This is a genomic window from Viridibacillus sp. KH_047 (assembly GCF_057838945.1).
Map to the genome: position 1 here is coordinate 865,071 of NZ_CM174479.1, position 57,671 is coordinate 922,741.

52 protein-coding genes and 1 other annotated feature (2 of these 53 cut by a window edge) are annotated in these 57,671 nt (G+C 36.6%); of the genes, 38 read left to right on the top strand and 14 right to left on the bottom strand.

The features are described from left to right. The 6 genes from AC3IS5_RS04420 to AC3IS5_RS04445 form a co-directional block, all read left to right on the top strand. Positions 1-650: the 3' portion of a 3-hydroxyacyl-CoA dehydrogenase gene (locus tag AC3IS5_RS04420; protein WP_489426718.1), read on the top strand. It extends 121 nt beyond the left edge of the window; 650 of the gene's 771 nt are visible here — the last part of the coding sequence; its start codon lies beyond the left edge, outside the window; its stop codon occupies positions 648-650. A gap of 96 nt (positions 651-746) precedes the next feature. Next, positions 747-2,270, top strand: coding sequence for a long-chain-fatty-acid--CoA ligase (locus AC3IS5_RS04425; RefSeq protein WP_489426719.1), 1,524 nt, complete (start codon positions 747-749; stop codon positions 2,268-2,270). A gap of 125 nt (positions 2,271-2,395) precedes the next feature. Then, positions 2,396-3,973: a long-chain-fatty-acid--CoA ligase gene (locus AC3IS5_RS04430; RefSeq protein WP_489426720.1), complete on the top strand. Its 1,578-nt coding sequence runs from the start codon at positions 2,396-2,398 to the stop codon at positions 3,971-3,973. Between the two features lie 55 nt (positions 3,974-4,028). Next, positions 4,029-4,808, top strand: a complete 780-nt coding sequence (locus AC3IS5_RS04435; RefSeq protein ID WP_489426721.1) for an enoyl-CoA hydratase/isomerase family protein — start codon at positions 4,029-4,031, stop codon at positions 4,806-4,808. Positions 4,809-4,831: 23 nt separating this feature from the next. Further along, positions 4,832-5,983, top strand: coding sequence for a thiolase family protein (locus AC3IS5_RS04440; RefSeq protein ID WP_489426722.1), 1,152 nt, complete (start codon positions 4,832-4,834; stop codon positions 5,981-5,983). 12 nt (positions 5,984-5,995) lie between these two features. Continuing rightward, positions 5,996-7,144 carry an acyl-CoA dehydrogenase family protein gene (locus AC3IS5_RS04445; protein ID WP_489426723.1) on the top strand — a complete coding sequence of 383 codons (1,149 nt, stop codon included), beginning with the start codon at positions 5,996-5,998 and terminating at the stop codon, positions 7,142-7,144. Positions 7,145-7,276: 132 nt separating this feature from the next. On the opposite strand, the gene AC3IS5_RS04450 is transcribed toward AC3IS5_RS04445, so the two are convergent. Continuing rightward, entirely contained in the window at positions 7,277-8,536 is a 1,260-nt protein-coding gene (locus AC3IS5_RS04450) for a BaiN/RdsA family NAD(P)/FAD-dependent oxidoreductase (RefSeq protein WP_489426724.1), read from the bottom strand. A gap of 125 nt (positions 8,537-8,661) precedes the next feature. On the opposite strand from AC3IS5_RS04450, the gene AC3IS5_RS04455 reads away from it, so the two are divergent. Beyond that, positions 8,662-10,269: a putative polysaccharide biosynthesis protein gene (locus AC3IS5_RS04455; protein WP_489426725.1), complete on the top strand. Its 1,608-nt coding sequence runs from the start codon at positions 8,662-8,664 to the stop codon at positions 10,267-10,269. Positions 10,270-10,278: 9 nt separating this feature from the next. Next, positions 10,279-10,986: a pseudouridine synthase gene (locus AC3IS5_RS04460; protein WP_489426726.1), complete on the top strand. Its 708-nt coding sequence runs from the start codon at positions 10,279-10,281 to the stop codon at positions 10,984-10,986. A gap of 170 nt (positions 10,987-11,156) precedes the next feature. Here the strand turns inward: AC3IS5_RS04460 and AC3IS5_RS04465 are convergent, their stop codons facing one another. Then, complete coding sequence (locus AC3IS5_RS04465; protein ID WP_038187960.1) at positions 11,157-11,378, bottom strand: DeoR family transcriptional regulator; 222 nt, start codon at positions 11,376-11,378, stop codon at positions 11,157-11,159. 341 nt (positions 11,379-11,719) lie between these two features. Between AC3IS5_RS04465 and pepV the strand changes: the two genes are divergently transcribed. From pepV to AC3IS5_RS04500, 7 genes are all read left to right on the top strand, one after another. Then, positions 11,720-13,111, top strand: a complete 1,392-nt coding sequence (gene pepV, locus AC3IS5_RS04470; RefSeq protein ID WP_489426727.1) for a dipeptidase PepV — start codon at positions 11,720-11,722, stop codon at positions 13,109-13,111. 113 nt (positions 13,112-13,224) lie between these two features. Beyond that, positions 13,225-14,448, top strand: coding sequence for a right-handed parallel beta-helix repeat-containing protein (locus AC3IS5_RS04475; protein ID WP_489426728.1), 1,224 nt, complete (start codon positions 13,225-13,227; stop codon positions 14,446-14,448). 136 nt (positions 14,449-14,584) lie between these two features. Beyond that, the gene (gene dat, locus AC3IS5_RS04480) at positions 14,585-15,436 is read left to right on the top strand and encodes a D-amino-acid transaminase (protein ID WP_489426729.1); all 852 of its coding nucleotides are present in this window, start codon (positions 14,585-14,587) and stop codon (positions 15,434-15,436) included. 139 nt (positions 15,437-15,575) lie between these two features. Continuing rightward, positions 15,576-16,604, top strand: coding sequence for a nuclease-related domain-containing protein (locus tag AC3IS5_RS04485; protein ID WP_489426730.1), 1,029 nt, complete (start codon positions 15,576-15,578; stop codon positions 16,602-16,604). Beyond that, positions 16,601-17,536: a diacylglycerol/lipid kinase family protein gene (locus AC3IS5_RS04490; protein ID WP_489426731.1), complete on the top strand. Its 936-nt coding sequence runs from the start codon at positions 16,601-16,603 to the stop codon at positions 17,534-17,536. The genes AC3IS5_RS04485 and AC3IS5_RS04490 overlap by 4 nt, the downstream gene beginning before the upstream one ends. A 66-nt stretch (positions 17,537-17,602) precedes the next feature. Further along, positions 17,603-18,259, top strand: coding sequence for a tRNA (guanosine(46)-N7)-methyltransferase TrmB (gene trmB, locus AC3IS5_RS04495; RefSeq protein WP_193740751.1), 657 nt, complete (start codon positions 17,603-17,605; stop codon positions 18,257-18,259). 181 nt (positions 18,260-18,440) lie between these two features. Further along, positions 18,441-19,319: a YtnP family quorum-quenching lactonase gene (locus AC3IS5_RS04500; protein WP_489426732.1), complete on the top strand. Its 879-nt coding sequence runs from the start codon at positions 18,441-18,443 to the stop codon at positions 19,317-19,319. A gap of 178 nt (positions 19,320-19,497) precedes the next feature. Here AC3IS5_RS04500 and AC3IS5_RS04505 read toward each other — a convergent pair whose 3' ends face one another. Next, positions 19,498-19,812, bottom strand: a complete 315-nt coding sequence (locus AC3IS5_RS04505; protein ID WP_489426733.1) for a hypothetical protein — start codon at positions 19,810-19,812, stop codon at positions 19,498-19,500. 244 nt (positions 19,813-20,056) lie between these two features. Between AC3IS5_RS04505 and AC3IS5_RS04510 the strand changes: the two genes are divergently transcribed. The 10 genes from AC3IS5_RS04510 to AC3IS5_RS04555 all read left to right on the top strand — a co-directional run bounded on the left by AC3IS5_RS04510 (position 20,057) and on the right by AC3IS5_RS04555 (position 31,096). Continuing rightward, entirely contained in the window at positions 20,057-21,130 is a 1,074-nt protein-coding gene (locus tag AC3IS5_RS04510; RefSeq protein ID WP_489426734.1) for a M42 family metallopeptidase, read from the top strand. Positions 21,131-21,208: 78 nt separating this feature from the next. Next, positions 21,209-21,727, top strand: coding sequence for a DUF84 family protein (locus AC3IS5_RS04515; protein WP_489426735.1), 519 nt, complete (start codon positions 21,209-21,211; stop codon positions 21,725-21,727). A 103-nt stretch (positions 21,728-21,830) separates the two neighbouring features. Then, positions 21,831-22,352: a hypothetical protein gene (locus AC3IS5_RS04520; RefSeq protein WP_489426736.1), complete on the top strand. Its 522-nt coding sequence runs from the start codon at positions 21,831-21,833 to the stop codon at positions 22,350-22,352. A gap of 10 nt (positions 22,353-22,362) precedes the next feature. Then, on the top strand, positions 22,363-22,674 hold the full coding sequence (locus tag AC3IS5_RS04525; RefSeq protein ID WP_489426737.1) for a thioredoxin family protein: 312 nt from the start codon (positions 22,363-22,365) through the stop codon (positions 22,672-22,674). Positions 22,675-22,765: 91 nt separating this feature from the next. Then, positions 22,766-23,581 (top strand): DUF1444 domain-containing protein, encoded by an 816-nt coding sequence (locus AC3IS5_RS04530; protein WP_489426738.1) that lies wholly within the window; start codon positions 22,766-22,768, stop codon positions 23,579-23,581. Further along, positions 23,578-24,183, top strand: coding sequence for a YtpR family tRNA-binding protein (ytpR, locus tag AC3IS5_RS04535; RefSeq protein ID WP_489426739.1), 606 nt, complete (start codon positions 23,578-23,580; stop codon positions 24,181-24,183). Before AC3IS5_RS04530 ends, ytpR begins: the two co-directional genes overlap by 4 nt. Positions 24,184-24,383: 200 nt before the next feature. Beyond that, complete coding sequence (locus tag AC3IS5_RS04540) at positions 24,384-28,340, top strand: DNA translocase FtsK (protein ID WP_489426740.1); 3,957 nt, start codon at positions 24,384-24,386, stop codon at positions 28,338-28,340. A gap of 157 nt (positions 28,341-28,497) precedes the next feature. After that, entirely contained in the window at positions 28,498-29,808 is a 1,311-nt protein-coding gene (gene murC / locus AC3IS5_RS04545) for a UDP-N-acetylmuramate--L-alanine ligase (RefSeq protein ID WP_489426741.1), read from the top strand. A 200-nt stretch (positions 29,809-30,008) separates the two neighbouring features. Continuing rightward, positions 30,009-30,482, top strand: coding sequence for a DUF948 domain-containing protein (locus AC3IS5_RS04550; RefSeq protein WP_489426742.1), 474 nt, complete (start codon positions 30,009-30,011; stop codon positions 30,480-30,482). Positions 30,483-30,502: 20 nt separating this feature from the next. Beyond that, positions 30,503-31,096: a YtxH domain-containing protein gene (locus AC3IS5_RS04555; RefSeq protein ID WP_489426743.1), complete on the top strand. Its 594-nt coding sequence runs from the start codon at positions 30,503-30,505 to the stop codon at positions 31,094-31,096. A 69-nt stretch (positions 31,097-31,165) separates the two neighbouring features. On the opposite strand, the gene AC3IS5_RS04560 is transcribed toward AC3IS5_RS04555, so the two are convergent. Next, positions 31,166-33,325, bottom strand: coding sequence for a cell division FtsA domain-containing protein (locus tag AC3IS5_RS04560; RefSeq protein WP_489426744.1), 2,160 nt, complete (start codon positions 33,323-33,325; stop codon positions 31,166-31,168). A 181-nt stretch (positions 33,326-33,506) separates the two neighbouring features. Here AC3IS5_RS04560 and AC3IS5_RS04565 point away from each other — a divergent pair, with 181 nt between their 5' ends. After that, entirely contained in the window at positions 33,507-34,592 is a 1,086-nt protein-coding gene (locus tag AC3IS5_RS04565; RefSeq protein WP_390394056.1) for a bifunctional 3-deoxy-7-phosphoheptulonate synthase/chorismate mutase, read from the top strand. Positions 34,593-34,697: 105 nt separating this feature from the next. After that, a complete protein-coding gene (ccpA, locus tag AC3IS5_RS04570) occupies positions 34,698-35,696 on the top strand; it encodes a catabolite control protein A (protein WP_489426745.1) in 999 nt (332 codons plus the stop codon). 69 nt (positions 35,697-35,765) lie between these two features. On the opposite strand, the gene AC3IS5_RS04575 is transcribed toward ccpA, so the two are convergent. The 4 genes from AC3IS5_RS04575 to AC3IS5_RS04590 form a co-directional block, all read right to left on the bottom strand. Then, a complete protein-coding gene (locus AC3IS5_RS04575) occupies positions 35,766-36,953 on the bottom strand; it encodes an acetoin utilization protein AcuC (protein WP_489426746.1) in 1,188 nt (395 codons plus the stop codon). Beyond that, entirely contained in the window at positions 36,923-37,570 is a 648-nt protein-coding gene (locus AC3IS5_RS04580) for an acetoin utilization AcuB family protein (protein WP_489426747.1), read from the bottom strand. Before AC3IS5_RS04580 ends, AC3IS5_RS04575 begins: the two co-directional genes overlap by 31 nt. 26 nt (positions 37,571-37,596) lie before the next feature. Beyond that, positions 37,597-38,229 (bottom strand): GNAT family N-acetyltransferase, encoded by a 633-nt coding sequence (locus tag AC3IS5_RS04585; protein WP_489426748.1) that lies wholly within the window; start codon positions 38,227-38,229, stop codon positions 37,597-37,599. A gap of 199 nt (positions 38,230-38,428) precedes the next feature. Continuing rightward, positions 38,429-41,047 carry a transglycosylase domain-containing protein gene (locus AC3IS5_RS04590; protein ID WP_489427816.1) on the bottom strand — a complete coding sequence of 873 codons (2,619 nt, stop codon included), beginning with the start codon at positions 41,045-41,047 and terminating at the stop codon, positions 38,429-38,431. Positions 41,048-41,205: 158 nt separating this feature from the next. Further along, positions 41,206-41,407, top strand: a binding site (T-box leader). Between the two features lie 47 nt (positions 41,408-41,454). On the opposite strand from AC3IS5_RS04590, the gene tyrS reads away from it, so the two are divergent. Continuing rightward, a complete protein-coding gene (gene tyrS, locus AC3IS5_RS04595; protein ID WP_489426749.1) occupies positions 41,455-42,720 on the top strand; it encodes a tyrosine--tRNA ligase in 1,266 nt (421 codons plus the stop codon). Between the two features lie 440 nt (positions 42,721-43,160). Here tyrS and AC3IS5_RS04600 read toward each other — a convergent pair whose 3' ends face one another. The 3 genes from AC3IS5_RS04600 to AC3IS5_RS04610 all read right to left on the bottom strand — a co-directional run bounded on the left by AC3IS5_RS04600 (position 43,161) and on the right by AC3IS5_RS04610 (position 44,696). Beyond that, positions 43,161-43,973, bottom strand: coding sequence for a cobalamin-binding protein (locus AC3IS5_RS04600; RefSeq protein WP_489426750.1), 813 nt, complete (start codon positions 43,971-43,973; stop codon positions 43,161-43,163). Positions 43,974-44,073: 100 nt separating this feature from the next. Beyond that, entirely contained in the window at positions 44,074-44,427 is a 354-nt protein-coding gene (locus AC3IS5_RS04605) for a rhodanese-like domain-containing protein (RefSeq protein WP_489426751.1), read from the bottom strand. Further along, positions 44,427-44,696, bottom strand: a complete 270-nt coding sequence (locus AC3IS5_RS04610; RefSeq protein ID WP_489426752.1) for a glutaredoxin family protein — start codon at positions 44,694-44,696, stop codon at positions 44,427-44,429. The genes AC3IS5_RS04605 and AC3IS5_RS04610 overlap by 1 nt, the downstream gene beginning before the upstream one ends. A gap of 178 nt (positions 44,697-44,874) precedes the next feature. Between AC3IS5_RS04610 and AC3IS5_RS04615 the strand changes: the two genes are divergently transcribed. From AC3IS5_RS04615 to AC3IS5_RS04625, 3 genes are all read left to right on the top strand, one after another. Continuing rightward, on the top strand, positions 44,875-45,138 hold the full coding sequence (locus AC3IS5_RS04615; protein ID WP_427733576.1) for a metal-sensitive transcriptional regulator: 264 nt from the start codon (positions 44,875-44,877) through the stop codon (positions 45,136-45,138). Between the two features lie 59 nt (positions 45,139-45,197). Beyond that, on the top strand, positions 45,198-45,494 hold the full coding sequence (locus AC3IS5_RS04620) for a rhodanese-like domain-containing protein (RefSeq protein WP_489426753.1): 297 nt from the start codon (positions 45,198-45,200) through the stop codon (positions 45,492-45,494). A 279-nt stretch (positions 45,495-45,773) separates the two neighbouring features. Next, on the top strand, positions 45,774-46,409 hold the full coding sequence (locus AC3IS5_RS04625; protein WP_489426754.1) for a Yip1 family protein: 636 nt from the start codon (positions 45,774-45,776) through the stop codon (positions 46,407-46,409). Positions 46,410-46,628: 219 nt separating this feature from the next. Here AC3IS5_RS04625 and rpsD read toward each other — a convergent pair whose 3' ends face one another. Next, positions 46,629-47,231, bottom strand: coding sequence for a 30S ribosomal protein S4 (gene rpsD, locus AC3IS5_RS04630; RefSeq protein WP_053416636.1), 603 nt, complete (start codon positions 47,229-47,231; stop codon positions 46,629-46,631). A 407-nt stretch (positions 47,232-47,638) separates the two neighbouring features. Between rpsD and AC3IS5_RS04635 the strand changes: the two genes are divergently transcribed. Further along, complete coding sequence (locus AC3IS5_RS04635) at positions 47,639-49,510, top strand: sensor domain-containing diguanylate cyclase (RefSeq protein ID WP_489426755.1); 1,872 nt, start codon at positions 47,639-47,641, stop codon at positions 49,508-49,510. A gap of 57 nt (positions 49,511-49,567) precedes the next feature. On the opposite strand, the gene AC3IS5_RS04640 is transcribed toward AC3IS5_RS04635, so the two are convergent. Both AC3IS5_RS04640 and hisJ read right to left on the bottom strand, forming a co-directional pair. Then, positions 49,568-50,053, bottom strand: coding sequence for a GAF domain-containing protein (locus AC3IS5_RS04640; protein ID WP_489426756.1), 486 nt, complete (start codon positions 50,051-50,053; stop codon positions 49,568-49,570). 19 nt (positions 50,054-50,072) lie between these two features. After that, positions 50,073-50,870 (bottom strand): histidinol-phosphatase HisJ, encoded by a 798-nt coding sequence (gene hisJ, locus AC3IS5_RS04645; protein ID WP_489426757.1) that lies wholly within the window; start codon positions 50,868-50,870, stop codon positions 50,073-50,075. 148 nt (positions 50,871-51,018) lie between these two features. Between hisJ and ezrA the strand changes: the two genes are divergently transcribed. The 6 genes from ezrA to rarD form a co-directional block, all read left to right on the top strand. Continuing rightward, positions 51,019-52,710: a septation ring formation regulator EzrA gene (gene ezrA, locus AC3IS5_RS04650; protein WP_489426758.1), complete on the top strand. Its 1,692-nt coding sequence runs from the start codon at positions 51,019-51,021 to the stop codon at positions 52,708-52,710. A 77-nt stretch (positions 52,711-52,787) separates the two neighbouring features. Then, positions 52,788-53,936 (top strand): cysteine desulfurase family protein, encoded by a 1,149-nt coding sequence (locus tag AC3IS5_RS04655; RefSeq protein ID WP_489426759.1) that lies wholly within the window; start codon positions 52,788-52,790, stop codon positions 53,934-53,936. Next, on the top strand, positions 53,933-55,135 hold the full coding sequence (gene thiI / locus AC3IS5_RS04660) for a tRNA uracil 4-sulfurtransferase ThiI (protein ID WP_489426760.1): 1,203 nt from the start codon (positions 53,933-53,935) through the stop codon (positions 55,133-55,135). Before AC3IS5_RS04655 ends, thiI begins: the two co-directional genes overlap by 4 nt. A gap of 80 nt (positions 55,136-55,215) precedes the next feature. After that, positions 55,216-55,416, top strand: a complete 201-nt coding sequence (locus AC3IS5_RS04665) for an alpha/beta-type small acid-soluble spore protein (RefSeq protein ID WP_038187843.1) — start codon at positions 55,216-55,218, stop codon at positions 55,414-55,416. A gap of 177 nt (positions 55,417-55,593) precedes the next feature. Then, positions 55,594-57,171, top strand: a complete 1,578-nt coding sequence (gene mbcS / locus AC3IS5_RS04670) for an acyl-CoA synthetase MbcS (protein ID WP_489426761.1) — start codon at positions 55,594-55,596, stop codon at positions 57,169-57,171. Positions 57,172-57,313: 142 nt separating this feature from the next. Continuing rightward, positions 57,314-57,671 carry the 5' portion of an EamA family transporter RarD gene (rarD, locus tag AC3IS5_RS04675; protein WP_489426762.1) on the top strand. It continues 539 nt past the right edge of the window, so 358 of the gene's 897 nt are visible here — the first part of the coding sequence; the start codon lies at positions 57,314-57,316; its stop codon lies off the right edge, out of view.

A 57,671-nucleotide genomic window follows, 5' to 3' on the forward strand; every position in this document is an offset into this window, starting at 1 on the left:
AAGCACAACAGGCATGTGAGCAATTAGGTGAAAATGTTGCATACGCGCTTGTAAATGTTACGGACGATGCATCAGTGCAAGCTGGTATTGAGAAAGTGATTGAAATATTTGGAGCGGTGCATATTTGTGTGAACTGTGCTGGTGTCGGAACTCCTCAAAAGACATTGGGTCGTTCAGGTGCAATGCCTTTAGAAAACTTTAAACAAGTGATAGATATCAACTTGAATGGGACGTTCAATGTACTGAGATTAGCAGCAACAGAAATGGCGAAAAATGATCCTCTTACAGATGCTGGTGAGCGTGGAATTATTATAAACACGGCTTCAGTAGCTGCTTTTGACGGGCAAATGGGGCAAGCAGCTTATGGTGCAAGTAAAGCTGGAGTTGCAGGAATGACTTTGCCAGTTGCACGCGACCTATCTTCCTTTGGTATTCGAATTAATACGATTGCGCCTGGTTTGTTCCGTACGCCAATGGCAGAGACTTTATCAGAAAAAGTGGTTGAGAAATTGGAAAGCATGGTCGAGTTTCCAAAACGTCTTGGAAAACCGACTGAGTACGCATCATTGGTACTTTTCATGATAGAAAATGAGTATATAAACGGTGAAGTGATTCGTCTAGATGGTGGAATTCGGATGTCTCCACGTTAAGTAATGATTCAGTAGGAACGAAGCGAACGTCGTTACCTTATATCAAAATGGCTAAATAAAATTCTGAATGTTCAATTATATTGGAGGAATGAATGGATGAACATTGTAAATATTTTAGCGCAAAATGCAGTAAGACACCCGGAAAAATTAGCAGTTGTTTATGAAGACCGTTCATATACGTATGGCGAGTTTAATGAAATTGTGAACCGTTTTGCCAACGGTTTACTTGACTTAGGAGTAAACAAGGGAGAAAAAGTGGCTCTTATGATGAAAAACTCCGATTTCTTCGCTATTTCTTATTATGCATGCGCCAAAATAGGTGCAGTCATTGTACCGATGAATTTTCGGTTAGTAGAAAGAGAAGCGAATTACATCTTGAATCAATCTGATAGTGTCCTTGTCATTTGCGATCAAGACTATGAAGAGTTAATTCAAGCGTCCAAAAATGGCATTCCTGCTATCCGTCAAGTGATTACAGTTGAAAAGCCAATCATCGAGGGAAACTTGTCAATTGAAGCTATCTTATCTGAGGATACTTCTGAGCCACCTATTGAAATTGACGGTACGGATGCCCTTCATATTTTGTATACATCTGGAACTACGGGGAATCCAAAAGGAGCACTATTTGACCATCAACGTGTGACAAATGTAAATGTGTGTATGATTGGAACACTTGGTTACAACGCACAGGATAAATTTATCCATATTGCGCCGTTATTTCATGCAGCGCAGCTAGTAATATGTTTAACAAGTAGTTTTTTCGTAGGTGGATTTAACGTGATACACCGCGAATTTAACCCTGCAGCTATATTTAGAGACATTGAGAAATATAAAATCACGAACTTTTTCGCTGTGCCAACAATGTATAAATTAATGCTTGATTATACGGATAAGGATCAATATGATGTTTCATCTATTAACCGTTTTTCTTATGGTGCAGCACCTATGTCAGCTGAGCTAGTTAATCAATGTATCAAATTTTTCAAAACGCGTAATTTTTATAGCTTATGCGGATTAACAGAAGGAGGCCCTACAGGTGTTTTCTTATCTCCGGAGGAACATAAGACAAAAGTTGGATCAGCTGGTAAGGACGGCTTGTTGTTCACGGAAGTGAAAGTCGTTGCACCTAATGGGTTTGAAACAAAGGCGGGTGAAGTTGGAGAAATTATTCTTAAAGGTAGTACGATTATGAAAGAATATTATAAAAAGCCTAAGGAAACGGCAAGCACGTTAAGAGATAGTTGGTTATACACTGGGGATTTAGGCGTAAAAGATGACGATGGATACATTTCTATAGTTGATAGAAGTAAAGATATGATTATTTCAGGTGGAGAAAATGTCTACTCTGTTGAGGTTGAGAACGTGTTAAGCGCACACCCACAGATTGCAGATATCGCAATCATTGGAACACCCGATCCGAAGTGGGGAGAAGTAGTGACGGCGGTTATTGTACCAAAAAATGGAGAGACGATAGATCTTGTTGAGTTGGAAGCTTATTGCAGAAAGAATTTATCGGGCTATAAAATTCCAAGAAAAGTGCTATTTGAAAACGAATTGCCTCGCAATGCTTCTGGGAAATTGATGAAGTTTCAACTGCGAGAGACAGTCAAAAGTAATTAATTAATAAATAACTAGCTATATAAATTAAGCATAGGCGACTATCAAGGAGCAGCCGGAGCGGATTTGAAGGGATTCTTTATTTCAACAATTAGACGTTAAAAAAACTAATACCGGGGTGAAAGATAATGATTCTAACAAAAAGTCTGCTTAGTACGGTTAGAAATTGTCCAGAGAAACTGGCTGTTGTCGACGGGCATCATCGATATAGTTATAAGGAATTAGAGGGGCGGACTGCGAAACTGAAAGAATCGTTAAAAAAATTGGGCGTGAAAAAAGGAGAGCGCATCGCCTTACTCCTGCTGAACGATTTTCGCTATCTCGAATTGATATACGGTATAACAGCAATGGGCGGTATCGTTGTGCCGCTGAACACGCGTTTTAGTTTAGAAGAAAACGCCTATGTGCTAAATGATGCAGGGGTAGAGGTTCTATACGTCAACAAAGAGTTTTTACCTATTGTTGATGAGTTGAAAAAGCGAGCTTCTGGAATCAAACATGTGATTTTGTCGGAAAACCGTGATGCCCTGGAGCTAAATGAGTACTCAGACATCCATTCGTATGAGGCCCTGCTTGATGAAGAATCCGTAGAAGAACTTATCTGCGAAGACGTGCAGGAAGAGGATGTGGCCGGCTTGTTCTATACAGGAGGGACAACTGGACGCTCCAAAGGCGTCATGTTAACACATAAAAATTTGCTGGCAAATGCACTTCATGTTGCTTTGAATCTTGAATATAAGGAAAGTGATATTTATCTGCATACGGCACCAATGTTTCATCTTGCGGATCAAGCATCTACTTTTGCGGTAACGTTAGCCGGAGGAACACACACAGTGGTGCGCCAGTTTACTCCGAAAGATGTATTGCATGTCACCGAAAAAGAACAGGTGACAGCTGTCATGTTAGTGCCCACGATGGTTAATATGCTACTTCACTTTTCAGATTTCGAGAAATATGATACGACTTCACTTCGGTTAATGGTATATGGTGCTTCACCTATGGCTACGGAACTACTAAAAAAAACCATGACAATGTTACCGGACACTAAGTTGTTTCAAGCATATGGCATGACCGAGGCATCTCCGATTCTGACTCTTTTGATGCCGAAAGATCATATTATTAATGGGGCGAAGGAAGAGGAAAAGCGTCTTGCTTCATGTGGGAAGCCGGTTCAGTTAATCGAATTGAAGGTAGTCGATGAGGAAGGCAATGATGTGCCAGTCGGTCAAGTAGGTGAATTTATCGCAAGAGGACCTAATATCATGAAGGGCTACTGGAATTTGCCTGAGGAAACGTCACAAGCTCTTCGTAATGGATGGTATTTTACTGGAGACATGGGATATAAAGAAGAAAAAGGATTTTTCTATGTCGTTGACCGAGCAAAAGACATGATCATTTCGGGTGGAGAGAATGTGTACTCTGTGGAAGTGGAGCAAGCACTATCAGCTCATCCAGCTGTGTTAGAATGCGCGGTATTTGGTGTACCTCACGAGCAGTGGGGAGAAGTTGTCAAAGCTGCTGTTGTACTAAAACAGAATACTGCTGCGACAGAAGAGGAAATTCTAGCTTCTATTCGTCCAAAAGTTTCAAATTATAAAGTACCAAAATCGATTGAATTTCTATCGGAATTGCCAAAAAGCGGAGCAGGTAAAATATTGAAGCGCGTGATACGAGATGAATATTTAAATCAACAAACTACAACATGAATCAGTTTGGAAAACTTGTCTTAGCATTAGACCTCGTTAAAGGAGGAACAATTTGGTGTCTACAGTTATTACTAGATTTAAAGATGGAGTTTATGAAATTGAGTTAAATCGGCCAGATCAGTTAAACGCTGTAAATTATGAATTAGTATCAGATTTAGCTGCGGCGGTAATGGAGGCTAAAAATAATCAGAACATACGAGCAGTCTTACTATATGGAAACGGAAGGGGTTTCTGTGCGGGTGGTGATTTGAAAGACTTTGGAATCGACACCACTGATACAGTTGCAGTTAAAGAGTTTTTGCAAAAAGGGCATGAGGCAATAACGGGTATTTATAATATGGAAAAGCCTGTTGTTGCAGCGATTCATGGCCCGGCAGTTGGAGCAGGGTGCAATATTGCTTTTTGTTGTGATTTGATCGTTGCGGATGAAAGTGCCATATTTTCAGAGATTTTCGCAAAAGTAGGAGCAATCCCTGATATGGGGGGATTGTATTTCCTTCCACAAAAGATTGGCATGCATAAAGCCGCGGAGTTGGTGTTCACTGGCAAGAAAATAACGGCCCATGAAGCTTTTGAATATGGCTTGATAAACGAAGTTGTTGCTGATGGAACAGCTGTGGAAAAAGGTAGAGCACTTGCAGTTTCATTGGCAAAAGGTCCGACAAAGTCATTAGGTATTGCCAAAAAAATTATGCACCAAGCTACACACGCATCCTTGGAAAGTGTTCTAGAAATGGAAGCGTATGGCCAATCTATTGTATTTCAAACAAGAGATTTCACAGAAGGAAGAGCAGCTTTTGTAGAGAAGCGAAAAGCTGAGTTTCTTGGATATTAAATAATTGAATGGGTGGGATTAAAATGACAGAAGTGGTAATTGTAGAAGGGGTACGAACAGCAGTAGGTAGAAGAAAAGGAATGCTTTCTAGCTATAGATCAGACGAGCTAGCAGCAGTTGTACTTGATGAACTTGTGAAACGTACAGGTGTAAATAAGGCTGAAGTCGATGATGTTATTTTAGGATGTGTAACACAATCAGGAGAACAAGCTGGTAATATTGCGCGAACAGCAGCACTAATTGCGGGGTTCCCAATTCATGTGCCGGGTGTCACGATTGATAGACAATGTGGATCTAGTCAACAGGCAGTCCATTTTGCTTCACAAGCTATTGCTTCAGGTGACATGGATATCGTCATTGCTGGAGGAGTAGAAAGTATGACACGAGAACCTATGTTTTCGAATATAAGAGAAGCAAAACCAAGCGAGAAATTAACTGCAAAATACGAGATTATAAATCAAGGATTGTCCTCGGAACGAATGGTTGAAAAGTGGAATTTAACACGTGAGGAGCTTGATCAATATTCATCAGAAAGTCATAAAAAAGCATTTGAGGCAATCGAAAATGGGCATTTTACAAAAGAAATTGTTCCAGTAGATGTTCAATTAGAAAATGGGGATACAATGAGCTTCGCGATTGATGAAGGACCTCGAGAAGGGTCTACTGTAGAAGTTTTAGGTGAGTTGAAGACTGTTTTTGATGAGAATGGAACGATCACGGCAGGTAATGCAAGTCAGATGAGTGATGGAGCTTCAGCTGTTCTTCTAATGTCTCGCGAAAAGGCAGATATGCTTGGTTTGAAGCCAAAAGCCCGTATAGTTGCTAGAAGTGTTACAGGATCAGATCCAACACTAATGTTAACTGGACCAATTGAGGCGACCAAAAAAGTGCTTTTAAAAGCAGGTCTTACAATAGATGAAATAGACACATATGAAGTAAACGAAGCATTTGCGCAAGTTCCATTAGTTTGGTTGAAAGAGGTAGGTGCCAACCCTGAAAAGTTAAATACTGATGGTGGGGCAATTGCACTTGGTCATCCATTAGGAGCTACTGGAACGAAGCTTTTAGTGACTTTGATGAATCGATTAGAACGCACAGGTGGCCGCTACGGTTTACTTTCCATTTGTGAAGGAATGGGTATGGCAAATGCGACTATTATTGAACGTATAGAGTAAGGAGGGATATTTATGACGAGATATAGATTTGAAACAGAAGAGCATGAGATGTTCAGGGAATCGCTTCGAAAGTTTCTACAAAAAGAAGCTGCACCTTTTTATGATACGTGGGAGAAAAATCGAATAATTCCAATTGCGTTTTGGAAGAGTCTTGCTGAGATGGGCTTTCTATGTCCCCAAGTAGAAGAGGAATATGGTGGTCTTGGTTTAGATTTTAGCTTTAATGTTATTATTTCAGAAGAGTTAGAACGAGTAGGAAGTAGTCTAGTAGGGGTAGGCCTACATAATGATATTGTTGTTCCGTATATTGAGTCATTTGCTTCAAAGGAACAGAAGAAGCGGTGGTTGCCGAATTGTGTGACGGGCGATACTATTATGGCGATTGCAATGACAGAGCCAGGAACTGGATCAGACTTAGCAAATATTCAAACGACAGCTACACGAGAAGGTGATTATTATGTGTTAAATGGCCAAAAGACGTTTATAACAAATGGCATTAATGGCAATCTATTTGTGGTAGCTGTTAAAACAAATCCGCAAGCTGAACCAAAGCATAGAGGTGTTAGCTTAATCGTTGTTGAAGATGGAATGCCTGGTTTTACTAAAGGGCGCAAATTAGATAAAGTCGGTCTCCACGCACAAGATACAGCTGAATTATATTTTGAAGATTGTAAAGTACCTGTTAGTAACTTATTAGGTGAGGAAGGTTGCGGCTTTAGCTATCTGATGCAAAAACTGCAGCAAGAAAGACTAGTTGTTGCTATTTCATCACAAATAGCTGCAGAGGATATGTTGGAGACAACGATGGAGTATATAAAGTCACGCAAAGCTTTTGGAAAATCAATATCATCTTTCCAAAATACACAATTTAAAATCGCAGAGATTGCGACAAAAATCGAACTTGGAAAAACTTTCCTTGAGTCTCTAATTGAAGAGCATATAGCTGGAAAAGATATTGTTACAAAAGTGTCAATGGCGAAATATTGGCTGACAGAATCAGCAAGGCAAATCTCCAGTGATTGTATGCAATTACATGGCGGATATGGCTATATGGAAGAATATAAGATTGCGAGAAGATATCGAGATATACCTGTCGCATCTATATACGCAGGAACAAACGAAATCATGAAAGTAATCATTGCCAAAAATTTAGGTTTATAGAGTCGATACTTATTTTTATCCATAATAAAAGAGAGCTATCGAAAATTCGTATAAATAAAATAAAAAGCCATTATTCCGATTTCACTCGAAATAATGGCTTTAATTATGAAATGAAAGAATTAGTAATTGGAGCTAGTTCGTAAATTGAGCAGCACTCATACCAGCAATTCGCCCAGTTACAAGTGCAGAAGTAATATTATAACCACCTGTATAACCGTGGACATCTAAAATTTCACCACAGAAATAAAGACCGAGTTTCTTTTTAGAAGCCATTGTTTTTGGTTCAATTTCTTTTACCGATACGCCACCACCAGTAACGAAAGCTTTTTCTAGTGGTTGTGTACCATTTACAGTCATTTCAAATGATACTAATTCTTTTGCAAATAAACGTGTTTTCTCTGCAGCAAGGTCAGCACCGATTGATTGTGCGTCAAGACCAGCACGCTCTAAAAGGAATAATAGCCAGCGCTCAAGTACAATACCTTTCCACACGTTTTTCAATGCTTTTTTCGGCTCATCTTTTGCCAGTTTAAAGAGCATTTGGAATGCAGATTCTTCGTTGTAATCCATTAATGATTGAATGCGAATAGTAACTGGGTTACCACCGTTTTTCTTCATTTCTTTTACGACGAATTGGCTACAGCGTAAAATGGCAGGTCCACTTAAACCGAAGTGGGTAAAAAGCATGTCCATTTGATGTGTTACTAAAGGTTTGCCTTTTTTGTTTAGCACGGAAACAGCTACATCACGTAATGCTAATCCTTGTAGTTCGCGAAGGCGGATGAAGTTTTCGTTAGAAAGTAGAGGAACTTCTGTTGGATAGAGATCTGTTACAGTATGACCGGCCTTCTCAGCCCAAGGATAGCCATCTCCTGTCGAGCCAGTTTGTGGTACAGCTTTACCACCAACTGCGACTACAACTGCATTTGACCGTATTTCTTCACCATTTGCTAAGCGTACACCTAGAATTTTGTCATCATCCATTAATAATTTACTAACGGTTGTACTTAATCGAACATCTACTTTTAAGCGATGTAATTCGTTAATCATAGCATCTACAACGTCTTGCGCACGATTGGAGACAGGGAACATACGCCCATGATCTTCTTCTTTTAGAGCGACGCCTAAGCCTTCAAAAAAGGCAATGATATCTTCGTTGTTATAAACAGTAAACGGACTATATAAGAATCGACCATTTCCTGGGATATGTTTGACAATTTCTTCAACAGGTAGGCGATTTGTGACATTACAGCGACCGCCTCCTGAGATAGCTAATTTCTTACCTAATTTTGTTCCTTTTTCAAGCAGTAATACTTTCTTTCTTTCATTGCCAGCAGCGATTGCGGCCATTAGGCCCGAGGGACCCCCACCGATTATTATGACGTCATACATATATGTGAACTCACTTTCTTTTTATATTTATTATACATGATTTAAATAAACTATTTGAGTAATTGTTCTTTGAGTTGTAAACTATCATTTAGGTTCATTAGATTTACGAAGAATGGAAGGGTTGTATGTCATCATTAATGAAAAGCACTGCCATTTTGACCATTGGCATGTTTTTATCGAAAGTACTTGGCCTCGTTTACGTATTCCCGTTTTACGCCATCATAGGGCAAGAAAATGTTGCGTTATATTCGTATGCCTACATTCCATATACAATAATGCTGTCGGTGGCGATTTCAGGCGCACCAATTGCAGTTTCAAAATTTGTATCGAAATACAATAGTATAGGTGATTATGAGTCAGGGCGAAAACTTGTGAAGTCTGGTTTAATTATAATGACAATCACTGGTTTTTTATCCTTTTTAGTCCTTTATTTATTAGCAACGCCGATTGCACATTTAGTTATTAAAGATGAAGAGCAAGTTTTTTCTGTTGCTCAAATAGCATCAGTTATTCGCTGGGTTAGTTTCGCGCTTATTGTCGTACCATTTATGAGTTTAGTTCGTGGTTTTTTCCAAGGTTATGACCATATGAAACCAACTGCTATTTCACAATTGATTGAGCAAATTGTGCGTATTATTGCGCTATTAATAGGATCTTTTTTAATAGTGAAAGTATTTGGTGGATTAGCAGAGACAGCTATTTCGTTTGCGGTGTTCTCTGCATTTATCGGAGCACTGGGAGGGCTAGTGATTCTCTATTATTATTGGAAACGATTAAAACCGGAGTTTGATTTGAAGCTTTCTCAAAGTGTTTCTTCTGGTAAGTTATCGTATAAAGAAATTTATTCCGAAGTCATTCGTTATTCCATTCCATTTGTATTTGTTGGGGTGGCAAACCCACTATTCCAGTTAGTTGATATGCTAACATTTAATACAGCTATGGGGAACATTGGTTTATCGAGTGTAACGGATTTATATTTGAGTATGTTGAATTTTACAACGCATAAAATTGTTATAATTCCAGTCATGCTTGCAACAGGTTTTTCGATGGCTTTAATACCAACAATTACAAAGTATTTCACAAACAGAGAGCATACACAACTTATTCAAGCGATGGATAAAACGTATCAAATTTTATTATTTGTCACTTTACCAGCTGTAGTTGGAATCTCAATACTGTCTAAAGATATTTATCATTTGTTATATTCAAATGATGCAATGGGTGCGAGTATTTTAGCAGCATACGCACCAGTAGCGATTTTATTTGCCTTTTTCCAAGTGACAGCAGCCTTATTACAAGGAATCGATTATCAAAAGTGGATTGTCTTTAGTTTATTAACAGGGATTTTAGTAAAACTTATCGTCAACATACCACTGATTGAAGCATTCCAAGCAAAAGGTGCAATCATTGCGACAGCGATTGGCTATACTGTATCAATCGCCATCAATATGGTCGTCCTGAAAAAAGCGTTAAATTACAAATCATTTGTTGTTATTAGACGTTCAATCTTGATTACTATTTTAACTGCCATAATGGCTGTTACTGTTATCATCGTCCATAAATTATTATTGTTAATGGGTGTAGCAGAAACAAAATGGCAAGCACTACTATACTTAACGATTTGTGCAACAGTTGGAGTCGTTGTATACGGATATTGTTCTCTAAGAGTTGGCTTAGCCCAAAAATTATTAGGGGAACGAATAACAAGAATTTCACGAAAGCTTGGCATGTAGGAGGAAAAAATGCGCTTAGATAAATTATTATCCAATATGGGCTACGGTTCGCGTAAAGAAGTCAAACAGTTACTGAAGATGAAAGCAGTAACTGTTGACGGCGAAGTAGCAAAAGATGTATCAAAACATGTAGACCCTGTAAAACAAAATGTGTCAGTACTAGGAGAGCGTGTGCATTATCAAGAATTTATTTATTTAATGATGCACAAGCCACCGGGTGTAATTTCAGCAACAGAAGACTTGCATGATCAGACAGTTATCGATTTATTAGACCCTTTTCATGCACATTTTGAACCGTTCCCTGTAGGACGTTTAGATAAAGATACAGAAGGTTTACTGTTAATCACAAATGACGGTGGATTGACACATAACTTATTGTCACCGAAAAAGCATGTTCCGAAAGTGTATTATGCGCAAATTGATGGTGAAGTAACAGATGCGGATATTGAAGCGTTTTCTAGAGGAGTAATGCTAGAAGATGGCTATATGACAAAACCTGGTGAGCTAGTTATTTTAAATGCTGGACCTACTTCTGAAATTGAATTGACGATTTCAGAAGGAAAATTCCATCAGGTGAAGCGTATGTTTGAGTCGGTTGGGAAAAAGGTGACGTATTTAAAACGTCTTTCCATGGGATCATTAAAATTAGATGAGAAATTAGAACTTGGTGAATACCGCGAGTTAACTGAGGAAGAATTAAATAGCTTAAAATCTTAAAACAAAAAGAATGACCAAGCGACGCAGCATGGTCATTCTTTTTTTACATGTAATAAATTTAATAGTGATTTTGAAAAGACGTTTTTGCAATCAGCATGATAAATCTAAATAAAGGCAAATGTTAACGTCTTGTTCAACGAAAAGCGTGAGATCTAACTCGTCGAATGGTTCTATGATGTCATTTTCACTTTTTTACGCGTCGTTGTCCAGTTACCTCGACTTGGGCTTTCCACCAAGTCATTAAAGGCTAACACATTCAAATCTCTTTGAATGGTGCGAGGAGTAATACCGAATTCATCGACTAAATCTTGTGTAGTTACAGTCCCATTACTAAGAATGTACATATACACATCTTTAATACGATTGAGCATCCGATCAGTAGTTGGTTTCAAAGTTGAACCACTCCTTCATCTTAATTCTCATGGCAAAGACTAGCGGACGATAATATGCGATGTATTTCAGGCTTTTTTTCTTTTGCCTTAGACATCCCCTTCTCTTAGTTGATCGTCAGAATATGATTGTCTGACAATTCAATTATAACGAAAAATATTATACTTTTCCAACATTTTGTTTGAATTTACAAAGTTGTAACAGTATGTTCACAGTCATTTACGAATTATTTTGTGGTTTAACTGGAAAAATGTTCGTGTATTTCCTGGTCCTATGTTATTTCTATCTTCGAAGTAAGTAAGCGTGTAAAATGGATTTATGAAAAGCGTAAGGAGGAACGAATTTGAATTGGTTAAAACAAGCTCAAGAAAGACAAGACGAATTGATTAAAGAATTGCAGGAATTAGTACAAATTGAAAGTGTTTTAGATGAAACAACAATTACAGCAGAAGCACCTTTTGGTGAAGGTCCATTAAAAGCTATGAAATGGCTATTACAAAAAGGCGAAGAGCAAGGGTTAACGACAAAGAATATCGATAATATGGCAGGGCATATTGAAATGGGACAAGGTGATGAGTTAGTTGGAATCCTTTGTCATGTTGATGTAGTACCTGCAGGGAGTGACTGGCTACATCCTCCGTTTGGTGGTGTTGTAGAGGATGGTAAATTATTTGGACGAGGGGCAATCGATGACAAAGGTCCAACAATGGCTGCTTGGCTCGCTATGAAAATGGTGAAGGATGCAGGGGTTCAACTAGATCGTCGAGTACGATTAATTATCGGCTCTGATGAAGAAACTGGGTTCCGTTGTGTAACTCGCTATTTTGAAAAAGAAGAAATGCCTACTTTAGGATTTGCCCCAGATGCTGATTTTCCAATTATTAATGCTGAAAAAGGAATAGCTGTATTAGTATTTAGCCAACAGCAAAAAATGGCTGAAAACGAACAATTAATTTCTTTCAAAGCAGGGCATCGTACGAATATGGTGCCTGATAATGCAGAAGCCGAAATTCAAAATGTATCTGCTGATTTTGAAGCAGCATTTCAAGCATATTTGCAACAAGAGAGCTTACAAGGTGCGATTGAAAAAGTATCTAATGTGTTTATTGTTTCTATTAAAGGGAAATCTGCTCACGCAATGGAGCCAAATGCTGGTGTGAATGCAGCAGTAAAATTAGCAGCATTCTTGAATACACAATTAACAACTTTAGGATCAAAAGAATTTGTACAGTTCTTAGTAACTGCATTTGGTGAAGAAACGCGTGGGCATGCTTTAGGACTAGATTTCAATGATGATATGTCTGGTGATACTACACTTAACGCAGGGGTAGTATCATTCGAAGCGGGGAAAGGTGGAGAAGTGCAAGTAAGTTTGCGCTATTCTGTCACTTATCCATATGATGAAAAAATAACTGCAGCTCAACAACAGCTTGCTAAAAATGGATTTGCGTTAGATATAGCAGAAAACTCAGCTCCTCATTATGTAGATGAGAAAGAAGAGTTAATCCAGAAACTAATTAAAGTTTATGAGCGTAATACTGGGGAAAAAGCCGAGCTATTATCAATTGGTGGTGGTACTTACGCACGTGAATTAAAAACAGGTGTAGCTTTTGGTATGCTATTCCCAGGTGAGCCTGATATCGCACACCAGGCAGATGAGTTTGTTGTAGTTGAAAACTTAGTGAAGGCTGCTGCTATTTATGCAGATGCAATTGTCGAACTTGCAACGAAATAAGATTTACCTTTTTTGAAGTGAAAAAGTATAGTACACTAAATATTAACCCCTTTCCTAATATTTGGATGGGGTTAATTGTATATTATACTCAACATAAAGGAGATTTTAGATCAATGCTTAATGTTAAGAGAATAAGTATTTTATTTGGAGCAACAGTTCTATTTTTTAGCTTACTATTATACATATCTAAAGATGCAGTAAATGCAGCAGATCAAGAGGACAAGCCTGTATACATCGTTACTCCTTTATCAGATCCAATCAATGAAAATTATATAAACTATTCCACATATACTAGTGAAACGATGCAATATTATATGTTACGTTCATATCTAGAAAAACTAGAAAGTACGGGTGGCGGAACACTGATTTTGAATGAAGGTACATATACAGTTACAAACGCACTTTATGTACCATCTAATGTAACGATTGAATTTGAAGATGGTGTTAGAATAATTAAAGGAACAGATACGGGTTCTAGCATGAAACCAGCTAAATCTATATTCCAATTTGTGAGACCTTCTAAAGCAAAAGAAGATGATGCGTTTGGCAAATTTAAAGGGGAAAAGAATATTTCCTTAATCGGTCATGGTGAAGTAACAATCGATATGGATTATGATCTTGCGGCAATCTCCATTATTATGGGGCATAACCAAAACATAGTTGTAGATAATATTACGTTTTTAAATATGTACTCAGGACATTTTATTGAATTGGATGCTTCAAAAAACGTAGTTGTGAAAAACTGTACATTTGACGGCTCTAGAAACTATCTAGGCTATAATAAAGAAGCCATCAACATTGATACACCAGATGCAAAAACAAGTGGTTGGAGCCAAATTTGGAGTAAATTTGACGCTCAGCCAAATTTCAATGTAGTCATAGAAAACAATAAATTTAATCTACTTGACCGAGCAGTTGGAACACATAAGTATTCAGGCGGGAAATACCATGATCGCATTATTATTCGAAACAATGAAATTTCCAATACACGTTCAGATGCTATTCGTGTAATGAACTGGTCAAACTCAGTTATTGAAAATAATACAATTTCAAATGTAAATGAAGGTAATTTACGTGGTATTTTAGCAAGTGGTGCGGTAAATCCTACTTTCCAAAATAATGTGTTTACTAACGTAAGCCGTGCAATGCAATTTATTGTTTGGCAGAATAATGGACCAGGGGAAGAATATGAAACTATTTTCAATGATTTAAGTGAAGCGAATAAAAAAGCATTAGCTATGAACAGTGGACATAACATGAAAGAAGATTATATACGAATATCTAATGAAGAGTTTAAAAATTACTTAAAACCAGAAAAAGTATATCTAAAAAAATAATACCACTAATTAATTTTAACCCCTAAAAGTGCAATGAAGTATATTTATTCATTGCGCTTTTTTGATGATTGTGATAAAAATGAGGCAGATAACTAAGAGTAAAATATGTGTAGAAACAACTTGAGGAGATGCTTGAATGACAACAATGCTTTGGAATGACCGTTTGGTTAAAGAGGAAGAAATCAAACTTTCTATAGAAGATCGTGGCTATCAATTTGGTGATGGTGTGTATGAAGTTATTAAAATTTATAACGGCTCAATGTTCACAGTAACTGAGCATATTGACCGTTTTTATGAAAGTGCTGAAAAAATTAATATAGTGATTCCGTATACAAAAGATGTTCTTCATAAAATGGTATATGATTTGATTGAAGCCAACGAAATTGTTAATGGCTATGTCTATTTTCAAATTACTCGTGGTTCTTCACCTCGTGCTCATGCATTCCCGACACCTACGCCTGAACCAGTCTTCATCGCTTATACAATGAAAGGTGAGCGTTCAATTGAAAAGTATGAAAAGGGTGTAAAAGCTAAATTTGTAGAAGATATCCGCTGGTTACGTTGTGATATTAAAAGTTTAAACTTACTTGGTAATGTGTTAGCAAAAGAAGCTGCACAACAAGCAGGTTGCTACGAAGCAATCCAACATCGTGGCGAAATTGTAACTGAAGGTTCTTCTTCAAATATGTATGGTATAAAAAATGGTGTACTCTATACACATCCAACTAACAATTTAATCTTAAATGGGATTACTAGAAGAGTAATAATGTCCCTTTGTGAAGAAATAGGTTTATCTGTTATAGAAGAAGCATTCACAACAGAGCAAGCATTAGACATGGATGAATTCTTTATGTCTTCAACAAGTTCTGAAATTACGCCTATTATTCAAATTGATGACAACATTATTGCCAATGGGAAACCAGGTGAATGGACTAGAAAATTACAAGCTGCTTTTGATGCACGTATACAGCAGTTAGGGTCCTTATAATTTTACAAAATATAGAGATAGAGGGGGCGAAATCAACGCCTTCTCTATTTTTTTTTCTTTACGTCATGTAGAATGGATAGATAAAACAGTAGAAATAATCCTGCTTTTGAACGAATTTATTTTAGAAGGGAAGCATATAATGGCGCAATTAGTTAAGCTACAAGATTATATTTCACGCTATCAAATTGATTTAAAACGCTATCCGTCTCAATTTGTGCGATTAAAACAGATTCAATGGGAACGTATGAAAAAGGAATGGGAAACTGGTGCTGAAATAGAGCAATGGGAGCATGAGTCTGAAGAATTAGAAAAAAAGCAACGTAATCCGTTTTTTAAAAAGGTATTCTCTTTCTCTCTTAAAAAGAAAGATGAAGCTTTTATGCAAGAGGAGTTTGTGCAAAATGACGAATTACAAGAGGAAGTTAGTCTAAGTCATGGCGTAACAGATGAGGAAGACATTCCAGAGGAAATAATGACTTTGGATTTTGAACCAAATATTCTTTATCGACCACAAACGGCTGAAGAATTAAAGCGAATGTATATTGATCAGTTATTTCAATTTCAATTAAAGTGGGCTAGTTCAACTTTAAGAGAAAAATCATATGTTGAGCCAAGATATCAACGTGATTCGTTATTACGAGCATTGACTCAAAATCTTCCAGATAGTTATTTGTTATTCTACTATCCGATTCTACAATTGAAAAAAGCACCTATTGAGATGGGGATTATTTTATTAACACCAACTAATTGTCTTTGTATTCAAGTTCTTGAAGAGGAAGAACGAGCTTCATTTATCGGTAGCGGAGATCGCTTTTGGTTGAAAAAAGTAGGTACAACAGACAAAAAAGTGTTAAGCCCATTGATTAGTTTAAATCGTATGGAATCTATATTGAAACAATTGTTTGCAAATGATGAAATTGATATACCAATCCATAAAATTGTCTTATCACGAAATGGCTATATCGACTATCCAGGTTCGGCATATGGTATTCAATTTATCGATAAACGCAAATTTCCAGAATGGTTTGCCCATTTAAAAAAGAACCCATCTCCTATGAAGCATATGCAGTTTAAAGCTGCACAGTCTATATTAAATACAGTGCAAACAACATCATTCCATCGTACGAATTGGGATACAAAGATTGAGGAAAAGGATATGGATCAGTGAAAGTTGTTTTTATTATTAATGAAAAAGCTGGAAATGGTACTGCTAAGAGGAAATGGAGCCAACTAGAAAAGTCCTTGCAAATCTCGTATCAAATAGAGTTTACAGCTTACCCGGGTCATGCAACCGAGATTGCAAAACGTTATGCTAATTCAGCGATAGTGCGATCAGAAAAGTATTTATTGATAGCGATTGGTGGAGATGGAACAGTTCATGAAGTTGTACAAGGTATTTTAGAGAATGAAGAAGTACGTATTGGAGCAATTGGAGCAGGTTCTGGAAATGACTTTGGAAGAGGATATGAAACATTTAAAACAGCAGCAGAAATAAAAACGTATGTTGAGCAACATAGTGATGGTCAGTTAATGGATATCGGTACTATGCAAAGAAATGTCGATACATATTATTTTGTTAATAACGCAGGAATTGGCATCGATGCATATATAGCCAAAGAGGCGAATGAATCGAAGCTTAAACAATATTTTAATATTCTTCGTTTGGGGAAACTGACTTATATTTATTTTTTGTTTAAGGCATTACTAAATTTTAAAACATTTTCTGCTAAAGTTATACATAATGGAAAAGAAAAAGTTTTTGAAAATGTATGGCTTGTTGTAGCTAGTAATCAGCCATACTTTGGTGGTGGAATGAAAGTCTCGCCATATTCTATTCCAAATGATCAACATATCGAATTGACAGTTGTTTATCAAATCTCTCGTTTAAAATTATTGTTTCTATTTAGTACTGTCTTTTTGGGTAAACATACAGGATTAAAAGCAGTTCAGCAATATTCTGCTAAAGAATTCGAAGTAGAAATTCAAAACGAGGTTATGGTTCATACAGATGGAGAATTTGCTGGTAAGACTAAGGAATATGAGTCGATTCACTTTGGCGTAATCCATCAAGCTTGGCAATTGGCAAGAAAGTCTTCTTGACGAATGGAAAGCTTTCTTTAATAATGAGAAGTTGAACAGTAGAAATAACAGAAATGAGGAAAACAATTGAGACTTCGACATAAACCATGGGCTGAAGAATTTATCGCTAGTCACCCAGACATCGTCGTTCCAAATCCTGAAGAACAAAAAGGTAAATGGAATGAAGTATTCCAAAACGACAATCCATTGCATATTGAAGTAGGAACAGGTAAAGGACAATTTATCACTGGTATGGCGCTTGCTAATCCAGAGATTAACTATATCGGTATTGAGCTTTTTGACAGTGTTATCGTAAAGGCGGTTGAAAAAGTACAAGCTGCTGGTCAGCCATCTAATTTACGATTATTAAAAGTAAACGGTTCAGATTTAGAAAAGTTTTTTGAGAAAAACGATGTTGACCGTTTATACTTAAACTTCTCTGATCCATGGCCAAAAACACGTCATGCAAAAAGAAGATTAACACACGCTGGTTTCTTAAGTATTTATGAGAATATCTTACCTGATTTCGGTGAAGTACACTTCAAAACAGATAACCGTGGCCTATTTGAATACTCTTTAGTGAGCATGTCACAATATGGCATGAAACTTGTTTATGTCTCTTTAGACTTACACAAAGAAATGCCTGAAGATAATATTATGACTGAATACGAAGAGAAATTCTCTGCAAAAGGTCAACCTATTTATCGCGTGGAAGCACAATTCCAATTACCAGAAGAGAAATAATGGATTTTGAAAATGCAGGAGCTTATATAAAGCTTCTGCATTTTTTGTTTGTGAAAATGGAAAAGGATAGAAAAAATAGAACAACTTTTTTGTACATGTTACAATTTATATGAGGGAATATTCATTTTTATATAAAAATAGAAATGCTAGAACCTTAATTTTAAACAAGGGGGAAAAGGAAATGGATCAATTTAAATTTCATGATATGACATTAACATGGCTCAAAGGGGGAACCACTTTTTTAGATGGCGGAGCAATGTTTGGGGTAGTGCCAAAGCCACTTTGGTCACGCAAGTATCCAGTTAATGGAAATAACCAAATTGAACTATCGACAGATCCAATTCTTATTCAGTATCAAGGCAAGAATATGTTAGTCGATACAGGTGTTGGAAACAACAAGTTTACTGAAAAGCAGTTGCGAAATTTCGGTGTGACAGAGCAATCATTTATCGATGATGGTTTAGTTGAGATGGGATTACTATCTGAAGACATCGATTATATACTTATGACACATTTACATTTTGACCATGCTTGTGGCTTAACAAAATGGGAAAAGGACAAACTGGTACCAACTTTCCCGAATGCTAAAATCTTTGTATCACAAGTTGAATGGGATGAAATGCGCGAACCAAATATTCGTTCAGCTAATACGTATTGGAAAGAAAATTGGGAGCCAGTGCAACATTTAGTTAAACCTTTTACAGATAAATTAGACGTATTACCTGGGGTTGAAATGATTCATACAGGTGGCCATAGTAATGGGCACAGTATTATCAAGCTAACGCAAAATGGTGAGACTATTCTACATATGGCGGACATTATGCCAACACATGCTCACCAAAATCCACTATGGGTACTAGCGTACGATGACTATCCAATGACATCAGTTTTCGCGAAAGAAAAGTTAATGAAGGAAGCTTTAGAAAAAGGCTATTGGTTTAGCTTCTATCATGATGCACACTATCGCCTCATTAAGTGGAATGAGACAGGTAAAGAAGTAATCGGAGAATTGAAACGTACAAGAGAAGAGATGAAAGAAGAGACTGTCCTTAAAGGATAATTCTTTTCCTTTTCATTATTGTAGGTATCTCTGAGCTGGAAGGTTGGCTCATGAGATACCTTTTTTGTGTGAAATAGGAGAGTAGTCAACTACGGAAGAGAAAATTACGTTTGTATTTTATAGGTTTAAGAATGAAAAAAACTCCTCTATAACGAGGAGTTTTAGAAGAACTTAAGGATTAAACGCGTACTAAGTCAATAATCGAGCCTGTTTTCGCATCAGCAGCGAATTCGAAACTTTGCGTTTCCCCATTATGAACGCGAGAAATACCGCCTTTATACACAGGGATTTCGAGGTTTTCTTTTTTGAAAACTTCTGGTTCCATGAAAATCCATGACCCATCGATAGGACCTTCTTGTTTAAATAAGTTTTTAATGTCAGACAATACTGAATTAGCGGGTTTGTTTGGATAAATTTTTTCGCTAGCTTCTTTAATTACATAAGCAGCAGCAAGTCCTGTTGCAACACCAAGTAGGAAATCACGTAATTTCATAGATCATTGCCTCCCTAAATTTCATATGAAGCTAGTGTACCACATCCATTATATGGAGTGAAAATGTGAGGGTAGCACTTTTGGGAATACTATTTCAAAATGCGGAATGTTTTATACATGGAGGTTACACTGTTAGCTGAATGAGCGCCTCCCACATTTCGGTTGCCGAAATAAAGTGCTAGTATTAAAAGTAGTTTTTGGATAAAATAAAAGATATAGTTGCTCATTAAAGGAGGCTTTTCAATTGAATCAAGAAACTTTAGATATGTTTAAAACATTAACTGAATTACCGGGGGCACCGGGTGATGAACGTGCCGTGCGCGCTTTTATGCGTCAAGAGTTATCTAAGTATGCTGATGAGATTGTGCAAGACAATTTAGGTGGCATTTTCGGATTAAAAAAAGGTGACGAAAATGGTCCACGTATTTTGGTTGCAGGTCATATGGATGAAGTTGCTTTTATGGTCACTTCAATTACTGAAAATGGTATGCTTCGTTTCCAACCTCTAGGTGGATGGTGGAATCAAGTAATGCTTGCACAACGTGTTGAAGTATATGCAACAAATGGTGCAATTCCAGGTGTTATTGCTTCTGTTCCAAAACATTTATTAACACCAGAAATGCAGTCAAAACCAATGGAAATTAGCAATATGTTAATTGATGTAGGTGCTGACGATAAAGAAGATGCTGAAAAAATGGGCATTATTCCAGGGCAATCAATTATTCCGGTTTGTCCATTTACACCGATGGCAAACCCGAAAAAAATCATGGCAAAAGCATGGGATAATCGTTATGGCTGTGGGCTAGCAATTGAATTATTAAAAGAACTGAAAGACGAAAAACTACCGAATACATTATATTCAGGCGCAAATGTAATGGAAGAGGTTGGATTACGTGGAGCTAAAGTATCAGCTAATTTGATTAAACCTGATCTTTTCTTTGCATTAGATGCCAGCCCAGCTAATGATACTTCAGGTGATAAAACACAATTCGGTCAACTAGGTAAAGGTCCTTTACTTCGTATTTTAGACCGCACAATGATCACTCATAGAGGAATGCGTGAATACATTCTAGATACAGCTGAATCTAATAATATTCCATATCAATACTTCGTCTCACCAGGTGGCACAGATGCAGGTAATGTACATATTTCTAATGATGGTGTACCAAGTTCTGTTATCGGTATTTGTTCACGTTATATTCATACACACGCTTCAATCATTCATACGGATGATTTGGAGGCAGCGAAAGAATTGATCGTGAAGCTAGTCAAAAATGCAGACCGTACGACGTTAGAAACAATCCGTGCAAACGGCTAATTTGTTATACTATTAAGGGGGTTCCGTCATGGGCCCTCTTTTTCTGTACATAAATGAGTAATTGAAGGAGTATGAAAAATGCTAATAGCAATAGGAACAAAAAATAAAGCTAAGACTGGTGCTGTAGAAGCAGTTGTAAAACAATTAATAAATGAAGAATTAGTATTCCAACATATTGAAGTTGCATCGGGCGTATCCGCACAACCGATGACAGATATTGAAACAAGAGAAGGCGCAATTAACCGTGCAAAAAATACGCGTAATGTATCCAATGCAGATTTTTCATTTGGATTAGAAGGTGGAGTAAAAGTAATTGATGGGGTCATGTATGTTTGCAATTGGGGAGCTCTTGTCTTAAAAGATGGACATGTCATTACAGCTGCAGGGGCTCAGATTCCATTGCCAGAAACAGTTGCAGAAGCTGTGAAAAGTGGCAGAGAGCTAGGTCCTGTAATGGATGAATACACCCAACAAAACGATATTCGACAACATTCTGGAGCAATTGGTATTTTCACTCAGGATTTAATTGATCGAAAAGAAATGTTTGAACATGTTATAAAATTGTTAATTGGGCAATACTTCTTCCAAAAAGCATGACTTTTCCCTCTTTATTAGAGTTTAGTGGGAAGAGCACTAAAGTTGCATGGACTCTATAACATCTTTAAAATAGAATGGAGTTCAAGCAAGGATGGAGGATGGCATGTCACGATATACCATTGTATTGTTACTAATCATTTCTGTACTAGCAAGTCTTGCAGGTTGTGGACAAACTATTGAAGAACAGATGGATCAGGGAATGGAGAATGCCAAAAGTGTATTTAACGCCAAACCTGAGAAAAGTACAGAGCAAGCCAATAAAATCAATTTCTATCTACCTTCAGGTTTTACAAAAGAAACTTCATCAGATGATACCAATATTATATTATCTAAAGATGAAAATGCATTTGTTCTATTTATAAATCCTAATGAAAGTAATGATAGTGAAAGATTTTATAAAGCTTTGAAAGCTGATAAAAAAGCTAATATAGTAAAAGAACAAACATTTAAAAAGAAGAACCGATTTGGATTTGCAAGTGTTATAAAGAAAGAAGACAAACAATATGAGATCATTGTAAGTAGTGGTGGTGTTAAATTGACGACCATTACAAATGGTGAAAATATCGATGAACTAATAGAACAAATGATGCAAATTGTTCGATCAGTGAAGATTACTAATAAGTGAGGTTAAGAACATGCAAAGTTTACAAACTATTGAACAATTTTCAGACTTAAAATCACAAGGGAAAACAGTCTTTCTATTTACAGCAGGCTGGTGTCCAGATTGTCATTTTATCGATCCGTTTATGCCAGAAGTAGAAGAGAAATTTGAAGATATTCAATTTGTATCAGTTAATCGCGATGATTTTATCGATTTATGTGGAGACTTAAATATATTTGGTATACCTAGCTTCGTCGCATTCGAAAATGGTGAAGAAAGTGGTCGGTTTGTAAGTAAAGATCGTAAAACACAAATTGAAATTGAAGAGTTTTTAGAATCATTATAAGTCATTGGAGATAGTGAAATAAAAGCTATCTGATACGGTTCACAAAAAAGTGAACCGTTTGTTTATGTAAAAATAAAGGGAGTTGAAGCAGTTGAAATCTAAAGAGCTAGTCAAAAAGCTACAAGAACGATTGAGTGATACTCACTTTGAATGGCAATTTGATGAAAAACACAACAAAGTAAGATTAGATCATAAAGAGCTAGGTAAAGGGATGGACATATCCTTACCAGGTATCCTTTCTAAATATGAAACGAAAAAAGAACTTGCAATTGATGAAGTAATTTATACAATTCAAGAGACATTTTCAGCAATGGAAAAAGAGCATGCAGAAGGATTTAAGAATCTAGATAATATTTTCCCAATCATTCGCTCCACATCTTTTCCGAAAAAATCAAAAGATGGCCATGCATTCGTAACAACTGATCACACAGCAGAAACACGTATTTACTATGCTCTTGATCTTGGCAATACGTATCGTCTAATCGATGTTGATATGTTGGACAAGCTCAATGTATCAGCAGAGCAAATAACAGAAGCTGCGCGCTTTCAAATAAGAAAGTTGAATACGAAAGTTAAAAAAGACGTAGTAGCAGAAAATGTTTTCTATTTTTTAAATGAAAATGATGGTTATGATGCAAGTCGTATTTTAAATGATGCCTTTTTAAAGGAAATGCATGGTAAGATTGAAGGGGATATGACTGTGTCAGTACCGCATCAAGACGTGCTAATCATAGGTGATATTCGTAATGAAGCAGGATATGATGTATTAGCACAAATGACAATGCATTTCTTTACTGTAGGTACTGTACCAATTACATCACTGTCATTTATATATGAAGATGGCGATTTAGAGCCAATCTTTATATTAGCTAAAAACAGAGTGAAAAAGGAGCAAGAGAAAAAATGATCGTATCATACAACAAAGCTTATGTTGGAGACGTTTTACTCGTTCAATTATCAACAGAAGCAATCGTAAAAACTGTTTTAGAAAAGCACGGAGATTTAGTTCTTTTAAAAGAAGAATCTACTGGCGAAGTAAAAGGGTTTAACCTTTTTAATGCAAGTGAGTATATGCAAATTGAACAACAAGGCAACGTTGAAATTACAGAAGAGCTAGTAGCAGCTCTTGATGCAGCTATCGCTAAAAATGGCGCAACATTAAATTTAGATGTTGACCTAACACCTAAATTTGTCGTTGGTCTTGTTGAAGAAAAAGAAAAACACCCAAATGCAGATAAATTAAATATTTGTAAAGTAAATGTAGGAGATGAAACATTACAAATCGTATGTGGTGCTCCAAACGTTGAAGCAGGTCAAAAAGTGGTTGTAGCAAAAGTGGGAGCAGTTATGCCTTCAGGTATGTTAATCAAAGATGCTGAGCTACGTGGCGTTCCTTCTTCTGGAATGATTTGTTCAGCTCGTGAGTTAGCAATACCAAACGCTCCGCAAGTAAAAGGTATTTTAGTGCTTGAGGATGATGCAGTTGCAGGTACACCTTTTCAAGCTTAAATAAAATATTGTTAAATCGACATACCGTATTATAGGTATGTCGATTTTTAATTTTGTAACAAAAAAGAAATAATTATATTAATATACGAAGTGAATTTGAGAAAAATGGTAATTTTCTAGTACATTCTTTCGCTTCTCATTGCATACTTGGCGTTATTACTGATAAAATGAATGCAACGATTTGGAAAAGAGTGATTCTTATGAAATGGTTTAAAAATGTAGTTGCTCGTATTATGGGTGACGAAATCGAAGAATATGATAATGAAAAAAAGATTCGTAATGACAGAATTGAAATACAAGATACATATGAAGAATATATAGAACAAGAATTTGAAACAGTACAACAAGAAGATTCTATTCCCGCATTTTTACGTAAGAGAGATGCTTTCCGATTCCCGGTTATTTCTGATTCGGAGCGCTCCCAAATGCTACAGAAGGAAGCTCCAAGCAAGCAAGCGCCACCACAATCGAATAAAAAAGTTAGACCTAAGCCACAACCCGTACAACCAGGTCAATGGCAAGAACAGCGCCAAAGTCAAAAACAAGATCGTTTCCAACCATCTTCTCAAAGTCAAACAACATTGCAAAATAAAAGGTCACCATTTGAAAATCAGGTACAGCAATATCAGGAACCAGCTCGTTTCGAAACACGAGAGCAGCCGAGACCGACAACGAAGAATCGTTATAACGAGGCACCATCAAAAAAAGAGCGTATTAATCCATTTAATCCAAAGCCAAATTTTGATACAACTGCACCTTATAGGGAACGACCAAGTTCTTCACTAGGTCGTAGATCGGTTGAGAGTGAAACTGAAACTGTGACTACCACAAAGCCAGAGCAAGTAAAAAAACAAAAGTTCAAACCTACAAATGTACCTTCACCCGTTTATGGTTTTCAAAAGCCACCTATGCGTTCTATTCATGACCAGCTAGAGGGCAATGAATCCGATGAACTAAAACAGACTGAAGATCATTTAGAAGTAACGCAAAAGGCTACTGTAGAAGAACATGCCATTGTTGAATCAAAGCTAGAGGAAACTCAAGTTATTACTGAAACAGAAGTAAAGGAAGTTCAAGCTACAGTAGAAACAGAAGTGGAAGAAGTCCAAGCTGTTGTTGAAACAAACGTAGAGGAAGTCCAAGCTGTTGTTGAAACAAAAGCAGAAGAAGCCCAAGTTATTGCTGAAACAGAAGTAGAAGAGGTTCAAGCTGTTGTTGAAACAAAAGCAGAGGAAGCTCAAGTTATTGCTGAAACAGAAGTAGAAGAGGTCCAAGCTGTTGTTGAAACAAAAGCAGAAGAAACCCAAGTTATTGCTGAAACAGAAATGAATGCAGCCCAAGCTCTTGCTGAAACAGAAGTAGAAGAAGCCCAAGTTATTGCTGAAACAGAAGTAGAAGAGGTTCAAGCTGTTGTTGAAACAAACGTAGAGGAAGTCCAAGCTGTTGTTGAAACAAAAGCAGAAGAAGCCCAAGTTATTGCTGAAACAGAAGTAGAAGAGGTTCAAGCTGTTGTTGAAACAAAAGCAGAGGAAGCTCAAGTTATTGCTGAAACAGAAGTAGAAGAGGTCCAAGCTGTTGTTGAAACAAAAGCAGAGGAAACTCAAGTTATTGCTGAAACAGAAATAGAAGAGGTCCAAGCTGTTGTTGAAACAAAAGCAGAGGAAACTCAAGTTATTGCTGAAACAGAAATGAATGCAGCCCAAGCTCTTGCTGAAACAGAAGTAGAAGAGTTCCAAGCTGTTGTTGAAACAAAAGCAGAGGAAGCTCAAGTTATTGCTGAAACAGAAGTAGAAGAAGCCCAAGTTATTGCTGAAACAGAAGTAGAAGAAGCTCAAGTTATTGCTGAAACAGAAGTAGAAGAAGCCCAAGTTATTGCTGAAACAGAAGTAGAAGAAGCCCAAGCTATTGTTGAAACAGAAGTAGAGGAAACTCAAGTTATTGCTGAAACAGAAGTAGAAGAAGCCCAGGCTATTGCTGAAACAAAAGTAGAGGAAGTTCAAGTTATTACTGAAATACTGGTAATGGAAGAACAGCCTCTCGAAGCTACTATTGAAGAGAATATAACTGAATCCAATATAAAAATGGAAGAGGTAAATGATCAAGTTATTGATTGTGAAGAAATTACCTCTCCAGCCACTTCACATTATGTGGAAGAGCCAATCCAGCACCAACTAATACCTGTTGCAGTTAAAGAGCAGGATGAAATTGTAGAACAAAATCTAGAAGTAAAATTAGTTGGGCAGGCACAAACTTCCATAGAGGAGATTACTATAGAAGAAAAACCTGCCATTGTCGAAGAACTTATTCGTCGAGCGGAAGAGCCTGAAGATGAGCTTTTAAAATCAGAAGATGCAATTATAGAAGCAACTATAAAGCCATCTGAAAATGTAGAAAAGATAGAGGAACCATCTTCAAAAGAGGAAGAGTACCAAGAAATAAAAAAAGAAGAAAGTAAACTTCCTTTTAATGTTCTCATGTTAAAAACAGATAAAGAGAAATGGGCACTCAGAGAAGCAAAGACTAAGCAAATATTAAATACGAGTGTAGAAGAAACTGTACTTCCTTTGGTCGCTATAGAGCAACCTGTTGGAACGGTTTTTACTGAGAACCCTGTACAACAACCAATATTAGAATCTTTTACGGTGTCTGATAATCAAGAAGTTGCGGCGACAGCAGTTGAGCCAGTCATCGAACCGGAAATTGAAGAGCCTATGCCATCACGTATTAACGAAAACCTTGATGAATCTCTAAAATATTTAGAGTCACCAGAAGAAAAAACAGAGGATTTTGAATGGATGGATATGCAAGGTGAGAAACTAATTGAAGCACTCTCTTATTTTCAAGTAAAAGGAGAGATTGTTCAAATTGTGCAAGGACCTGCAGTAACGCAATTTGAAATTACGGTTGGTCATGGTACCAAGGTGAGTAAAATACGAAATTTAGCAGATGATTTGAAACTGGCTCTTGCTGCTAGGGATATACGTATTCAAGCGCCGATTCCAGGTAAGAGCTCAATCGGAATTGAAATTCCAAACCAAAAATCACGACCAGTGCGAATTTCTGAGATTGTTGGTGACCAGTTATTTATTGATTCAGATTCGCCTCTTGAAGCAGCGTTGGGTTTAGATTTAACAGGAAAACCGGTAACGCTGGATCTTCGTAAAATGCCTCATGGATTAATTGCAGGGGCAACTGGATCTGGTAAATCTGTTTGCATTAACTCAATTTTGGTTAGTCTATTATTAAAAGCTAGCCCACAAGATGTGAAACTGCTATTAATTGACCCTAAAATGGTGGAATTGGCTGCATTTAATCATATTCCTCATTTAGTGAGCCCGGTGATTACTGATGTCAAGGCAGCTACTGCAGCTTTAAAATGGGCTGTAGAGGAAATGGAAAGACGTTATCAGTTGTTCGCACATGTTGGCGCGCGAGATATTACTCGATACAATACCATGGTTGAAGAAGAACGAAAATTTTCATTGAAAATGCCATATTTAGTGATTGTCATTGATGAATTAGCAGATTTAATGATGATGGCTCCTACTGATGTGGAAGAGGCTATTTGTAGAATTGCTCAAAAAGCAAGAGCTTGTGGTATTCATTTAGTACTTGCAACTCAACGTCCATCTGTAGATGTTATTACAGGGCTAATTAAGTCTAATATTCCGACACGTATTGCTTTCTCTGTATCATCTCAAATTGATTCACGTACAATATTAGATAGCCAAGGTGCGGAGCGATTATTAGGTCGTGGTGATATGCTGTACTTAGGTAATGGAATGTCTGGGCCTATTCGTGTGCAAGGTACATTCGTAACGGATGAAGAAATAGAAGCTGTGACAGACTATATGCGATCACTAGGTGAACCGGAATATATTTTTGAACAAGAAGAATTGTTGAGAAAAGCTGAGGCAATTGAGGAACAAGATGAGTTATTTGAAGAGGCATGCCGTCATATTTGTGAGCAAGGTACAGTTTCGACATCTTCTTTACAAAGAAAATTCCATATCGGTTATAATCGAGCAGCCAGATTAGTAGACATGATGGAAGCTCAAGGATTTATCTCAGAGTCAAAGGGCACAAAACCACGTGATGTCTTTTTGAAAACACAAGATTTAGAGAATCTCTTTAATAACGGATATGATGAAATGTAAATTATTTATGACTAATGTCTTATTACTTCTAAATAATTAAAGTGGAAGAGTGGGAATTATCGTTTATTTTAGAAGTGTAGTAATCCATGCTATAATGTAATATGTTTTAAAGATTTGATTAATCAAGGGTAAGGAAACTTTCCCGGGAGGTTTCAACATGACAGTTTATCATTTTACAGGAATTAAAGGATCAGGAATGAGTTCACTTGCACAAATTCTATTTGATTCAGGTGAGACGGTTCAAGGTTCCGATATCGAAACATACTTTTTTACAGAGGATCCTTTAAGAGAGCGCAATATTACCATCTTGCCTTTCGATGAGAACAACATTCAACCAGGAATGATTGTAATTGCGGGTAATGCTTTTACGGACGAGCACCCAGAGTTAGTAAAAGCCCGTGAAATCGGTGTAGAAGTAATTCGTTATCATACATTCCTAGGGGAATATTTAGAACAATATACATCAGTCGCTATTACAGGAGCCCATGGTAAAACTTCAACAACAGGTTTGATGTCTCATGTGTTGGAAGGAGACAAGCCGACTTCGTTTTTAATTGGTGATGGTACTGGTGGCGGGGCAGTAGATGCTCAAAACTTCGTAATGGAAGCATGCGAATACCGCCGTCATTTCTTAGCGTATCATCCAGATTATGCAGTGATGACGAATATTGATTTTGATCACCCTGACTATTATAAAGATATAGAAGATGTGTTTGATGCGTTTCAATCGATGGCATTACAAGTAAAAAAAGCTATTATTGCTTGCGGTGACGATGAACACTTACAAAAAATTCAAGCTAATGTACCAGTCGTATTTTACGGTTTTGGTTCTGAAAATGATTTTGAAGCGCGTAATGTAGAAAAAACAACTGAAGGTTCTACCTTCGATGTTTTCGTACGCAACGAATTCTATAGTAAATTCCATATTCCAATGTTTGGAGATCATAATGTCTTAAATACACTTGCAGTGATTTCTTTATGCCATTATGAAGGAGTTCCAGCTGAAACGATTCAAGCTCGTTTAAGTACTTACGATGGTGTTAAACGTCGTTTTACTGAGACAGCAATTGGCGCACGTACATTAATTGATGATTATGCTCACCATCCTACAGAGATTAGAGCGACAATTCAATCTGCACGACAAAAATACCCGAATCGCGAAGTTGTAGCTATTTTCCAACCACATACATTTACACGTACACAAGCTTTTTTACAAGATTTTGCGGATAGTTTAAGTGAAGCAGATAGTGTTTATCTTTGTGATATTTTCAGCTCTGCGCGTGAAAAATCAGGTGCTCTGTCTATACAAGATTTAGTAGATCTAATTGAAGGCAGTGAACTATTGAAGTTAGAAAATATTCCTTCTTTAATAGAGCATAAAGATTCTGTATTCTTGTTTATGGGTGCAGGCGATGTCCATAAATTCCAAGAAGCATTTGAAGCTCTTTTATTAGAAGAAAACGCATAATACAAGCGAAAATATAAAAAAACAGTTTAACCTCTCCTAGAGGCTGAGCTGTTTTTTTTATGGAAAATTCTTTATTTTTGTAGTATAGTGATGATGATTAGCAGGATTTAGCAATGTTTTGTTGAATGTATTGTAATATGTAATGTTTAAATACATTCATTTTGTGGGAACTTAAATGTATATAGTAAGGAGGGTGTAAGATGATAGTTATTTTGTATATAGCAGCACTAGTTGCGGCTGTTGGGTTCCTTGTTTTATGTATTGGTTTAACAATGACATTAAATTCGTTGAAAACGACGTTAAATAATGTAGCGAATACGATGGCTGGAATTGAAGGTCAAATGCAAGGGATTACACGTGAGACAACAAGCTTGTTAGAAAAATCAAATAGTTTGGCAGAGGATATTCAGGATAAATCTCAACAACTGAATACCGTAGTTCAAGCTGTTAAAGGTTTTGGCGATTCAGTAAATGGATTGAATAATTCAGTGCAACAAGTGACATCTTCTATTTATTCAAACGTTTCAAAAAACAGTGATCAGATCGCTCAAGTTATTCAATGGAGTAACGCATTTATGGGAATACGTGGTAAGATGAAAGAGCGTAAAGCAAACAGTGAAACAGTTTCAGTGAATACACCAGATGAAACTGGTAAGCGAAAAAGAAGAAAATAAGACTTTGGGAGGCGCTAGGTATGTCAGAACAAAAACCGAATTACAATGATGTGAGAAATAATTATGATGTTTATGGGAACCAAGGTATTGAGGGTTCGGAAGAGAATGCTTACTTACCACAACCTTATGAACATAAAACTGAATCTCTCTATGACGAATCAAATGTAAATGTAAAAGATTTTGTGATCGGTGCATTTGTAGGTGGTATTGTTGGGGCTGCTGCAGCGTTATTTTTAGCTCCTAAAACAGGTAAAGAATTGCGTAACGATGTGGCAACACAAGCAAGCCAAATCAAAGTAAAAAGTATTGAGCTTTCTTCCACTGCAAAGGAAAAGTCTGCTCAAATTTCAAAAACGCTACAAGAACAATCAGGTCAACTAGTTGATAAAGTAAAATCAATCAAATCTAAAACAACTCAGCCATTGGATGATGGAACGGCTTCTTCTGAAGGTGAAGAGCCGATTGATATCATGGAAACAATGGAAAAAACGATTGCAGAATATGAAGCAGAAACTAATGAGCCGACGGCTGTAAGCTTGGCTCTTGAAGAAGCAGTAGAAGTAGTCGAGTCTGTAACGAAAGAAGCAAAAGCTGAAGCTTCAAAAAACAGATAATGTATTAATAAGTAAAAAGCTATCTCAAAGTTCGTAATTAGAACATTTGAGACAGCTTTTTTTCGTTTTTTATAAGATTTCTTGCTCTATTTTATTTAATGTAATAGAAAGTCGATCGCCACCGAAGATTTCTGCATCGAATTTTGAAGGTTTTTCATTACGTAATATTGAAAATGAGCCTTTGAAATCTGTAGGTAATTGCCAATTGGAAAAACGGAATACATCTTGGTAAATCCAGTTACTAGTATCTTTTGTGACAAATTGAATTTTTGCGCCATTTGGTATGACATCTGATTTATTTGCAATTTCTCCATTTATATAAACAGACATGCAAGTTTTAATCATTTCTAACGTTTCATCTTGGAATGTTACGATTATGCGATCTTCTATTTGCATGTTAAGGCGCTTAGCGATCTGTCCAACTGTCGGCAATTCGGTCATTTGGATGGTTATGCGATCATTATTCTTCATAGCATAGTGAAGTTTTGTTGGAAGACTGTTAAGTGTTAAACTACTCGTGAATTCTAATAAACTTACAGGCTTGTTATCAACATATATTGTAAATGGTGTTAATCGTTTTATAAGGTCTTGATTGTTAGTCCAATGTAAAATTTCTTCTATGGTATCGGCTGTTTTAATAGAAACAATGTCACGATCTTTCAATTGCGTATCCAAGGAGACTGTTTGGCCGTTTACCGTGATTTTCGGTTGTATTTCATATGTTAAATCTTGGATGAATACTTTTTTAATACCAGCATCATCTAATATATCTTTCACCGAAGCTTGAGCAGGTGCTCCATTTTCGCCTTCTTTTAACTCAATGATATCACCATTTTGGATGAGGTGTTTGGTATTTGCTTTATTACCGTTAACGAAAATTTCAGTTGGGCTGCCATGACCACCGGGTATAAAGATGTCCTGATCGTTTACTTTAATTGAAAGAGCTAAACCTGGTTTACCGTATAATTTTGTGGCTAAAACATTGGCTGCAAGTAATGCGTCTGACACCGTCATCTCTTTTAATTCAAATAGACGGATGATTTGTTTATTTACTTCAACGGTCATATATTTTATTGGTGCTCGTTTTGCGGCAATGGCAATACCAATAGGTGTTACAAGCTCAGGAGAGGCAGGAACATGATCCTCCCTTGTGAGTTGTTGAATGGCATCAATTCCTCGAACTGCTACCCGATTTTCTGGTAACTCTAAAACTCTGCAAAGTTCCAGTGGTAAATCCGGTGTTAAACTGCCACCGCCTACTAGTAAAACAGCTTTTGGAGCAATCTGATTATTTAATCGTAAAATTTCAGTGCCAATTGCTGTAGCGAGTTGTACGACTGCTGGACGTAATTTTTCCATAATTTCAGAGCGCGGGTAAAACTGGTCGAATCCTAATATATCTTGAATATTAATCTCATCTTGTGTAGCCATTTCTTTTTTTGCTTTTTCAGCAACAGGGAAGTCCAGTAAGTAATGGTCACTTAACGCCTCTGTAATTTCATCACCAGCTGTAGGTACCATTCCATAAGCTACAACTGTACTTTTATCTGTAATGGCGATATCCGACGTACCTGCACCTATATCCACTAGAGCGACATTTAAACGGCGCATTGTAGGAGGAATTAACGCATTGATGGCTGCGATTGGTTCAAGGGTTAATGCTTCCATCTCTAAATTTGCACGTTTAAGAGCCGCTAACAGTGATTCTACGACGACTCTTGGTAAGAATGTAGCAATTACTTCAACTGAAGCTTCCTCGCCTTGTTGGTCAATTAAACTGCCAATTTCTTCTTGGTCTAAACGGTAGTATAAAACTGAATAGCCAACACAATAATAATGACTAGTATTATTTTTTTCTTCTTTATTTTGTAATAGTTGTTGCTGGGCTTGTTGAACAGCGGCTAATTCTAAACGGCTAATATCTTCTTCAGTGAAAGCAAGACGGTTTTTTATATTAATCGTGACAGCAGCTTGTTCAGTTTTTAAAGCTCGACCCGCAGCCGCAACACTTACTTTATGAAGAGGGCCGTGTTTCTCTTCAAGTTGTGTTTTAATTTTCTCTATTAAAGTAGCTACATGTAATACATTATGTATTTGACCATCTACCATGGCACGTTCCTTGTGTTCTTCAATCATTAAGTCGACAACGTGGAAATTTTCACCTTGTTCTTCTATAATTATTCCAACTACAGAGCGTGTACCTATATCTAATGCAAATAGCTTAGACATCGTGTTTTGCCACGTCCTTTCATGTGCATTTAAAGCAATATACTTCGCCGCGTTGAAGCGTTAAAGAAATATTGCGTGACTTTTTCAAAAACATTGATTATAATAGTCTTATTATCTAAAAATGTATCATAGTTTTCAGTCTACTGAAAGTACCTGATACGAGGAAGTGAGGAGAAACGCAATGAGTCATCAAAATTTAGATCACTTACGTGACCGCGTAGACGCATTAAACCTTGAAATTTTAAGTTTAATTAACGAACGTGCAGAAGTCGTACAAGAAATTGGAAAGATTAAAGAAAAACAAGGTGTTAATCGTTATGATCCTCTTCGTGAGAGACATATGTTGAACCTTTTGAAAGAAAATCATGAAGGTCCACTTAGTCAGGGTACGATTGAACATATTTTCAAAGAAATCTTTAAATCAGCATTGAAATTACAGGAAACAGATCATAAAAAAGAATTATTAGTATCTCGTAAACGTAAACCAGAGGATACAATTGTGAATATTAACGGAGAAGCAATTGGATCTGGAGAACCAACATTCGTATTTGGTCCATGTGCGGTTGAATCATACGAGCAAGTTGCAGCAGTTGCTGCATCGATTCAATCAAAAGGTTTGAAAATGATTCGTGGCGGAGCGTACAAACCACGTACTTCTCCATATGACTTCCAAGGTCTTGGTCTTGAAGGTTTGAAAATTTTAAAACAAATTTCAAAAGAATTCGGTTTAGCTGTAGTTTCTGAAATTGTTACACCATCACATTTGGATGAAGCATTAGATCATATCGATGTTATCCAAATCGGTGCACGTAATATGCAAAACTTCGAATTATTAAAAGCAGCAGGAGCGACAAATAAACCTGTACTTTTAAAACGTGGTTTAGCAGCAACAATTGATGAATTCATCAATGCAGCAGAATACATTATCTCAAAAGGTAATGATCAAATTATTCTTTGTGAACGTGGTATTCGCACATATGAAAAAGCGACACGTAACACATTAGATATTTCAGCTGTTCCAATTTTAAAACAAGAAACACATTTACCAGTATTTGTAGATGTAACGCACTCAACTGGTCGTCGTGATTTACTATTACCATGTGCTAAAGCAGCCATTGCCATTGGAGCAGATGGTGTCATGGCAGAAGTTCATCCAGATCCAGCAGTTGCATTATCGGATGCTCAACAACAAATGAGCATTCCACAATTCGATGAATTCTACGAAACACTACAAAAGTTCATGAAATCTTACGAAATACACGCATAATAGGGGGTGACGATTCGAATTACTAGAATCGTCACCTTTCTTTTGTTGAAAAATCTTTGCTAATTGTCGTATCATAAAAAGAAGAAAAGAAAAGGAGGTCATCAAGTGACCGTTACAATTTATGATGTTGCACGTGAAGCAAATGTTTCTATGGCGACAGTTTCACGTGTCGTCAACGGCAACCCAAACGTTAAGCCGTCAACTAGAAAAAAAGTTCTTGATGTAATTGAACGCTTAGAATATAGACCAAATGCGGTTGCTCGTGGCTTAGCAAGTAAAAAAACAACGACAGTAGGCGTTATCATTCCGGATATATCCAATATTTTCTATGCTGAGCTGGCGAGAGGTATTGAAGATATCGCGACAATGTATCGCTATAATATTATTTTATCCAATTCCGATCAACGAGAAGAGAAGGAAATACAGTTATTAGATAATATGTATGGTAAGCAAGTTGATGGAATTGTTTTGATGAGCGAGCAAGTCACAGAAGAACTATTAGATAAAATGGGACAGTCCCCTGTACCAATCGTTTTGGCGGGTTCAATTGACCAAACACAAAAAATACCATCTGTAAATATCGATTATTTACAAGCGGCTTATGAAGCAGTTAGCCGACTAATAGATAATGGCCATAAACGAATTGCTTTCGTGTCAGGACCATTCACTTCTACGATTAACCGAGAATATAAATTTGCTGGCTACAAGAGAGCATTAGAAGAAGCGGGTATTGAATTGGATAACAATCTTGTTATTGCTAATGAAGACTCTTATGATAGTGGTATCGAAGATTGGTCAGAGCTAAGCAAGCTTGAAAATGCACCAACAGCCTTCTTTGCTGGTAGTGACGAGCTAGCCATCGGAATTATCCATGGTGCACAAGATGCAGGTAAGAAAGTGCCGGAAGATATTGAAGTAATCAGTTTTGAAAACTCGAAGCTGGCACGAATGGTACGCCCTCAATTAACAAGTGTTGTATTACCGCTGTATGATATAGGTGCGGTTTCAATGCGCCTATTAACTAAATTTATGAACAAAGAAACAGTGGAAGATGGAATTGTTATACTTCCACACCGTATTGAAGAACGAGATTCAGTAAAATAAATACTTCAATAAAAAAGGATTGCTCTAACATCGTGTAAAAGACGATAGAGCGATCCTTTTTATATATGTTTAGCTTTGGATAGAACGAATCATGTACAATGCTTTTTCTAAAATTTGATGATTTTTTTCTGTGATTTCTACTTTTCTTGGAACTTCATTATACATATTAATTGGATCCATCCAAGTAGGGATTAGGGTGACTGGAGATTCGGGCTGCCACTTTTCTAACCAAGCAGACGGGAGTGGCCCATCAGGAGCTTTTTGATCAGTCATTTCTGTCCAAATTAGTGACCAGGCCCTTGGGACTACTCGCCAAATATCATAGCCGCCTCCACCGACAGCAATCCAGCGGCCACCACAATATTCATGTGCTAGCTCATGAGCGATCCGAGGTATTTCTTTATAAATCTTCATCGAACCATACAGATGAGTTAGGGGATCAAAATAATGTGCATCTGCACCATTTTGTGTCAAAATAACATCTGGTTTAAAATGCGCGACTATTTCTCTAAAGGCTGTTTCATAGATGTCCAAAAATGACTCATCTTCTGTGAAAGCATCAATCGGTAAATTGAAAGAAGTACCATGACCCTCACCAGTTCCTCTTTCTGTAACGTTCCCAGTGCCAGGGAAAAGATAACGACCTGTTTCGTGAATAGATATAGTACACACATCTGGATCGTCGTAAAAGCTCCATTGAACACCGTCACCATGATGTGCGTCTGTATCGATATAGAGTACTCTAGCATTGTATTTTTGTTGCATATACTTGATGGCTACAGTGCTGTCATTATAGATACAAAATCCCGAAGCACGACCTTTAAAGCCGTGATGAAGTCCACCACCTAAATTAGCAGCATGCTTAGCCTTTCCTTGCATCACATAATCGCATGCGGTTAGTGTGCCACCTACGATATGAGCACTCGCTTCATGCATAAATGGAAAGATGGGCGTATCCTCTGTGCCGATGCCATACTGCTCACCTTGTTCATTTGTTATTTCACCGTGGCCTGCTTTTTTTACTATATCCATATACTTTGAATCGTGACCGAGAAGAATTTCTTCATCTGTTGCGATACGTGGTTCAACAATATCTGCTTTATTTAAGGCACCAAGCTCATTTAGTAAATCGACTGTTAAAGTTAGTCTTTTTTGATTAAAAGGATGAGTGTCTGAAAATTTATATCCAAGTTGGTTATCTGAGTAGATGAATACGGCGTTCATTTCTACAGTTTCATGCCCGGCATATTTGGCCATAGCACATCAAACCCTTCTTTTCGTAAATCCTCAATGATGGAAAGAGGATTCATGATTTTTACTCGTATAGATAGTATTTTCATCTCATCAAACTCTTTATCAGGATATACTAAGACACTCAATACACTCGCGTGGTGCTTATGGAATACTTTTGTTACTTCAAATAATATGCCGACGATATCGGGTACACGAATTTCTATGTGTGAGCTTGGTTTATTTGCTCCAGTTAACTCAATATAGTTATACAGTAAGTCTGTTCCTGTTACGATCCCTACTAATTTACCACCACTGATGATAGGTAAACAACCAATACGATGTTCATAAAAAATTATGGCGATCTCTTCGACGAAATCAAGTGGATGACCAACAATTATATTCTTTGTCATAATATTTTCTAATGGTTGGTCATAGATACCTTCGTCTGGTATTTTGAGCAGGGAAGACGGGAGCGCGTTTTTTATATCCCTTTCTGTCACTAGGCCAATAACTTCATTAGCTGCATTTGTAATAGGTAAATGACGAATCTGTTCTTTTTTAAGTAGCTGAACAGCCTCCTTAATAGTGTTGGATGGCTTTAAGGAGTACACAGTTGTATTCATGATTTCTTCAACAATCATAGACAAAATCCCCTTTGTGTAGTTGTTTAGTACATGAAACGGCTTTTAAAACGTAGCTGATCAAACCTTTGAATTGATTGACTATTAACTCTACTACCAATACGTGCCATTAGGCAATTCGCGGGGTGTGAAGAGATTTCAGGTTCATCTGTAGCGAAATTCTCCAGACCTCCCGCGTTCATCATTTTTTCCATGATTTTACGATATTCCCAAACATTTAGTCCGGTTCTTTTTAAATCCCAGTGCCAATAATATTCGGTTGTAATAACGATATAGTCCTCCATCGCATCATCCATCATAGATACGCGAAGTATTTGTTTACCTACACCTGCTCCACGAAATTCTGGTATGACTTCGATTGCTCCAAGTTCAATTAAATTTTCCATTTTCCCTTCTGACCAACGTTCTAATGGATCAGGGTATAAAAAGGTTGCATAACCGACGATGGTATCCTCATTACGTGCAATAATAATACGTCCTTCAGGTAATTTGGCTATTCCTATTAACGCTTTAAATTGTTGTTTAGCAACTCGAAAAGCTGTTAAATCCTCATGAAACTTTAGTTTTTCTAATTGCTCAGGTTGGATAGGACCTTCGACCACAATTTGACCTGATTTAGTTTCCATATTAACGCCGTAATAAGTTTTAATAAATTCCATTATTTCACCGCCTTACTAAGATATTGTATTTCAATTATACATGAATGAAAAAGAGAATAATTACATAAATGAGAAAATTATATGTCTAGTGTCAAAAGTTTGTAGGGTGATAAAAGGTTTAATTAATGAGGTTTAGATGCAATTAAATGGTATAAGAAAAGAGCATTCTACAAGTCTGTAGAATGCTCTTTGAGAAGGATTAATTGTTGTTACTAGCATCGTTGTTTTCATTACTAGTATCTTTATCCTTATCTTTATCGGTACTTGGGTCCTTGTCTTTATCTGGCTCAGTTGTATTGTCTTTGTCCGATATCGGTTTTTTATTATCCGTATTAGGTTGCTGATTCTTATCTTTGTCTTTGTCTTTATTAGTATTTGCGTTTGAATTTGAAGGATTGTTATTTGGTTGTTTATCTTTATCTTTATTCTTATCTTTATCCTTGTCTTTCTCATCATTAGGTTTGTTTGCAGCATCTAATTTTTCTTTCTCTTTTGATGATAGAATACCTGCAGGGTCTCCACCCAGGGTTCCTAACATACGAGAGATAAAGTCAGGATTTAAGCCGCCACTTGAGTTGAAGCTATCATCTGGACTAGTAGGTAACATCACTTGAGAGTTAAATAAATCAGTTCTTGAGAACCCTGCTTTTGAACATGCTGAAGATAATGCTCGTCCAGACAAACCACAGAATGTCTGACTAACTACACCTGGAGGAGCAGTGAAGCGTTTGCCAGATGCTGTAGCTAATTTTGGATTAGAATCATAAACAGAGTTCATCAGTCTAGCCCATAACATATTTATACGAGTACTTGGTTGTAAGTAAGTTTCATTGTATTGATAAAGTGTCTGTGGTGTATCGTAACCCATCCATACGCCTAATGAAATATCAGGGTTAAACCCGACTAACCAAACATCATTATAGTTTTGTGATGTACCTGTTTTAGCAGCGAAGTCTGCACTAAATTTCAGGCCAGCATTTGCTGTAGTACCAGTTCCTTGTTTCAATACATCACGCATCATATCCGTAATGATATAGGAAGTTTGTGGACTGTATACTTGTTTTGCTTTTGATTTGTGTTTATATACAGTTTTACCGTCTGAATCAACAATTTTAGAAATCATATAACCATCTACGAATTTACCTCCATTTGCAAAAGTTGCAAATGCATTCGTATTTTCTTCCACAGTTACACCATATTTTAGCGCGCCAATAGAAGTTGCGTAGTTCGTATAATCATCCGCATCTAAATCTGAGAAGCCATTTTTGGCAAGTAAATCAGCAGGTCTACGGTTCATGATTTGGCTGTACAGTCGGATTGCTGGTAAGTTTTGTGAGTCTTTTAAAGCTTCACGTGCCGAAATAATACCTCGGTTATCACTTTCAGTATAGTTTGATGGAGACCATCCAGGCATGCTAAATTTCACATCGACTACAGGACTACCTGCCCCGATTACTCCATATTCAATCGCTGGTGCATAAACTAGAAGTGGCTTCATAGTAGAACCATTTGAACGTTTAGCTTGAGTCGCATGGTTTAGTTCTTCTAATTTAAAGTCACGACCACCGACGAAGCTTAAGATTTTACCTGTTTTGTTTTCCATGACAATACTACCAACTTGTACAGGTACATCAACTTGTTTACTTTTTCCAGTCTCTGAATCTGTAACAGTCTTTTTAAATGTAGCGCCGTAATAGGCAAAGTTATCTTTTACATTTTGCATATTGTCATACATTTTCTTATCAATTGTAGAGTATATCTTATAACCTTTTGATCTCAATTCACGATCTGCTAAGATTGTATACTTTTCTTTTAATTTCTTTTCATTTTTTAATCGTTTTGGATCTAATCCATCTTTTTTAGCTAAAATAGTAGCCATAATATCTTTCGCACGGCTTTCAATTTCATATGTTACATATGGATATTTTTCTTCTGGGCGAAGTTCCGGCTTACGGAAATCTTTTTTAATATTGTATTTCAACGCTTTTTTATACTGCTTGTCCGTAATATAGCCTGTTTCATGCATACGATATAGAACAGTTTTCATACGATTAATGCCAAGTGCTAATGAATCTTTATCTTTAAGCTTTCCTTGCTGTGTAAATGGTGTATAGGCATAAGGTGATTGTGGAATACCTGCGATATAGGCAGCTTGTGCAAGGTTAAGTTCACTTGCTTTTTTATTGAAAATACCTTCAGCTGCTGTTTCGATTCCAGCAATATTACGCCCAGATGCATTTCTACCATAAGGAATAATATTTAAATAAGCTTCTAAAATTTCGTCTTTGTCCATGAATTTTTCAAGTCGCATTGCGAGTAATAATTCCTTCGCTTTACGCTCGTAAGAAACTTCATTTGTTAAAATTTGGTTTTTAATTAATTGCTGCGTTAATGTGGAGCCACCTGTTTGAGTCGAAGAGTTCGTTACATCTTGTAACAATCCACGGAAAACTGCTTTTGGCACAATACCGTTATGTTCATAGAAGTATTCGTCCTCTGTAGCTAGTACAGCATTAATTACATTAGGCGAGACCTTATCTAGAGTAGTTTCACGTCGTTCTAAGTCTGAACGCATTTTACCTAAATATTTTCCACCTGCGAAGTAGAGATCACTCGTTTCATCATAAGTTAAAATGTCGCTACGCATTTCAGCTTTTGCTCGCAGAGGCTCTTCTTTTACGAGGGAAGCAAAATATCCAGCGCCAATAGACCCTACAAATACAAAACCTATAACTGCTAATGTGATAAATAATAAACATAAATTCCAGATTACGCTTGATGTTATGCGTAGTGTTTTCATCCATCTCATAGAAGTCATTTCTTGAATACGATTGTCTATTTTTTTAACCCATTTTTTAAATTGTTCTATCACTAAATCGACCTCCTAAAATCTCGTTAATTATACCATAATTGATTTATGACTAATAATATTTATTGACAATGAATCTAAATGAAGTACAATAGTCATTAATAGTTTTTCGAGCGTTGAAAAGTGCGCAGTAGTGAACATATTCCCTGTATAGAGAGCTAGCGGTTGGTGAAAGCTAGTCATAATATGAACACGAATTACACATTTGGAGCGAGAACGTAAGCGTCGCGTTAAGACGTATGAGCCGGAAGAATCATTTTTTCTTCAAGCTGGGTGGTACCGCGTTAAATTGTGATTAACGTCCCTGCATATTTATATGCAGGGACTTTTTTTATTTAAATTAGGAGGTAAGGATTATGACAAATCTATTATTGGAAGATTTACAGTGGCGTGGCCTACTGTACCAACAAACAGATGCTGAAGGTATGGAAAAATTATTAAATGAGGAATCTGTTTCTTTGTATTGTGGTGTTGACCCAACTGCAGATAGCATGCATATCGGACATATCGTGCCACTACTTACTTTAAGAAGATTCCAAATGGCAGGTCACCAACCAATTCTATTAATCGGTGGCGCTACTGGTATGATTGGTGATCCATCAGGTCGTTCTGAAGAGCGCCAATTACAAACCGTTGAACAAGTTGAGAAAAACGTACAAGGAATTAAAAAACAATTAGAGCGTATTTTCGATTTCAATTCAGATAACGGTGCAAAACTTGCAAACAACCGCGACTGGATTGGCTCAATGAATACGATTGAATTCCTACGTGACTACGGTAAATTAATCAATGTAAACTACATGCTGGGTAAAGATACAATTTCATCTCGCCTAGATACTGGACTTTCATTTACTGAATTTGCTTACACAATTATTCAAGGTATTGACTTTAACCACTTATACGACAACTTCAACTGCCGTATTCAAGTAGGTGGCTCTGACCAGTGGGGAAATATTACAACTGGCCTAGAAGTGATTCGTAAAACACATGAAGAAGAAACAAAAGCATTTGGTATCACAATTCCACTTGTAACAAAAGCGGATGGTACAAAATTCGGCAAAACAGCAGGCGGAGCAGTTTGGTTAGATGCTGAAAAAACATCACCTTACGAGTTCTACCAATTCTGGATCAATGCAGCTGACTCTGATGTCGTGAAATACTTGAAAATCTTCACATTCCTATCTCGTGAAGAAATCGAAGCATTAGAAAAAGCTGTAGAAACTGAGCCACATCTACGTAAAGCACAAAAAGCATTAGCTGCTGAAATGACAAAATTGATCCACGGTGCAGAAGGCTTAGAACAAGCTATTCGTATTACAGAAGCATTATTCTCAGGTGACTTAAAAGCACTTTCAGTAGAAGAAATGAAAGTAGCATTTAGTGGCGTACCTTCTGTTGAAATCGCAAAAGAAGATCAAAATATTGTCGACCTAATCGTCGAAGCTAAAATTTCATCTTCAAAACGTCAAGCCCGTGAAGACGTAACAAACGGAGCTATCTCAATCAACGGCGAAAAAATTACAGATTTAGCATACACTGTAGACGCCAAAGACCGCCTAGAAGATGCATTCGCAATCGTAAGAAGAGGCAAAAAGAAATACCACATGGTGAAATTTAACTAAATGCTGAAGGCGCTCGTTTCAAGGAACGTAACCTAAGTACGCGGCGTCCTGCCGCAACGGTTACGTGACCCACATCCTGTGGGCCCTCGACAAGCGTTGTAGTTCTCGAATCAAAAGCATCACTACAGCTTTTGTCCGAGGGAACGGAAACGACCTCGAGCAGCTAGCGCCTGAAGCTGGATATCTTAATTAAAGTACCAATTATTTATCACTAAGACTACTGCTCACTTTAAAGTGAGCAGTAGTCTTTTTTGAACTTTAGCAAAGAAGTATAGAACTAATAGATATTATGATTATTAAAGAAAACTTTTCTATACATAGAGTAGACTCTTTTGTAAGAAATTAACCCTATTTAATCGTAAAATATTGAAATTAAAAAAGGTTGCAAAAAAAGACTTCTCACTTAATGTGAAAAGTCTTCTGCTATTAGTAAATTCATCTTATTTTTCAATTACCCATTCAGGTAACGTAAGGTTTTCATACTCTTTGGGATGTATTAAGGTTGCCAACTTCAAAGCACCTTCTAGTAACCTAGGCGAAGGACGGCAATAGAGCCATTCCTCCATTACATGAAGGCGGTCTAATTTTATAGCGGACATCTCTGATGCTCCGGGTCTTTTCAGAAGGTGTCCAGGTTTAATCCGGTGGTGTTGAACACCGACCCATGCTAGAAACGCATAATCAGGATTTCGCTTTAATACATCATTCCAATCGGTCTGTACACTAGCTAATTCAACATCAGCAAAGAGGTTTACACCACCCGCAATTTCGCTTACTTCAGTCAGCCAGTTAATACCACCTGGTGTGAATATAGGGTTTGGCCACCATTCCCAATATAATGAAGGTTTAATTTCACAACTTTCGCCGATTTTCTTCATACTAGCAACAAAGCTCTCAAATTCAGCAGCTCTTGTCTCAGCATGTTCGAGTACGCCACATGCTTTGCCTAGTATACGTAAATCGTCAGCAATTTCTTGCAGACTATTAGGATTTAGAACGAGATGTGGAATTTTACGACGCTCGAGTTCCTCAATATTCTTCTCCATTCCAGGAACGCTAAGTGAAGCGATGACGAGCTCGGGCTCCATGCTTTCAAGCAAATCCATATTAATAGAAAGATCCGGACCAAGGCGTGGTAAATGCTGAATAGAAGATGGCCAATCAGAAAAATCATCGATAGCTATTAACTGATGCTCAAGTTGTAAATAGGTGAGTAGCTCAGTATTACTAGGGCAAATTGATATGATTTTCATTTATAAAAGACCTCCTTTTAAATAAAAAATAGCCATTCGTTAAGTGTTATTATAACATAACGAATGGCTATTTTTGGCTATAGCTGAAAACGAGATTAGATTATGACCAGCGACTCATGCCACCTTTAACATTATAAACAGAAGTGAAGCCTGCTTTTGAAAGAATACTAGCAGCACGAGCACTTCGCATACCACTTTGGCAGATAACGATGATTTCCCTGTTGGCGTCGAGTTTGCTTACTTTGCTTGGTAGTTGATCTAATGGGATATTTTGAAATTGCACAATATGCCGGGTTTTATATTCACCAGATGTGCGGACATCGATAAGTTGCTTTGATTTGTCATTTAGCATGTTTTTTAAATCATTTGTAGAAATATTTTTTACACCTTTTGCTGTTTTTGTACGGAAATACATAAAAACAGCGATTGCAAGGAGTAGGATAATCCATTCCATTATTGTAATTCTCCGTTCCTATTAGTTGTTGTTAGTTGCTGGATAATTTTCATAGCTGAATTTGGGTCATAACCAAGTACCCAATTACCATTAATATTTGTTTGGGGTACACCAAGACGACCAGTTGCAGCCATTAGTTCTTGCACAATTTCAGGTTTTTCTTGAATATTTACTTCTTTATAGAGAATGTTTTGTTCGATTAGAAAATTTTTCATTAATACGCAGTATCCACAATTTGTGGATGAATAAACGGTCACATCCAATGTCATTTCGTTATTGCCTCCTTTTGACAGTTTACTCTATATACCCCTATAGGTATTTTTAATATACTATGTAGGGTATGAGTTTTCAACTAATTTGTTTTGTAACATCTTTACTTGACACAATACCATTAGGGGTATAATATCTAATACTGTTACATGATAAGCTTGGATTGAGGTGACAATAATGGAATATGACGATCAAATTAAGAATCGTTTGAAACGAATTGAAGGTCAGCTAAAAGGTGTTATCCGCATGATTGAAGAAGAAAAAGAATGCAAAGATGTCATCACACAGTTATCTGCCTCTCGCTCAGCAATTGATCGCGCGATTGGGCTTATTGTAAGTACTAATTTAGTGCGTTGCATGGAAGATGAAAATGAGCTTAAAGGGAAAGATAAAGAAACATTAATTAAAGAAGCTGTAGATTTATTAGTGAAGAGCCGATAATCGACTCTTCCTTATTTTAAATATAATATATACCATGTGGGGTAAGGGAGATAATAAAAATGAAATCAATATCAGTAGAAGAAGTACAACAATTATTAGAATCAGGTAAAGAATTAAATTTAATTGATGTTCGTGAAGTGGATGAAGTAGCGGCGGGTATAATTCCAACAGCCATCAATATCCCATTAGGATTAATCGAATTTCGTATGAATGAATTAGATAAATCCAAAGAGTACATTATGGTTTGTCGTTCAGGTGGGCGCAGTGGCAACGCAACGATATTTTTAGAAAATCAAGGTTTTAATGTGGCTAATATGGATGGCGGCATGTTAGCTTGGTCAGGCGATGTTGAATAAATTACAGCTATAAGACTCGTATTAAAGAGTATGCATTTCGCATACTCTTTTTTATATGGAATAATATTGGAATGTAAAGATATTTTATTAGACGATATGATAATTGAGTGGAAACCGACATCTGCTCTTAAAGGATTATTGAGAAAGAAGTTGAAAGACTCGCATAGTCATCATTAATGTTGTATTTCTCATATTTACCAAAAATAAGTTTTTTGAGAGAATATACCTATATTATCTTTGGTATGATTTTAACAGAATACTAGAAGGGGAGAATTATAAATGAATGAATTACAAGAAACAAAGCAGCAAGAGATGTTACATCCATTTTTCTCTATTTGGTTACATCCTAAAAAAACGGCCAGATATATACTTGATCATAAAGGATTAGGTTACGCTATTATGTTCATATTGCTCGGAGGAATGGCGTCTGTACTTTTCAGTGCTATGGATTCAGAATTACATTTAGATATTCCAACTTGGGGTATATTATTAATTTGTGTAATTGGTGGACCATTAATTGGTTTGTTTTCATCTGCTATTGGAGCAGGGGTTTTCTTTCTAATAGGAAAATTGTTTAAAGGGAAGGCAACTTACAAAGAGATGTTCAAAGTAATGGGGTTATCCTCGATTCCTCATATTTGGTTAGCACCCATTTTATTATTATGGATGGCATTCTCACCAGAAACTTTCTTTAGGATGGATAGCGATTATCTTGAAGTGAAGAACCTTTTAGTAACGCTAGTTTCAAGTCTAATCTCGTTTTGTATCACGATATGGTCTTTTGTTATTAACGTAGGGGTAGTTGCAGAGACGCATCGTTTTTCTAATTGGCGTGCATTTTTCACGATTTTCATTCCAGGCTTCGTTGTTTTTGTCATTTTGCTTATTATTGTTACGTTCTCATTTATGGGGTAAATGTAGAGCGTTGATTAGTAAATTAACCTAGTTCTTATCCATTTGAGGCTAATTGGACATCCGAAATTCTTTGGGTGTTCATTAGCCTCTTTTATATACTATTTTTTTTTCTGAAAGTTGCTTGAAAAAAGAATTAGTTTTTAGTTAGTGGAGAATATATAATAAAAAAACCTTGTACCCGTTAATATAGCGGGTACAAGGTTTTGGAAAGAACAAAGATTAACGAGAGTAGTACTCTACGATATAAGCTTCGTTGATTTCAGCTGATAATTCGCTGCGTTCTGGAAGACGTACAAAAGTACCTTCTTTTTTGTCTGCATCGAATGATAGGTATTCTGGTACGAAGTTGTTTACTTCGATTGCTTCATTAACAACATCAAGGTTTTGAGATTTTTCACGAAGAGAAATCACTTGACCTGGTTTTACGCGGAATGAAGGGATATCAACGCGTTTACCATCAACCAAAATGTGGCCGTGGTTTACTAATTGACGAGATCCACGACGAGTGCGTGAAAGACCTAAACGGTAAACTAAGTTATCAAGGCGAGTTTCAAGAAGGATCATGAAGTTTTCACCGTGGATACCTTGCATTTTACCAGCTTTGTCGAATAGAGTACGGAATTGACGTTCGTTCATACCATACATATGACGAAGTTTTTGTTTTTCTTGTAATTGTAAACCGTATTCTGATAATTTTTTACGTTGGTTAGGACCGTGTTGTCCTGGTGCGTAAGGGCGTTTTTCGATTTCTTTACCTGTGCCGCTTAGTGAAATACCAAGGCGACGAGACAGTTTCCATGATGGACCTGTATAACGAGACATAGAGAGTCTCCTCCTTTAATTGGTTTTATTTTGTTGTAAAATAAAAACCAGATGTATCCAGAATTATTGACATTTTATTTTCATGCAACTTCGCCCATGCAGCCAAAGGGTTACGTGTTACACCATCCATTTCTGGAGGAATAAAATGAAAGCAATAAAACCATACAACTGCTGCGTTTATTTTACACAAAGACCATTGTAACTTTTACATAGTAATGTGTCAAGGTAAATGAGAGATTGTAGAAAAGATAAAAAAAGTAGATAAAGGATAATTCAAGGAGTATTGATACGATTTCTTGATTTCAAGAAGTTTTTTCCAAAAGAACTATAGTTGAAAAGGCTTATTTTATGTATAATAGAATTAGACAAGATCATATATAGCATGTTTTGAAGGAAAAGGTGATTGCATGGCAGATTATCAACAAATAATGCAAAATATAAAATGTCAGATCCTAGACTTGTGGACGGATTTAATAGATGAAAAACTTAAAAGTAGTGAATATTTTGAACTATTAAAAGGGATCCTATTACAATACTTCGGTATTTCAAAAAGTGAATACTTACATTTAGACAAAGATATTTTCTACCCCGTCTCATTTGATGCAGAGCATGAGCATATACAAGGTATTCCGTGTACATTATTAGAGCCGTATCTTCATCAAGAGTATCCATTCCCAAGCGCATTTGTTGATATTTTGAAAGAGAAATATGATTTTGCCGATGATGTAATAGTTTTACGGGAAGTAAATCAGAAACCGTTTGGCATCATCATTGTGCAAGAAACAGGGGATTGGAAAGAGTTTGCGAAGACAAAGTATATTCATGATTTTGAAATGCTACTCGCGCGTGTTATTCAGATAATACAAAAAAATATTAGAGCCACATATGAACAAAAGATGAATATTGAATTAGTTAGAATGACGGGTATTTTCCATTCGTCTATGGATATTGATAGAATACTGAAAGCACTTCTTCATGGTGTCAAAAGTGCCCTACCGAAGTTTGAATCGAAACTTATTTTATCAAATGATCAAGATCGTCATCTAACTGTTGATACGCATACATTTGATTATATGTCTGAGCGTTCTTCAACTATAGAAGCCTTTGTTTCAGGAGATATGAAAATTGAGCAGGCAGCAGACATAGAATGGTGTGTATTAAATGCACCAATAAAGGGTCGTCAAGGAATTTATGGGGTGTTGCAAATTTTCGCACCGTTAAATTATGTTTTTGGTAAACAAGAGAAAGACCTTATTATGCACATAGCTGAAACATCAGGTAATGCATTAGAAAATGCAAAACTATATCATCAATCACATCGTTTAGTATCAGATCTCCAACTTATAAATGAAACGTCGCACCGTTTAAATATGAAATTGAATCAAGAAGAAATGTTATTGTTTCTTGCAAAACAGTTAACAAAATCGTTCAGTCCTGATGAAATTTGCTTTGTTTTAAAAGAAAATGATGCGTATCAAGTAACAACAGAGAGTACGGCTTTTTTCTTTGAAAATGAATCTAAGCCATATTTGAAATATGTCAGTGATCATTTTGATAAATCGACAGATCCATTATTTGTAGCAGATTTCAGCAACTTAATAGCTGATAAAGTCTCGCTTATGTCAATGATGGCTATACCTATTATTATTCGAGAAAAAGTACATGGTTTTAGTATCGTTCTACATAATAAACCGTATTTCTTTTCGTTTGATAGTTTTAAATTAATGCAATCTTTAATACGTCATTCATCATTGGCGATTTCGAATACAATTTTACGTGACCAACTTCAAGAAATGGTCGATCGAGATCATTTAACTAAATTATTTGCTAGAAAATATTTGGATCGATATGTTGAGATTTCGATGGATAAGGATGAAGGTGGTGTCTTTATTTTATTAGATATCGATGATTTTAAAATGATCAATGATACATATGGACACCAAAAAGGTGATGCAATTTTAGTAACGATAGCGCAACATTTGATAGACACGGTGCAGGGGCAAGGGATTTGTGCTAGATGGGGTGGCGAAGAAATTGCTATCTATTTACCAAACCAAACTGTATTGGCAGCAATTGATCTGGTTGATAAGATTGTTGCGTCTGTTCCTGATGTAACAACACCGTCTGTAACTGTATCTTCAGGTGTAGCTGCTTGGCAAAAAAATCTTAATCACAATTTTCATAGCGTTTTTCAAAATGCGGATATTGCATTATATGAAGCGAAAAATAATGGCAAAAATCAATTTCGTTTGTTTGAAATGGATGATGTCACAAATTAAGGTGTTAAAAAAGAGTTACGCCCAATACAATTGTGGGCGTAACTCTTTTGTTATATTTTAGAATGAAAGATGTTTCGTTAATACTTGTACAAAGTGTTCTATGCCTTTACGATCATCATCTGAAAAGCGATTTTGTATAGGGCTATCGATATCAAGTACACCAAAAAGTTTACCCTTAATGATGATTGGAACGACAATTTCTGATTGAGAAGCCGCATCACAAGCAATATGACCTGGAAATGCATGAACATTTTCAACGACGATTGTTTCTTGTTTCGCAGCTGCAGTACCACAAACTCCACGTCCAATTGCGATATGGACACAGGCAGGTAAACCTTGGAATGGTCCTAACAATAATTTTTCGTTTTTATGTAAGTAAAATCCACACCAGTTAATGGTGTCTAAAAATTGATTTAATAATGCTGAGGCATTGCTTAAATTAGCAATAGTATCTGTTTCGCCTTCTAATAAAGCATCTAATTGCTTCGCTAAGAGTGCATATTGTTCTGCTGAGTTGCCACTATAAGAGGATTGCGTAAACATTTTATCTCTCCATTCTAAATTATCTTAAAGGGAAAATTTTATCATAATGTTGATGTAAATCCGTAACTTGATGAGCATCAGAGCCAAAAACAAGTGGGATTTTTAGAGCGTCAGCAAGTTTAACATATTGTAATGGAGGATAAGGTTCTTTACAATCTTTTTTTGATAAGCCTGCTCCATTGACATCTAGTTCATAGTTCTTAAGGGCCATCAGTTGTAAAATCTCTTCAATTTGATTGTGGTCATCTATTTTTTGTTGATGTGCTAATTGGAATTTATGAACGAGTGTCGGGTGACCGATTCGTTTTGGTTTGAAAGGTCCTAAATCAGCAGAAATAGATTCTTTTACTGTTTCATAATATAGATTGTATACTTCCTTTACTGTTCCAACGGCTTCTGCAAATTCCAGGAAAGTCTCACTTGAATAGTCAATACATGTATAAGCATTGTTATATTTTAAAAAGTGAACTGATAAAATAGCATCGTCCAACTGCGGACCGATATCATTTAAAAAGTCTCTTGTTTGTCTTTCATAACCGGTAATAAAATCGACTTCTAAGCCAATGCGAATATGTATTTCTGAGGCATATTGTTTTTTTAATTCTTTTAACTTTTCTATGTATGGAAATAAATCTCCAGCTATCATACCGCTATCTTGCATAGGTGTTGGGTCAGTAAAGCCACTAGGGAGAGGTGCATGTTCTGTAAATGTAATGTCGGTAAATCCGAAAGTGATTGCTTTTTTTATGTATTTTTCAAAATCATCCTTCGTACCGTGAGGGCAAAAAGGTGAGTGAATGTGAGCATCTCGTTTCATGAAATATTCCTCCAACTTGTATAATATAGTGATATGGTAGATATTTTTTAAAAATACGTGTAAACGGTAAACAAATTCACCGAAAACATGGTAATATTAAGGTTAATTAATTGGCTGAAATAGTGATTTAGGAACAGGGGGTCTTACGATGCAGTATATCATTCCCGTTATAATCGTACTATGTATTATAGTAGCATTCATTTTCATTTTGCGTCGAAAACATAATAAAGAAATTCAGAGGTTGGATCAGAAAAAACTTCAAATTCAAAACAAACCCGTTTTGGAAGAGTTGACAAAAGTGAAAGCTCTGAACATGAATGGTCAAACAGAAGAGATGTTTGAGCGCTGGCGCAATAAATGGACGGAGCTTATGGACGTTGAAATGCCTAAAATCGACGTGCTATTATTTGATGCTGAAGAACTTGTGGATAAATTCCAGTTTGGCAAAGCGACTGACATTGAAAAAGAAATTGAATCACGTATTAATGAGTACGATCAAGAGATGATCCAAATTTTAAAAGAACTTGGTGAATTAATCGGTAGTGAAGAGAAAAACAGAATTGAAATTGAACAGCTGAAGGATCAGTATCGTTCAGCTAGAAAAACGTTGTTAGCTCATCAATATTCTTATGGTCCTGCTGCAGGTCCATTAGAAAAACGTTTGGAGACATTTAATCCGAAATTTGAAGAGTATGAAGTACTTACAGAATCAGGTAACTATTTACAAGCAAGAGAAATTGTTATTACTTTAGATGAAGAAGGGCAACAAATTTTCAAATTGATAAATGAAATTCCAGCGTTATTAACTGATATTCAACACAAGATTCCATCTCATATTCATGAACTGCGTAATGGTCAACGCGAAATGGAAGAGCAATCTTTCTTCTTAAAACATTTAGAACTGAATGGTAAGTTAGATGTAATGGAAGAAAGCATTGATGAATTTAAACAACAAATTGCTGATTTGAACATAATTTCAGTACAGCATCGAGTGAATGAAATCAAAGATGAAATCGATTCATTTTATGATGCGTTAGAAAAAGAAGTAATGGCTAAGCGATTTGTTGATGAAAACTTTGAGCAAATTGGTGCAAGATTAGAAAATGTTATTGTATCCATTGATGAAACAGCAAAAGAAGCAGAAGAAGTTCAAAAAGGATATCATTTATCTGAAAAAGACGCTGCACTTCCTTCAAATTGTAAACAACAATTGATGTCAGTTCGTCAGAGATATGAATTACTATCTATTCAAGTAAAAGAAGAGCAATCTGCCTATTCTAGCTTACAAGAGGAGTTAAAGGGCGTTAAAGAAGAAACAGAACGTTTATTTGAAGAGCAAGATCGATTTGCTGATCGTTTAAAGAGTTTAAGAATTGATGAAAACAAAGCAAGAGCTACACTTGGAAACCTCAAGCAGTTATTGCATGAAACAGATCGTATGTTAAATAAGGCGAATATTCCAGGGATTCCAGAAGAAATGGATGTCCGCTTGGAAGAAGCAGAAGAACAGTTATTTATAGTTGTTCAAAGTTTAAAGGAAGTTCCGTTAAATATGGTAGCCGTACATAAGAATTTGGATACCGCTGAAAAATGTATTCAAGATGTACATAATACAGCAACAGAAATGCTTGAAAACGTATTATTAATAGAAAGAATTATTCAATATGGTAACCGTTATCGTGCGTCTAATCCAACAATGCACCAACGATTATTAGAGGCTGAGCAGGCATTCCGGGAATTCCGCTATGCAAAAGCGTTAGAAAATGCTGCAACAGCGGTAGAAGCAGCCGAACCAGGTGCTATGAAAAAAATTCAAGTACTTGCCAAAGACGACAATTGACGTTCATAATAAGAGAAGCATAAAGCCACCGCACGGTAGAGTGCAGGTGGCTTTCTTTTGGAAGGAAGGTTACACAATTGATTTATCTTGATCATAGCGCGACGACAAAACCAGATTCAGCCGTATTGCAAACTTTCATACAAGCGAATGAGCGATATTACGCAAATCCGGCTTCCCTTCATCAAATGGGTACAGAAGCCAATACACTATTAATGAAAGCAAGAGAGCAAATCGCTCAAATTCTGAAAACAGAGCCTGAACATATAATTTTCACGTCAGGTGGAACAGAATCAAATAACTTTGCTATTAAAGGTCTTGCCAGAGCCAACCAACATCGTGGCAAGCATATTCTAATCTCCTCTATCGAACATCCATCTGTAATCGAAAGTGCTCGTCATTTAACAAATGAAGGCTTCGAGCTAGAATTTATTGAGGTTGATAAAAACGGAAGCGTTGTACTATCTGACCTGCAAAGCAAAATTCGTAAAGATACAGTGCTTGTTAGTATTATGCATGTAAATAATGAAATGGGTGCTATTCAACCGATTTTGGAAATTGCGAAGATAATCCGTGCAAATAGCCGTGCGTTTTTCCATGTGGATGCAGTACAAAGCATCGGAAAATTGCCGGTGCAATTTCAAGGAGATAATGGTCCAGATGCTTTAACTATCTCTGGTCATAAAATAAATGGCTTAAAAGGAACAGGCTTATTAGCCTTTTCTAAGCGCATTAAAATTCAACCGATACTACATGGTGGTGGACAAGAATTAGGTTACCGTAGTGGAACTGTTGCAGTACCTCAAAATGTTGCATTAGCAAAAGCCATGCGCCTAGCTGTGGAGCAAATGGCAGAGAATACAAAAAAATTTGAAAAGTGGCGCGAGGATTTACACGCATTTTTCAATAAATTTTATCATGTCCACATTATTTCAAATAATAATGGTGCATCACATATTATAAGTTGCAGTGTAAGAGGCTTAAAAGGTGAAGTTGTTGTCAATGCATTGCAAAGTGAAGGGTTTATCGTTTCAACATCTAGTGCGTGTTCCTCAAAAGATTCAAGTATTAGTCATGTTATAGAAGCTCTTCAAATAGAAGAAAGTTTCGAAAAAGGTGTTATTCGTATAAGTCTTGGCAATGGCGTAACAAATTCAGATATAGAACAATTTAAAGTAGTATTTGCGAAAATGATGAAACAATTAAAAGGAGAGACAATTCAACTATGAAATGGCATGAAATACTAATACGTTACGGTGAATTAACGACAAAAGGACGTAACCGAAAACAATTTATTACACGATTAAGAGAAAATTTACGCTTCTCATTTGCAGATATACCAGATATGAAAATTCGTGCAGAGCGAGATCGTATGTATATTAGCAGTGATAAAGACGATGATATGGATGAACTAATTAAACGATTACCAACAGTTTTTGGCATACATTCTTTTAGTCCAGTTGCAAAATGTGAACCGACTTTGGATGCAATGAAAGAACTTGCGATTAATATTATGAAGTCAATCGATACAGATGGTAAAACGTTCAAAGTAAATGCAAAACGTTCAGATAAAAGATTTCCATTAGACACTTATGAGTTACAACTTGAAATGGGTGGACATGTTTTAAGTAATATACCAAATTTACATGTTCAAATGAAAGAACCTGAAATCGAACTTCGTATTGAAGTACGTGAACATGCAGTATATATGATGGTAGAAGTCATTCCTGGTGCTGGTGGTTTACCAGTAGGTGCAAACGGAAAAGCATTGCTATTATTATCTGGAGGTATCGACAGTCCAGTTGCAGGCTATTATATGATGAAACGCGGAGTGCGAATTGAGGCAATTCATTTCTTTAGCCCACCATATACAAGTGATCGTTCACTTGAAAAAGTGAAAGATTTAGCCGAAAGAATGAGTCGCTTCGGCGCGAATGTACGTCTGCATATTATTCCATTTACTGAAATTCAACAAGTAATCCAACAACAAGTCCCAGAAAACGTAACTATGACTTCAACACGTCGTATGATGATGAAAATTTCAGATGCAGTACGAGAAGAAATCGGTGCAACTGCAATTGTAACTGGTGAGAACTTAGGGCAAGTAGCGAGCCAGACTTTAGAAAGCTTAGCTGCTATTAATGAAGTAACTTCAACGCCTATTTTACGTCCATTAATCACATACGATAAATTAGAAATTATCGATGTAGCAAGAAAGATTGACACATATGATATTTCAATACGTCCATATGAGGACTGCTGTACGGTATTTACACCAGCAAGTCCAAAAACAAAACCGAAATTAGAGAAAGTTGTGTATTATGAAAGCTTTACTGACTTTGATGAAATGATTAAAAAAGCGGTGCAAAACCGCGAAATTCATACATTCCCGAAACAGAAGCAAGATGAATTTGCAGATTTACTCTAATAGAAGAAAGAATTTCCTCTAATTTGCTCGTATGAAATCCCTCCTTCAGCGCATTCTATATTCACAAGGAGGTGATACACATGGCAAATTCAAATTCAAATCCACTTGAAGTAGCAGGTGCTAAACAAGCGATCGACCAAATGAAATACGAAATCGCACAAGAATTCGGAGTGCAACTTGGTCCAGACGCATCATCGCGTGCTAACGGTTCCGTTGGCGGAGAAATCACTAAGCGATTAGTGCAAATGGCTGAACAACAATTAAAAGGTTACAACAAATAATCAAAATGATTATGTAACCTAAAGGAGAAGCCGGTGGCAGATTTGTCATCGGCTTCTTTTTGTGATATTTTTATTACCTAGTACTAATACTTGATAATACATTCGAGTTGTGTAAAGTTTGAATTTTCTGTATAATAGAAATGTTCTTATTATGAGCAACTTAAGGGGGAATTTTTCATGAAACGCGAAGATTTACTTGCGCCAGAAGACTATAATTTAGTTGAGGAATTTGAAAAGTATATACATGATGAGACAAGAAAAGCCATTGTTTATGAAAATGAAAACGGTAATACAGATGAAATCACTTATGCTGGCTTAATAAAAAAGGCAAATAAAGTGGCGAATGTATTTACTAACCATGGCTTAAAAAAAGGTGATGTAATCCTTATTATGGTGCCTCGCTTAATCGAAGCATATGTTACTTATGTGGCTGCACTGAAAGCAGGATTAGTTGTCATTCCTAGTTCTGAAATGTTACGTGCAAAGGATATCGATTATCGCCTTGTACATAGTGAAGCTAAAGCCATCATTTCTTATGAGCCATATATTGAACAATTTGATGAAGTGAAACATTTAGAAGGCTTAAAACTTTTTGTTATTGGCAAAGCACATAAACCTTGGATTGAACTTATTCAAGAAGCAGAAACTACATCTGAACAATTTGAAATGGCACCGACAAAAAATACAGATATGGCGTTTTTATCATATACAAGTGGTACAACGGGGAACCCTAAAGGTGTTGTTCATACGCACGGTTGGGCTTATGCACATTTAAAAACAGCAGCAGCTCATTGGCTTGGTATTGAAGATGGTGATCTAGTATGGGCAACGGCAAGTCCTGGTTGGCAAAAATGGATTTGGAGCCCGTTTCTATCGGTATTGGGAAGTGGAGCTACTGGTTTTGTTTATAATGGCAAATTCGAAGCAACAAAATACCTGCAATTATTAGAAAAATATAAAGTAAATGCATTATGCTGTACGCCAACAGAATATCGTATTATGGCAAAAGTAGACGGTTTAGGAGAATATAATCTATCTGCATTACACAGTGCTGTTTCTGCAGGTGAACCGTTAAATCGTGAGGTAATAGATGTGTTTGCCAGAATATTTGCCTTAGAAGTTCGTGATGGCTATGGGCAAACAGAAAATACATTATTAGTTGGCACGATGAAAGGTATGGAAGCAAGACCAGGTTCAATGGGGAAACCAACACCAGGTAATATCGTTGATGTTGTTGATGAATATGGTAAACCATGCCAGGCTGGAGAAGTTGGTGATATCGCTGTGCATGTATCAACGCCTGCCCTTTTTAAAGAGTATTTAAAAGATCCGGAAAGAACGAGCATGCAATTCCGTGGTGATTATTACATTACAGGAGATCAAGCTAAAAAGGATGAAGATGGATACTTCTGGTTTGAAGGTCGTTCTGACGATATTATTATAAGTTCAGGATATACAATTGGACCATTTGAAGTAGAGGATGCTTTAGTAAAACACCCTGCAGTACAAGAATGCGCGGTGATTGCAAGTCCAGATGAGATTCGCGGTAATATCGTAAAAGCATTTGTCGTCCTAAAAAATAAAGAAGATAATGTTTCAACTACGCTTATTCAAGAGTTACAAGACCATGTGAAACAGCTAACAGCTCCTTATAAATATCCGAGAGCGATTGAGTTTATAGATGAATTACCGAAAACAACTTCGGGTAAAATCCGTCGTGTTGAATTAAGGAATCTAGAATTAAATAAAGCATAATGGTAGTAAAATAGAAGGTCTATAGTCACTGCGATATAGCAGAGGATTAGGCCTTCTTTTTTATGTTACGTTTACTTTCATACACTAAAGCCATATAATTATAGCGGTAATCTATAAATTGAATATAGAATGAGGTGTTACTATGCAGGAAGAAAAGAAAGGTATACTTTCTGCCCTAGGAGCTTATATAATATGGGGTATATTTCCACTTTATTGGAAAGGATTACAGCATGTTGCAAGCGAAGAGGTTTTAGCGGGACGAGTAATTTGGTCATTTATTTTAACGTTAATATTTGTGTGTATCATGAAGCAAGGAAAAATGTTATTAGTGGATTTGAAACAGTTATGGCAGCATCCAAAATCATTTTGGTTACTCGTTACTGCGGCTTATTTAATTTCACTCAATTGGTTTTTATACATATGGGCTGTTAATAATAATCATATAGTTGAGTCAAGCTTAGGTTACTATATGAATCCGTTAGTATCTGTCTTATTAGGGA

Coding starts and splice junctions, on each gene's coding strand:
- AC3IS5_RS04425 (WP_489426719.1), top strand. CDS start 747: ATGAACATTGTAAATATTTTAGCGCAAAATGCAGTAAGACACCCGGAA.
- AC3IS5_RS04430 (WP_489426720.1), top strand. CDS start 2,396: ATGATTCTAACAAAAAGTCTGCTTAGTACGGTTAGAAATTGTCCAGAG.
- AC3IS5_RS04440 (WP_489426722.1), top strand. CDS start 4,832: ATGACAGAAGTGGTAATTGTAGAAGGGGTACGAACAGCAGTAGGTAGA.
- AC3IS5_RS04445 (WP_489426723.1), top strand. CDS start 5,996: ATGACGAGATATAGATTTGAAACAGAAGAGCATGAGATGTTCAGGGAA.
- AC3IS5_RS04450 (WP_489426724.1), bottom strand. CDS start 8,536: ATGTATGACGTCATAATAATCGGTGGGGGTCCCTCGGGCCTAATGGCC.
- AC3IS5_RS04455 (WP_489426725.1), top strand. CDS start 8,662: ATGTCATCATTAATGAAAAGCACTGCCATTTTGACCATTGGCATGTTT.
- AC3IS5_RS04460 (WP_489426726.1), top strand. CDS start 10,279: ATGCGCTTAGATAAATTATTATCCAATATGGGCTACGGTTCGCGTAAA.
- AC3IS5_RS04475 (WP_489426728.1), top strand. CDS start 13,225: ATGCTTAATGTTAAGAGAATAAGTATTTTATTTGGAGCAACAGTTCTA.
- dat (WP_489426729.1), top strand. CDS start 14,585: ATGACAACAATGCTTTGGAATGACCGTTTGGTTAAAGAGGAAGAAATC.
- AC3IS5_RS04485 (WP_489426730.1), top strand. CDS start 15,576: ATGGCGCAATTAGTTAAGCTACAAGATTATATTTCACGCTATCAAATT.
- AC3IS5_RS04500 (WP_489426732.1), top strand. CDS start 18,441: ATGGATCAATTTAAATTTCATGATATGACATTAACATGGCTCAAAGGG.
- AC3IS5_RS04505 (WP_489426733.1), bottom strand. CDS start 19,812: ATGAAATTACGTGATTTCCTACTTGGTGTTGCAACAGGACTTGCTGCT.
- AC3IS5_RS04515 (WP_489426735.1), top strand. CDS start 21,209: ATGCTAATAGCAATAGGAACAAAAAATAAAGCTAAGACTGGTGCTGTA.
- AC3IS5_RS04520 (WP_489426736.1), top strand. CDS start 21,831: ATGTCACGATATACCATTGTATTGTTACTAATCATTTCTGTACTAGCA.
- AC3IS5_RS04525 (WP_489426737.1), top strand. CDS start 22,363: ATGCAAAGTTTACAAACTATTGAACAATTTTCAGACTTAAAATCACAA.
- ytpR (WP_489426739.1), top strand. CDS start 23,578: ATGATCGTATCATACAACAAAGCTTATGTTGGAGACGTTTTACTCGTT.
- AC3IS5_RS04540 (WP_489426740.1), top strand. CDS start 24,384: ATGAAATGGTTTAAAAATGTAGTTGCTCGTATTATGGGTGACGAAATC.
- murC (WP_489426741.1), top strand. CDS start 28,498: ATGACAGTTTATCATTTTACAGGAATTAAAGGATCAGGAATGAGTTCA.
- AC3IS5_RS04550 (WP_489426742.1), top strand. CDS start 30,009: ATGATAGTTATTTTGTATATAGCAGCACTAGTTGCGGCTGTTGGGTTC.
- AC3IS5_RS04555 (WP_489426743.1), top strand. CDS start 30,503: ATGTCAGAACAAAAACCGAATTACAATGATGTGAGAAATAATTATGAT.
- AC3IS5_RS04560 (WP_489426744.1), bottom strand. CDS start 33,325: ATGTCTAAGCTATTTGCATTAGATATAGGTACACGCTCTGTAGTTGGA.
- AC3IS5_RS04565 (WP_390394056.1), top strand. CDS start 33,507: ATGAGTCATCAAAATTTAGATCACTTACGTGACCGCGTAGACGCATTA.
- AC3IS5_RS04575 (WP_489426746.1), bottom strand. CDS start 36,953: ATGGCCAAATATGCCGGGCATGAAACTGTAGAAATGAACGCCGTATTC.
- AC3IS5_RS04580 (WP_489426747.1), bottom strand. CDS start 37,570: ATGATTGTTGAAGAAATCATGAATACAACTGTGTACTCCTTAAAGCCA.
- AC3IS5_RS04585 (WP_489426748.1), bottom strand. CDS start 38,229: ATGGAATTTATTAAAACTTATTACGGCGTTAATATGGAAACTAAATCA.
- AC3IS5_RS04590 (WP_489427816.1), bottom strand. CDS start 41,047: ATGACTTCTATGAGATGGATGAAAACACTACGCATAACATCAAGCGTA.
- tyrS (WP_489426749.1), top strand. CDS start 41,455: ATGACAAATCTATTATTGGAAGATTTACAGTGGCGTGGCCTACTGTAC.
- AC3IS5_RS04600 (WP_489426750.1), bottom strand. CDS start 43,973: ATGAAAATCATATCAATTTGCCCTAGTAATACTGAGCTACTCACCTAT.
- AC3IS5_RS04605 (WP_489426751.1), bottom strand. CDS start 44,427: ATGGAATGGATTATCCTACTCCTTGCAATCGCTGTTTTTATGTATTTC.
- AC3IS5_RS04610 (WP_489426752.1), bottom strand. CDS start 44,696: ATGACATTGGATGTGACCGTTTATTCATCCACAAATTGTGGATACTGC.
- AC3IS5_RS04615 (WP_427733576.1), top strand. CDS start 44,875: ATGGAATATGACGATCAAATTAAGAATCGTTTGAAACGAATTGAAGGT.
- AC3IS5_RS04620 (WP_489426753.1), top strand. CDS start 45,198: ATGAAATCAATATCAGTAGAAGAAGTACAACAATTATTAGAATCAGGT.
- AC3IS5_RS04625 (WP_489426754.1), top strand. CDS start 45,774: ATGAATGAATTACAAGAAACAAAGCAGCAAGAGATGTTACATCCATTT.
- rpsD (WP_053416636.1), bottom strand. CDS start 47,231: ATGTCTCGTTATACAGGTCCATCATGGAAACTGTCTCGTCGCCTTGGT.
- AC3IS5_RS04635 (WP_489426755.1), top strand. CDS start 47,639: ATGGCAGATTATCAACAAATAATGCAAAATATAAAATGTCAGATCCTA.
- AC3IS5_RS04640 (WP_489426756.1), bottom strand. CDS start 50,053: ATGTTTACGCAATCCTCTTATAGTGGCAACTCAGCAGAACAATATGCA.
- hisJ (WP_489426757.1), bottom strand. CDS start 50,870: ATGAAACGAGATGCTCACATTCACTCACCTTTTTGCCCTCACGGTACG.
- ezrA (WP_489426758.1), top strand. CDS start 51,019: ATGCAGTATATCATTCCCGTTATAATCGTACTATGTATTATAGTAGCA.
- thiI (WP_489426760.1), top strand. CDS start 53,933: ATGAAATGGCATGAAATACTAATACGTTACGGTGAATTAACGACAAAA.
- AC3IS5_RS04665 (WP_038187843.1), top strand. CDS start 55,216: ATGGCAAATTCAAATTCAAATCCACTTGAAGTAGCAGGTGCTAAACAA.
- mbcS (WP_489426761.1), top strand. CDS start 55,594: ATGAAACGCGAAGATTTACTTGCGCCAGAAGACTATAATTTAGTTGAG.